General features: G+C 39.0%; 62 protein-coding genes, 1 tRNA gene, 1 pseudogene and 1 other annotated feature (1 of these 65 cut by a window edge). Of the genes and pseudogenes, 13 read left to right on the forward strand and 51 right to left on the reverse strand.

From position 1 onward, the window contains the following. Positions 1–74: 74 nt before the first annotated feature. Genes smpB through HMPREF9257_RS06145 form a run of 3 tightly spaced genes read right to left on the reverse strand, consistent with a single transcriptional unit; the run spans position 75 to position 3,764 of the window. Positions 75–539 (reverse strand): SsrA-binding protein SmpB, encoded by a 465-nt coding sequence (smpB, locus tag HMPREF9257_RS06135; protein WP_006418614.1) that lies wholly within the window; start codon positions 537–539, stop codon positions 75–77. 23 nt (positions 540–562) lie between these two features. Next, positions 563–3,001, reverse strand: coding sequence for a ribonuclease R (gene rnr / locus HMPREF9257_RS06140; RefSeq protein ID WP_006418651.1), 2,439 nt, complete (start codon positions 2,999–3,001; stop codon positions 563–565). 10 nt (positions 3,002–3,011) lie between these two features. Then, entirely contained in the window at positions 3,012–3,764 is a 753-nt protein-coding gene (locus HMPREF9257_RS06145) for an alpha/beta hydrolase (protein ID WP_006418700.1), read from the reverse strand. 146 nt (positions 3,765–3,910) lie between these two features. On the opposite strand from HMPREF9257_RS06145, the gene HMPREF9257_RS09165 reads away from it, so the two are divergent. Further along, a complete protein-coding gene (locus HMPREF9257_RS09165) occupies positions 3,911–4,336 on the forward strand; it encodes a hypothetical protein (RefSeq protein WP_142977864.1) in 426 nt (141 codons plus the stop codon). A gap of 1 nt (position 4,337) precedes the next feature. Here HMPREF9257_RS09165 and secG read toward each other — a convergent pair whose 3' ends face one another. The 9 genes from secG to HMPREF9257_RS06190 all read right to left on the reverse strand — a co-directional run bounded on the left by secG (position 4,338) and on the right by HMPREF9257_RS06190 (position 11,552). Next, on the reverse strand, positions 4,338–4,568 hold the full coding sequence (gene secG / locus HMPREF9257_RS06150; protein WP_006418634.1) for a preprotein translocase subunit SecG: 231 nt from the start codon (positions 4,566–4,568) through the stop codon (positions 4,338–4,340). Positions 4,569–4,672: 104 nt separating this feature from the next. Beyond that, complete coding sequence (locus HMPREF9257_RS06155; RefSeq protein ID WP_006418612.1) at positions 4,673–5,350, reverse strand: YoaK family protein; 678 nt, start codon at positions 5,348–5,350, stop codon at positions 4,673–4,675. Between the two features lie 271 nt (positions 5,351–5,621). Next, the gene (locus tag HMPREF9257_RS06160) at positions 5,622–5,810 is read right to left on the reverse strand and encodes a hypothetical protein (protein WP_006418702.1); all 189 of its coding nucleotides are present in this window, start codon (positions 5,808–5,810) and stop codon (positions 5,622–5,624) included. Positions 5,811–5,942: 132 nt separating this feature from the next. Beyond that, on the reverse strand, positions 5,943–7,241 hold the full coding sequence (serS, locus tag HMPREF9257_RS06165; protein WP_006418628.1) for a serine--tRNA ligase: 1,299 nt from the start codon (positions 7,239–7,241) through the stop codon (positions 5,943–5,945). Between the two features lie 40 nt (positions 7,242–7,281). Continuing rightward, positions 7,282–7,509 (reverse strand) — a binding site (T-box leader). 53 nt (positions 7,510–7,562) lie between these two features. After that, entirely contained in the window at positions 7,563–8,114 is a 552-nt protein-coding gene (epsC, locus tag HMPREF9257_RS06170; protein WP_006418691.1) for a serine O-acetyltransferase EpsC, read from the reverse strand. Continuing rightward, on the reverse strand, positions 8,104–9,009 hold the full coding sequence (cysK, locus tag HMPREF9257_RS06175; RefSeq protein WP_006418698.1) for a cysteine synthase A: 906 nt from the start codon (positions 9,007–9,009) through the stop codon (positions 8,104–8,106). Before cysK ends, epsC begins: the two co-directional genes overlap by 11 nt. Before the next feature lie 74 nt (positions 9,010–9,083). Next, positions 9,084–9,611, reverse strand: a complete 528-nt coding sequence (locus tag HMPREF9257_RS06180) for a tRNA (cytidine(34)-2'-O)-methyltransferase (RefSeq protein ID WP_006418668.1) — start codon at positions 9,609–9,611, stop codon at positions 9,084–9,086. A 14-nt stretch (positions 9,612–9,625) separates the two neighbouring features. After that, positions 9,626–10,804, reverse strand: coding sequence for a tRNA epoxyqueuosine(34) reductase QueG (queG, locus tag HMPREF9257_RS06185; RefSeq protein WP_006418629.1), 1,179 nt, complete (start codon positions 10,802–10,804; stop codon positions 9,626–9,628). A 130-nt stretch (positions 10,805–10,934) separates the two neighbouring features. Further along, positions 10,935–11,552, reverse strand: coding sequence for a 50S ribosomal protein L25 (locus HMPREF9257_RS06190; protein WP_006418672.1), 618 nt, complete (start codon positions 11,550–11,552; stop codon positions 10,935–10,937). 142 nt (positions 11,553–11,694) lie between these two features. Here HMPREF9257_RS06190 and HMPREF9257_RS06195 point away from each other — a divergent pair, with 142 nt between their 5' ends. Continuing rightward, complete coding sequence (locus HMPREF9257_RS06195) at positions 11,695–12,105, forward strand: NusG domain II-containing protein (RefSeq protein ID WP_006418706.1); 411 nt, start codon at positions 11,695–11,697, stop codon at positions 12,103–12,105. Between the two features lie 94 nt (positions 12,106–12,199). Here the strand turns inward: HMPREF9257_RS06195 and HMPREF9257_RS06200 are convergent, their stop codons facing one another. The 8 genes from HMPREF9257_RS06200 to HMPREF9257_RS06235 form a co-directional block, all read right to left on the reverse strand. Continuing rightward, positions 12,200–13,168, reverse strand: a complete 969-nt coding sequence (locus HMPREF9257_RS06200) for a UbiA family prenyltransferase (RefSeq protein WP_245526829.1) — start codon at positions 13,166–13,168, stop codon at positions 12,200–12,202. Then, on the reverse strand, positions 13,152–14,255 hold the full coding sequence (locus tag HMPREF9257_RS06205; RefSeq protein ID WP_006418689.1) for an FAD:protein FMN transferase: 1,104 nt from the start codon (positions 14,253–14,255) through the stop codon (positions 13,152–13,154). The genes HMPREF9257_RS06200 and HMPREF9257_RS06205 overlap by 17 nt, the downstream gene beginning before the upstream one ends. A 224-nt stretch (positions 14,256–14,479) precedes the next feature. Next, positions 14,480–15,256, reverse strand: a complete 777-nt coding sequence (locus HMPREF9257_RS06210) for an FMN-binding protein (RefSeq protein WP_006418711.1) — start codon at positions 15,254–15,256, stop codon at positions 14,480–14,482. Between the two features lie 80 nt (positions 15,257–15,336). Beyond that, on the reverse strand, positions 15,337–16,302 hold the full coding sequence (locus HMPREF9257_RS06215; RefSeq protein ID WP_006418611.1) for a polyprenyl synthetase family protein: 966 nt from the start codon (positions 16,300–16,302) through the stop codon (positions 15,337–15,339). 81 nt (positions 16,303–16,383) lie between these two features. Continuing rightward, positions 16,384–18,261 carry an FAD-dependent oxidoreductase gene (locus HMPREF9257_RS06220; RefSeq protein ID WP_006418710.1) on the reverse strand — a complete coding sequence of 626 codons (1,878 nt, stop codon included), beginning with the start codon at positions 18,259–18,261 and terminating at the stop codon, positions 16,384–16,386. Between the two features lie 193 nt (positions 18,262–18,454). Continuing rightward, positions 18,455–19,021 (reverse strand): Gx transporter family protein, encoded by a 567-nt coding sequence (locus tag HMPREF9257_RS06225; protein WP_006418699.1) that lies wholly within the window; start codon positions 19,019–19,021, stop codon positions 18,455–18,457. 79 nt (positions 19,022–19,100) lie between these two features. Continuing rightward, positions 19,101–19,172 (reverse strand) — tRNA-Arg (locus HMPREF9257_RS06230). 106 nt (positions 19,173–19,278) lie between these two features. Further along, the gene (locus tag HMPREF9257_RS06235) at positions 19,279–20,049 is read right to left on the reverse strand and encodes a hypothetical protein (protein WP_006418652.1); all 771 of its coding nucleotides are present in this window, start codon (positions 20,047–20,049) and stop codon (positions 19,279–19,281) included. Positions 20,050–20,321: 272 nt separating this feature from the next. On the opposite strand from HMPREF9257_RS06235, the gene HMPREF9257_RS06240 reads away from it, so the two are divergent. From HMPREF9257_RS06240 to HMPREF9257_RS06250, 3 genes are all read left to right on the forward strand, one after another. Next, a complete protein-coding gene (locus HMPREF9257_RS06240) occupies positions 20,322–20,753 on the forward strand; it encodes an HIT family protein (protein ID WP_006418690.1) in 432 nt (143 codons plus the stop codon). Positions 20,754–20,780: 27 nt separating this feature from the next. Further along, the gene (locus HMPREF9257_RS06245; RefSeq protein ID WP_006418618.1) at positions 20,781–21,161 is read left to right on the forward strand and encodes a YtxH domain-containing protein; all 381 of its coding nucleotides are present in this window, start codon (positions 20,781–20,783) and stop codon (positions 21,159–21,161) included. Between the two features lie 100 nt (positions 21,162–21,261). After that, positions 21,262–22,212, forward strand: a complete 951-nt coding sequence (locus HMPREF9257_RS06250) for a peptidylprolyl isomerase (RefSeq protein ID WP_006418625.1) — start codon at positions 21,262–21,264, stop codon at positions 22,210–22,212. A 90-nt stretch (positions 22,213–22,302) separates the two neighbouring features. Here HMPREF9257_RS06250 and HMPREF9257_RS06255 read toward each other — a convergent pair whose 3' ends face one another. The 19 genes and pseudogenes from HMPREF9257_RS06255 to HMPREF9257_RS09580 all read right to left on the reverse strand — a co-directional run. Further along, a complete protein-coding gene (locus HMPREF9257_RS06255) occupies positions 22,303–22,905 on the reverse strand; it encodes an SRPBCC domain-containing protein (protein ID WP_006418704.1) in 603 nt (200 codons plus the stop codon). 15 nt (positions 22,906–22,920) lie between these two features. Continuing rightward, the gene (locus tag HMPREF9257_RS06260; RefSeq protein ID WP_006418658.1) at positions 22,921–23,868 is read right to left on the reverse strand and encodes a 3'-5' exoribonuclease YhaM family protein; all 948 of its coding nucleotides are present in this window, start codon (positions 23,866–23,868) and stop codon (positions 22,921–22,923) included. A gap of 39 nt (positions 23,869–23,907) precedes the next feature. Then, a complete protein-coding gene (locus HMPREF9257_RS06265) occupies positions 23,908–26,736 on the reverse strand; it encodes an ATP-binding protein (protein ID WP_006418673.1) in 2,829 nt (942 codons plus the stop codon). Then, positions 26,726–27,997 (reverse strand): metallophosphoesterase family protein, encoded by a 1,272-nt coding sequence (locus tag HMPREF9257_RS06270; RefSeq protein WP_006418703.1) that lies wholly within the window; start codon positions 27,995–27,997, stop codon positions 26,726–26,728. The genes HMPREF9257_RS06265 and HMPREF9257_RS06270 overlap by 11 nt, the downstream gene beginning before the upstream one ends. Positions 27,998–28,135: 138 nt before the next feature. After that, positions 28,136–28,483: a YlbF/YmcA family competence regulator gene (locus HMPREF9257_RS06275; protein ID WP_006418644.1), complete on the reverse strand. Its 348-nt coding sequence runs from the start codon at positions 28,481–28,483 to the stop codon at positions 28,136–28,138. Positions 28,484–28,554: 71 nt separating this feature from the next. Then, positions 28,555–30,684 carry a transglycosylase domain-containing protein gene (locus HMPREF9257_RS06280; protein ID WP_006418650.1) on the reverse strand — a complete coding sequence of 710 codons (2,130 nt, stop codon included), beginning with the start codon at positions 30,682–30,684 and terminating at the stop codon, positions 28,555–28,557. 367 nt (positions 30,685–31,051) lie between these two features. Then, complete coding sequence (locus HMPREF9257_RS06285; protein ID WP_006418666.1) at positions 31,052–32,551, reverse strand: flavocytochrome c; 1,500 nt, start codon at positions 32,549–32,551, stop codon at positions 31,052–31,054. Positions 32,552–33,184: 633 nt separating this feature from the next. Continuing rightward, positions 33,185–33,874 (reverse strand): hypothetical protein, encoded by a 690-nt coding sequence (locus HMPREF9257_RS09280; RefSeq protein ID WP_006418633.1) that lies wholly within the window; start codon positions 33,872–33,874, stop codon positions 33,185–33,187. 45 nt (positions 33,875–33,919) lie between these two features. Continuing rightward, on the reverse strand, positions 33,920–34,222 hold the full coding sequence (locus tag HMPREF9257_RS09285) for a hypothetical protein (RefSeq protein ID WP_006418687.1): 303 nt from the start codon (positions 34,220–34,222) through the stop codon (positions 33,920–33,922). 50 nt (positions 34,223–34,272) lie between these two features. Next, the gene (locus tag HMPREF9257_RS06295; protein WP_218015549.1) at positions 34,273–34,563 is read right to left on the reverse strand and encodes a helix-turn-helix domain-containing protein; all 291 of its coding nucleotides are present in this window, start codon (positions 34,561–34,563) and stop codon (positions 34,273–34,275) included. Between the two features lie 282 nt (positions 34,564–34,845). Next, positions 34,846–35,034: a hypothetical protein gene (locus HMPREF9257_RS06300; protein WP_006418683.1), complete on the reverse strand. Its 189-nt coding sequence runs from the start codon at positions 35,032–35,034 to the stop codon at positions 34,846–34,848. Positions 35,035–35,178: 144 nt separating this feature from the next. Continuing rightward, on the reverse strand, positions 35,179–35,325 hold the full coding sequence (locus tag HMPREF9257_RS09290) for a hypothetical protein (RefSeq protein ID WP_006418659.1): 147 nt from the start codon (positions 35,323–35,325) through the stop codon (positions 35,179–35,181). A gap of 299 nt (positions 35,326–35,624) precedes the next feature. Then, the gene (locus HMPREF9257_RS06305) at positions 35,625–35,918 is read right to left on the reverse strand and encodes a YjcQ family protein (protein WP_006418610.1); all 294 of its coding nucleotides are present in this window, start codon (positions 35,916–35,918) and stop codon (positions 35,625–35,627) included. After that, complete coding sequence (locus HMPREF9257_RS06310) at positions 35,911–36,129, reverse strand: LSm family protein (RefSeq protein ID WP_006418654.1); 219 nt, start codon at positions 36,127–36,129, stop codon at positions 35,911–35,913. Before HMPREF9257_RS06310 ends, HMPREF9257_RS06305 begins: the two co-directional genes overlap by 8 nt. Positions 36,130–36,220: 91 nt before the next feature. Continuing rightward, positions 36,221–36,436 carry a hypothetical protein gene (locus HMPREF9257_RS06315; RefSeq protein ID WP_006418636.1) on the reverse strand — a complete coding sequence of 72 codons (216 nt, stop codon included), beginning with the start codon at positions 36,434–36,436 and terminating at the stop codon, positions 36,221–36,223. A gap of 5 nt (positions 36,437–36,441) precedes the next feature. Continuing rightward, a complete protein-coding gene (locus HMPREF9257_RS09295) occupies positions 36,442–36,615 on the reverse strand; it encodes a hypothetical protein (RefSeq protein WP_006418616.1) in 174 nt (57 codons plus the stop codon). 12 nt (positions 36,616–36,627) lie between these two features. Then, positions 36,628–36,843 (reverse strand): hypothetical protein, encoded by a 216-nt coding sequence (locus HMPREF9257_RS06320; protein ID WP_006418647.1) that lies wholly within the window; start codon positions 36,841–36,843, stop codon positions 36,628–36,630. A gap of 4 nt (positions 36,844–36,847) precedes the next feature. Then, positions 36,848–37,390: a polymorphic toxin type 50 domain-containing protein gene (locus tag HMPREF9257_RS06325; protein ID WP_342610065.1), complete on the reverse strand. Its 543-nt coding sequence runs from the start codon at positions 37,388–37,390 to the stop codon at positions 36,848–36,850. Then, a pseudogene (locus tag HMPREF9257_RS09580) lies at positions 37,379–37,498 on the reverse strand (hypothetical protein); the annotation flags it as partial. The gene HMPREF9257_RS06325 and the pseudogene HMPREF9257_RS09580, both read right to left, overlap by 12 nt. A gap of 64 nt (positions 37,499–37,562) precedes the next feature. Here HMPREF9257_RS09580 and HMPREF9257_RS06330 point away from each other — a divergent pair. Further along, positions 37,563–38,339: a site-specific integrase gene (locus tag HMPREF9257_RS06330; RefSeq protein WP_006418642.1), complete on the forward strand. Its 777-nt coding sequence runs from the start codon at positions 37,563–37,565 to the stop codon at positions 38,337–38,339. Between the two features lie 71 nt (positions 38,340–38,410). Here the strand turns inward: HMPREF9257_RS06330 and gloA are convergent, their stop codons facing one another. The 3 genes from gloA to HMPREF9257_RS06345 all read right to left on the reverse strand — a co-directional run bounded on the left by gloA (position 38,411) and on the right by HMPREF9257_RS06345 (position 39,568). Then, positions 38,411–38,791 carry a lactoylglutathione lyase gene (gloA, locus tag HMPREF9257_RS06335; RefSeq protein ID WP_006418639.1) on the reverse strand — a complete coding sequence of 127 codons (381 nt, stop codon included), beginning with the start codon at positions 38,789–38,791 and terminating at the stop codon, positions 38,411–38,413. A gap of 83 nt (positions 38,792–38,874) precedes the next feature. Beyond that, positions 38,875–39,300, reverse strand: coding sequence for a cytidine deaminase (locus tag HMPREF9257_RS06340; RefSeq protein WP_050782834.1), 426 nt, complete (start codon positions 39,298–39,300; stop codon positions 38,875–38,877). After that, entirely contained in the window at positions 39,278–39,568 is a 291-nt protein-coding gene (locus HMPREF9257_RS06345) for a hypothetical protein (RefSeq protein WP_006418705.1), read from the reverse strand. Before HMPREF9257_RS06345 ends, HMPREF9257_RS06340 begins: the two co-directional genes overlap by 23 nt. 161 nt (positions 39,569–39,729) lie before the next feature. Between HMPREF9257_RS06345 and HMPREF9257_RS06350 the strand changes: the two genes are divergently transcribed. The 3 genes from HMPREF9257_RS06350 (at position 39,730) to HMPREF9257_RS06360 (ending at position 41,494) form a co-directional block, all read left to right on the forward strand. Continuing rightward, complete coding sequence (locus HMPREF9257_RS06350; protein ID WP_006418682.1) at positions 39,730–40,041, forward strand: hypothetical protein; 312 nt, start codon at positions 39,730–39,732, stop codon at positions 40,039–40,041. Positions 40,042–40,330: 289 nt separating this feature from the next. After that, positions 40,331–41,173, forward strand: coding sequence for a DUF368 domain-containing protein (locus HMPREF9257_RS06355; protein WP_006418712.1), 843 nt, complete (start codon positions 40,331–40,333; stop codon positions 41,171–41,173). Between the two features lie 111 nt (positions 41,174–41,284). Beyond that, positions 41,285–41,494, forward strand: a complete 210-nt coding sequence (locus HMPREF9257_RS06360; protein ID WP_006418626.1) for a DUF6199 family natural product biosynthesis protein — start codon at positions 41,285–41,287, stop codon at positions 41,492–41,494. A 66-nt stretch (positions 41,495–41,560) separates the two neighbouring features. Here HMPREF9257_RS06360 and HMPREF9257_RS06365 read toward each other — a convergent pair whose 3' ends face one another. The 3 genes from HMPREF9257_RS06365 to glmS all read right to left on the reverse strand — a co-directional run bounded on the left by HMPREF9257_RS06365 (position 41,561) and on the right by glmS (position 46,191). Next, positions 41,561–42,484 (reverse strand): aldo/keto reductase, encoded by a 924-nt coding sequence (locus tag HMPREF9257_RS06365; protein ID WP_006418678.1) that lies wholly within the window; start codon positions 42,482–42,484, stop codon positions 41,561–41,563. A gap of 101 nt (positions 42,485–42,585) precedes the next feature. After that, entirely contained in the window at positions 42,586–43,923 is a 1,338-nt protein-coding gene (locus HMPREF9257_RS06370; RefSeq protein WP_006418641.1) for a C1 family peptidase, read from the reverse strand. A gap of 471 nt (positions 43,924–44,394) precedes the next feature. Next, positions 44,395–46,191 carry a glutamine--fructose-6-phosphate transaminase (isomerizing) gene (glmS, locus tag HMPREF9257_RS06375; RefSeq protein WP_006418660.1) on the reverse strand — a complete coding sequence of 599 codons (1,797 nt, stop codon included), beginning with the start codon at positions 46,189–46,191 and terminating at the stop codon, positions 44,395–44,397. Positions 46,192–46,564: 373 nt separating this feature from the next. On the opposite strand from glmS, the gene HMPREF9257_RS06380 reads away from it, so the two are divergent. Then, positions 46,565–47,353: a DUF92 domain-containing protein gene (locus HMPREF9257_RS06380; protein ID WP_006418667.1), complete on the forward strand. Its 789-nt coding sequence runs from the start codon at positions 46,565–46,567 to the stop codon at positions 47,351–47,353. 132 nt (positions 47,354–47,485) lie between these two features. Beyond that, complete coding sequence (locus HMPREF9257_RS06385; protein ID WP_006418619.1) at positions 47,486–48,973, forward strand: DUF1846 domain-containing protein; 1,488 nt, start codon at positions 47,486–47,488, stop codon at positions 48,971–48,973. Positions 48,974–49,046: 73 nt separating this feature from the next. Here the strand turns inward: HMPREF9257_RS06385 and HMPREF9257_RS06390 are convergent, their stop codons facing one another. Further along, entirely contained in the window at positions 49,047–49,841 is a 795-nt protein-coding gene (locus HMPREF9257_RS06390; protein ID WP_006418656.1) for a hypothetical protein, read from the reverse strand. A gap of 242 nt (positions 49,842–50,083) precedes the next feature. Here HMPREF9257_RS06390 and HMPREF9257_RS06395 point away from each other — a divergent pair, with 242 nt between their 5' ends. Both HMPREF9257_RS06395 and HMPREF9257_RS06400 read left to right on the forward strand, forming a co-directional pair. Beyond that, entirely contained in the window at positions 50,084–51,271 is a 1,188-nt protein-coding gene (locus tag HMPREF9257_RS06395) for a glycine C-acetyltransferase (protein ID WP_006418622.1), read from the forward strand. Positions 51,272–51,281: 10 nt separating this feature from the next. Beyond that, positions 51,282–52,256 (forward strand): L-threonine 3-dehydrogenase, encoded by a 975-nt coding sequence (locus tag HMPREF9257_RS06400; RefSeq protein WP_006418701.1) that lies wholly within the window; start codon positions 51,282–51,284, stop codon positions 52,254–52,256. 73 nt (positions 52,257–52,329) lie between these two features. Here the strand turns inward: HMPREF9257_RS06400 and HMPREF9257_RS06405 are convergent, their stop codons facing one another. The 5 genes from HMPREF9257_RS06405 to dnaJ form a co-directional block, all read right to left on the reverse strand. Next, complete coding sequence (locus tag HMPREF9257_RS06405) at positions 52,330–52,602, reverse strand: chorismate mutase (RefSeq protein WP_006418675.1); 273 nt, start codon at positions 52,600–52,602, stop codon at positions 52,330–52,332. 68 nt (positions 52,603–52,670) lie between these two features. Continuing rightward, complete coding sequence (locus tag HMPREF9257_RS06410) at positions 52,671–53,015, reverse strand: hypothetical protein (RefSeq protein WP_006418671.1); 345 nt, start codon at positions 53,013–53,015, stop codon at positions 52,671–52,673. Further along, positions 53,012–54,301 carry a peptidase U32 family protein gene (locus tag HMPREF9257_RS09110; protein ID WP_006418685.1) on the reverse strand — a complete coding sequence of 430 codons (1,290 nt, stop codon included), beginning with the start codon at positions 54,299–54,301 and terminating at the stop codon, positions 53,012–53,014. The genes HMPREF9257_RS06410 and HMPREF9257_RS09110 overlap by 4 nt, the downstream gene beginning before the upstream one ends. 9 nt (positions 54,302–54,310) lie before the next feature. Beyond that, entirely contained in the window at positions 54,311–55,231 is a 921-nt protein-coding gene (locus HMPREF9257_RS09115) for a peptidase U32 family protein (RefSeq protein ID WP_006418649.1), read from the reverse strand. A 245-nt stretch (positions 55,232–55,476) separates the two neighbouring features. Next, positions 55,477–56,446: the 3' portion of a molecular chaperone DnaJ gene (dnaJ, locus tag HMPREF9257_RS06425; protein ID WP_006418697.1), read on the reverse strand. It continues 179 nt past the right edge of the window; 970 of the gene's 1,149 nt are visible here — the last part of the coding sequence; the start codon falls outside the window, past its right edge — the gene reads right to left on this strand; it ends in the stop codon at positions 55,477–55,479.

Raw genomic sequence — 56,446 nt, forward strand, 5'->3', positions numbered from 1 at the left:
ACTAAATTTAAAACTAAAATAAAAAGTAGTTAGTAACTTAAGTTGTACTAACTCTTTTTTATTTAATAATCAGATTAATAACGGTCTTTCATAGCACGATCAATATCGCGTTTAGCTTGATCTTGTTTTAAAGATTGACGTTTATCATATTTGTTCTTTCCTCGGGCTAGGCCAATCAATAATTTGGCTCTACCTCTAACCAAATAGACTTTTAAAGGGACCGCAGTCAGACCTTTTTGTCGTAGTTCTTGATCCCACTTAAGAATTTCCCGCTTATGCAAAAGCAATTTACGATCACGCACCGGATCATGGTTAAATATATTTCCTTGTTCATAAGGACTGATATGGGCTGCTTTTAACCAAGCTTGTCCCCCATAAAAAGAAATGTAACCATCTTGTAAGTTCATCTTACCTTGACGTACCGATTTAATTTCGGTCCCCGTTAAAGCAATCCCTGCTTCTAAGGTCTCTAAAATTTCATAATCATGGCGGGCCTTACGATTGGAGGCCAAGGGTTTGTCTTTTTTCACTTGGGACATCAAATTCCTACTTTCTGTTTAAATTATTTCCCCCGTTTTGTCATTTTAAAAGACTTGGAGAATTTTGCAGTCTTATTTTTACGGACTTTTTGCTTAGTCTTCGGCTTGCCCTTAGCTTGACCTGACTTGGCAAATTTAGGTTTGCCCTGGTTAGCCTTAGCCTTATTCTTGGCCCGACCTTTAGACGTCGCCGCAGACTTACCAGGCTTGTGGTGATTGCCTGACGTATTTTGTTTAGGACGACGGCCCAAACGTTTCTGACCTTGGGCTAAATCTAAAGCTGCTTGGTCCGCTTTTTGGCTTTCATAATCGACTAATTTAAAATCAATTTGTCGTTGGCTAATATCAACTTTTTCCACTTCAATCACGACTTTCTGACCGATTTTAAAAACATTACTGGTCCGCTCGCCGACTAACATATAGTGGGAAGGAATAAATTGATAATAATCATCAGACAATTTATCAAGACTGATTAAACCTTCAACCGTATTGGCCAATTCTACGAACATCCCAAAAGAAGTGACCGAAGCAATATGGCCTGGGAACTGTTGACCAATTTTATCGGCCATAAATTCAGCCTTCTTCAGGGCATCCGTTTCACGTTCTGCATCCACCGCGCGTCGTTCCATTTTTGATGCTTGGTCAGCAGCACCAGCCAAGTAACTAGTTTCTTGGTAAATTTCCTTCTTACTTGGACGTGTAAGGTAAAAATGGATGAGACGATGAACCATTAGGTCCGGATAACGACGAATCGGGGAAGTAAAATGAGTATATTCTTTGGTTGCTAGTCCATAATGCCCCAGAGGTTCAATCGAATATTTGGCTTGTTGCATCGACCGTAACATAATCATCGCCAAAACTGATTCAAAATCTTGTCCTTGGACTTTTTTCAGACTTTCTTGTAACTGTTTAGGTTTGATAGTGGCTGCATGCCCACCTAATGGGACACCAAGTGAAGAAGCAAATTCGGCAAAGCGCAACATTTTTTCTTCGTCTGGTTGCTCATGAATCCGGTAAACCATCGGTAATTGCTTGGCCATAAAATACCCAGCGACAGTTTCATTGGCAGCCAGCATAAAGGATTCAATCATCCGTTCCCCGGTTTGCCGCTGACGGACCACGATATCTTGGGGTTGGCCCTCTTCATCGACAATAATTTCCGCTTCCTTAGTATCGAAATTAAGGGCTCCTCGTTTAAGCCGCATTTTCTCTAAAATTTTATGTAAGGCTGCCATATCTTCTAACATAGGTACAATTTCTTGATAATCTTGACGGAGTTTAGCGTCACCCGCTAAAATCTCATTCACATCACGATAAGTCATCCGGTAGGAAGAATTAATGACAGATAAATAAATATCAAAGGCGGTAACCTTACCCTGGGTGTTTATGGTCATCTGACAAGTAATTGTCAGGCGATCTTCCTTAGGGTTTAGGGAACACAAGCCATTAGATAATTTCTGTGGCAACATTGGTACAACTCGGTCGGTCAAATAGACAGAGGTACCACGTTGGTATGCCTCTTGATCAATCGGGCTTCCCTTTTGAACATAGTGGGAAACATCTGCAATATGGACGCCTAATTCATAACTACCATCAGAATTTTTTTCTAAAGAAATCGCATCATCTAAGTCTTTGGCAGAGGCTCCATCGATGGTGATGATGAGTTGATCGCGTAAATCATGCCGGCCTTGTACTTGGGCGGGATCAATCACATCAGGGAATTCCTTAATTTGTTCCAAAACATCTTCAGGAAACTCATTAGGAATGCCAAATTGGTAGAGAATTTCTAAAATATCGACACCTGGTTGATCTTTATGACCAATTTCTTTGGTGATGAGACCGACCAAGGTCCCTGGATTATCAGGACTTGGATATTGGGTAATTTCAGCCAAGCAGATAGAGCCAGTCACAGGATGGAGGCCTTTAGAGTCAACCATCATCCTTAAGCTTTGGCCCGAATCTAAGCGGGGAATCAAATAGCCAATATAGCCTGTATCTTGTCGTTGGTCTTGATTAAAGGCAACAAACTCACCAACTACTTGGTCCATCGCCCGTTCAACTACTCGGACCACTTCTGCTTCAGACCCTTTACCTGTTTGCGGGTCAACTTCTCTCAGCACTCTAATTTCTACAGTGTCCCCGTCCATGGCTTGGCCAACTTTTCCCGGTGGCAGAAAGTAATCAGGTTTTTCTGGATCAACCGAAATAAATCCAAATCCTTTGGCATTCGCACGAAAAGTTCCCACTAATTTATTATTATTTTGGGCAACCCGAAAATTGCCTTGACCCACCATTTCAATTTCACCAATATGCTCTAAAAAGGCAAGAGCCTTGACTAATTTCTTATAATTTTTAGAACCTTGATAGTTAAATTGACTTGCTAAATCATTGGCTTTAAAGGACTTATCCCTATGTTCTTGGAAGAAAAGGAGTAGATTATTTTCTAATTTACTTAAACTCATGGCTGACCTCCTACTGGTTAGCTTGCTCCAAAAATTCAAACAAGTCTTGTTCAAACGCTTGGCGGTTACGATTAACGGTAATCACGTGACTATTATCTGGATAGAAATGATAATCTAAATAATTAGGATTAATAAAGGTTAGAAAATCTGCTTCTGGCCGTGAATCAACTAGTTCATCTTGACCCGATTGAGCGACAAAGAATGGGACATTAATTTTCGTAAGTTTAGGACCCATGGCTTGCCGGAAATCATTTAAGGCCTGCATTTGTTGATTATGTTGGTCAATAATTTGCTTTTTATCATTTACAAATTGCTCTAATCGGTTATTGGACATATATAAGGCCCGCGCATAGGCTAAAAATGGCGTCTGCAAATCCACAAGTGAATCAGGCAAAATTGGTGAATTAAACATCCCACCCGCCTTGAGCTGACCTTGGTCTTGACTTAAAAGCCAAGTGGCTATAATTCCACCTAATGATAAGCCAAAAACCATAATGGAATCATAGGCTTGGTCTACCATAAAGGCTAAGGCTTGCTTGGCATCCTCTTGCCAACTTGAAATAGGGGCATTTAAAATATCAAAAATATCATCTGTCCCATGTCCCTGAAAAACTGGACATAAAACATCATAGCCATTTCGATTCAATTTCCGCGCTAACAAATTAACATCATTAGGGGTTCCTGTATAAGCATGGAATAAAATAATCCCAATATTCTTAGACTGGCTCCCTTGTACTGGGTAATAATTCTCTGTTGTATTCAACCTATCCACTCCCTGTTTACTCTAACTCTTATCCTATCCTAAAATAGGATAAAATAAAAGCTATCAGCCTTATTACTGAGGCAGTTTGAACCCAGTGAGATAACTGCCTCAGTATCCATACGACTGTAGGGAGTATGGAGTCCTTCATGTTGCTGCGTTCTTACGAAATTTTAATTGAAACCACGCGCCGCTTCGCTTGCGCCTGGTATTGCGCCCGTACGTCACTGCGTTCCTACAGAATTCGAATTGAAACCACGCGCCGCTTCGCTTGCGCCTGGTATTGCGCCCGTACGTCACTGCGTTCCTACGGAATTCAAATTGAAACCACGCACCGCTTCGCTTGTGCCTGGTATTGCGCCCGTATGTCACTGCATTCCTACGGAATTCAAATTGAAACCACGCGCCGCTTCGCTTGCGCCTGGTATTGCGCCCGTACGTCACTGCGTTCCTACGGAATTCAAATTGAAACCACGCACCGCTTCGCTTGTGCCTGGTATTGCGCCCGTATGTCACTGCGTTCCTACGGGCGCAATAAAAAACCTCTGATAACCAAACGATTACCAGAGGTATAAATTATTTAGCTGATAAATAAGCAAGGGCGATTGTTAATACAAAGAATAAAACAGATAAAACACTTGTTGTTTTAATTAAAAAGGCTTCAAAACCTCTCGCTTTTGTTTTAGCTTGGCCATCATCAGACCCTGATAACATACTAGCAGCATTTCCTTTAGTTGGTTGCATAATTACTGCAATAATGATTAAAACTGCAACAATTAAAAGTGCAATTGTTAAGATTTGTTCCAAGAGCTTTCCTCCTCTATAAACTGTACAAAGTGTATTTTACCACAAAAATATCAAACTTGCCTAGGGTATTTAGCCAGTCAACCTCAATAAATAACTAAAATAAGTTATTTATTTCCAGCTTGATCTAATCCTCCAAGCCGAATCCCCATCAGCATCACCAAGAATAAGCCAAATACTAAAATCCAAATTGAATAAAGACCTAATTGTAAATTTAAAAAGGCAGTTATCAAAACTCCCAAAACAAAGGAAGCTAAGACCATACTTAAATACTTAAGTCGGTTCTTTGCTAAGGCATCCTTGAGAAAAACCGCATCATAAAATGATTCAGTCAAATTCCGCAAGTTCCCAGTCATCATAGTCGAAGCATAGGAATGCTTGCCTAAAGAGCGAAACTCTTGAAATTGAGCAGCAGCCGCTAAAGCAAAAAATGAGGTGATGACCAAAGGAGGCACATAATCTTGCAGCATGGCAGCTAATAACATCATGACCGTTTCAAATAGGAGAACAATCAACCCTGCCTCCCCCTTTTCTTTTAACCGGGTTTGGTGTTGAATAAACCGAGTTACCAAGGTACCTAAGACAAACATAAAAATAGATAAAAGATAAGGAGGGGTCGCTGACCAAGCCCCTTGACCAATCCGAATCGACAAAATAATAATGTTACCTGTTTGCATTCCAGCAAATACCTTGCCAAAGTTAATATAGGAATAAGCATCTAGAGATCCGGCTAAGGAAGACAGAATAATGGCTGGTAGGATATGATTGAAATTAGTTGCACGCATACGAAGACTCCTTTAAGACTAATCAGCCCCTATTTTAACACAAAAAGCCAGATACCATAATAAAAACCTAACTATGACCGAATTAGCTCGGTCTAGTTAGGCAAAGTAAGCGAATTTAGAAAATATATTAGCAATTAATTGTTAATTTATAGTAAGAGTCTTTTCCTCTTAGTCAAGATACATTCTGGATCACCAAACCTTTCTATCAGTTTTCTTAGGTTTCAAGTCAGGTTCACCTCCTTAAAGAAAAAAAGTACCAAGCAATCTATGATTACTTGATACTATTATTAATAAAAATAGGGTGTAGAAAGTTTGGTGTGACATGCACAGACAAAGATGAACTCAAAAAATCTATAGCTTTAAGCACAATTAAAGCAAAAGATACAGATAGGTCTTGTAAATACTTAATTATATCAAGTGAAGTTTTCTTCCAAATAACCAAAGCATTCAAATTTTGCATCGGTGCTGCCTCCTATCATCCTTCTACACATCCATTATACCATTGACTATATTTTTCTCAATCAAATCGAGTTAAACGTATCCATTAACCTAAAAAAGGAGCTAGGTAAAAACCTAGCTTCCTTTTCTTTTATTATAAATTCACACCATGGGCATTTTCTTTAGTAATTTTAGTCACGCCTCCCATATAAGGAACCAGTTTTTCTGGAATCTTAACAGAACCATCCACTTGTTGGTAATTTTCTAAAATAGCGACTAAAGTACGACCAACTGCTAAACCAGAACCGTTTAAGGTATGAACATAGTCTACCTTACCTTCTTCATTTCGGAAACGAATCATGGCCCGGTGAGCTTGGAAAGCCTCTGTGTTTGAACATGAAGAAATTTCACGGTAGGTATCTTGGCCAGGAATCCAAGCTTCAATATCATAAGTCTTAGCCGCAGAGAAGCCCATGTCGCCGGTACATAAAACAATGGTACGATAAGGAATTTCTAAAGCTTGTAGAATAGATTCAGCGTCCCGGGTCATACCTTCTAATTCTTCATAAGAATGGTCTGGATGAGCAAATTTAACTAATTCTACCTTGTTAAATTGGTGCATCCGGATTAAGCCCCGGGTATCACGACCCGCAGACCCTGCTTCAGAACGGAAAGCTGGAGATAATCCTACAAATTTAGTTGGCAATTGATCTAAATCTAGAATTTCATCCGCATAGAAGTTAGTCAAAGGAACTTCTGCCGTTGGGATTAAAGTTAACCCACGCTCATCAGTTAATTGGAAGACGTCTTCCTTAAACTTAGGAAATTGGCCCGTACCAAACATAGCTTTATCGTTAACAATATATGGCACAATCATTTCTTTATAGCCATTATTGGTATGGGTATCCAACATAAAGTTATAAATGGCCCGTTCTAGGCGAGCGCCTAAGCCTTTATAATATACAAAACGAGCCCCAGCCACCTTAGCACCACGATCAAAGTCTAAAATATCTAAGTTTTCAGCAATATCCCAGTGGTTTTTGGCTTCAAAGTCAAATTCAGGAATTTGACCCCAACGACGAATTTCCACATTGTCCTCTTCATCTGCCCCAACAGGTACATCTTCATGGGGTAAGTTGGGTAAGCCAAATTCAATGGCTTCAAGGTCGGCTTGGACTTGAGCCAGTTCTCCATCTTGAGCTTTAATGCGGCCACCTAGTTCTTGCATTTCCTTAATTTTGGCATCAGCATCTTCTTTATTCTTTTTTAATTGAGCAATTTCTTGTGATACTTGGTTCCGTAACTTTTTATCTTCTTCAGCCTTCACGATGAGTTGACGGCGTTTTTGATCCAATGCTTGGTATTGTTCTAGGATTTCACGCTTAACCCCACGATTGGCTAAGCGGTCAGCCACAGCCTCAAAATCATTTCTTAATACTTTACGGTCTAACATTATTTTTCCTCCTTTATATGCAAAAAGAGCCTTTCATCCAACTTGGGACGAAAGGCTCATTCGCGGTACCACCCTAATTCAAATAAGCCTTGTTTACCAGCTTATTTGCACTCTGAGTCGATAACGGTGACACCGGCACTATTTAAATTCAAAAATTATTCATAGGCTGATTAAAGTGTGGATTCATAGACCCGCATCCATGGCTTGCACCAACCGCCATGTCTCTTTTGAATTGAATCTATTACTATTCACTTCTCATTTACTTATTAAAATTATTATAAGTCATCTTCTCCAAAAGTCAACTAGACAAGTAAGAGAAAATTAAATGATATAGTCTTGTGACCGGTCTATAATCCGAGCAGGAACGCCAACTGCAGTAGCATAAGGTGGGACATCTTGCAAAACGACAGCGCCCGCCCCAATCCGACTATGGTGACCCACGGTCACATTACCTAAGATAATAGCGTTGGCACCAATTTCTACATCATGTTCAATGGTGGGATGACGTTTGACCCCTTTTTCGTTACCACGGCCACCGAGCGTCGTCCCGTGGTACATCTTGACTCGGTCCCCCACAATGGCTGTTTCACCAATGACAACCCCAGTCCCGTGGTCAATGAACACATGGTCACCGATTTGCGCCCCCGGATGAATTTCGATACCGGTTTGACGTTTGCTATCTTCCGAGAGCCGCCGGGCTACAGTAAAATCACCAACCAGGTAGGCTTGGTGGGCTAAATCATGGACGCGGAGGGCTTGTAAACCAGGATATAAGTTGAGGGCCTCATCGACACTATGACAGGCAGGATCATGATCATAGATATACTGGGCTAAGTCTAGCCAGTAGTCCTCGTTTTTAATCTTATTCGGCATCAAAGAAACCGGCAGACAAGTAACGTTCACCCGTATCTGGTAAAACCGTTACTACCTGCTTACCTTGGCCTAATTCTTTGGCTAGTAATTTAGCCGCTGCATAGTTTGCCCCAGAGGATACACCTGCCAAAATCCCCTGTCCTTTAGTTAATTCAACCATATTAGCAATTGCATCTTCATTGCTTATGGTCATTACTTTATCAATATCAGTTTGGTCAAGAATATCGGGTACAAAATTTGCCCCTAAGCCTTGAATTTTATGTGGTCCAGCTTGACCTTGGCTAATCAAAGGAGACGCTGCTGGTTCCATGGCCCAAACTTGGGTGTCTGGATTATGTTTTTTCAAGACATGAGAAACTCCGGTTACCGTACCGCCTGTTCCAAAACCAGCCACAAAACCATCAACTTGGTCTAGTTCTTTTAAGATTTCTTGACCGGTAGTTTCCACATGCGATTGGACATTAGCTTCGCGGGTAAATTGTGACAAAATCGGAGCATCCAATTCAGCAGATAATTCCTTGGCCTTATCTACGGCACCTTGCATGCCATCAGGTCCTGGTGTCAGAACCAATTCAGCCCCATAAGCTTTCATAATATTGCGGCGTTCAATGGTCATGGTTTCTGGCATGACAATCATGACATGAATACCTAAGGCTGCCCCAATCATTGATAAGGCAATCCCGGTGTTTCCAGAAGTGGCTTCAATAATGGTGCCCCCTTCTTCTAAAGTGCCATCCTTTAACATGGCTTCCACAATGTATTTTACTGGCCGATCTTTAACCGAACCAGATGGGTTACGGCTTTCAATTTTAGCAAAAATCTTAGCTGAGCCTGGTTCAGATTTTAGTTCTACCAAAGGTGTGTTACCAATTGTTTCATAAATATTTTTAAACATGTAAAGTCTCCTCACTTCAAATAAGATTTGTGACTCAATTTTAGCATATATGAGTAACCATTCAAGTGTTCTGCTTACCAATTTAAGAGGCGACTTTTTTCCGTATCCCGATAATGATGAATTTGATCCATATTGGCCCAATTCTGTTGCCGTAAGGCTTCGAACAAGACAATATTGACCGTATTAGATAAATTAAGTGACCGCACATGCTCATCATTCATGGGGATACGCAAACAATCTTGTTTATGTTCTAGCATAAATTCAAGAGGCAAACCAGTCGTTTCTTTACCAAAAAGGAAAAATTGTTCGTCAGCTTCATTTCGGGCTAAATCAGCCTCAGTATAAATGCGCGGTGCAAATTTTGAAATGAGATACATCGGTCGTTGGCCCACATAATCCAAAAAGGCTTCAAAAGACTCATGTTCAATTATTTCGACATTATGCCAATAATCTAAGCCGGCTCGTTTTAACATTTTATCATCGGTAGAAAAGCCCAAAGGATGAATGAGGTGTAAAGGCGCATTGCTAGCCGCACAGGTCCGAGAAATATTCCCGGTATTGGCTGGCATTAAAGGTTGATAAAGGGCAATATGGTTTTTCATACAAAAACTTCTTTCTATGATTGGGTCTTTATTGACCGTGGAGGACGTTTATCTTTGAGTTTTTCGATAGCCTGGGTCATTTCGGTCACAGTTTCGGGATCAGTTTCTTTGGCTAATTGGGCCGCGATTGCCTTGACCATAGCCGGATTCTGGAATCGCTGGATTACAGACAAGGCCCAGGCAGAAGTTCCCCGAATGACTGGCCGCGGATCTTCTTCCATTAATTGTAATAATAAGGGTATTGCGGTCTGGTCGCGCATATTAGCTAAGGCTATAATCGCATTTCTTTGAAGCGGTTTTTTGCCCCGCCAAGAACCAGCCAAGGGACCATATTTTTCTTTAAAGTCTTTATTAGAAATAGTTAAGAGTGGTTTTAAGGCTGGCTGAACCACTTCAGGGTCTGGTTCCATCTCTGGATGTAGATGGACTGATTTGTCTTGATTAAAGGGACAGACATACTGACAAATATCACAGCCATAAATCACATGCGTCATAGGCCGTCTGAATTCTTGAGCCATATAACCTTTCGTTTGGGTTTGAAAGGATAAACACAATTGAGCATTCATCCGACCATCGCCTAAGAGGGCATTGGTCGGACAAGCATCAATACACCTGGTACAATCACCACAGGCACTGACACCTGGCTGGTCTGCTTCAAATTCAATATCGGTAATAATCTCACCTAAATAAACCCAAGACCCAAACTCTTCTGTGATCAAGAGACCATTCTTACCAATAAAGCCTAAACCAGCCCTTTGAGCTGTTGCTACGTCAATTAGTTCACCTGTGTCCACCATCGGTTTAAAAGTCGCTGTAGTGGCTTCAGTCTTTATATAAGCTATGAGACGATCCATCTTTTCTCGTAAGATATCATGATAATCCAAACCCCAAGACGCCCGCGCAAAAAGGCCGCGCCGATTGTCTCTTTCTGATTTTAAAGGATTTTGAATTTCTGAAGGATAAGCCAAAGCAATCGAAATAATAGATTTTGGTTGGTGGAAAATCTTGTCAGGGTAAAGTCGTTCTTCAATCACCGGATGTTCAAAACCTGAAGTATGACCTTTAGCTTTTTGTTCTTTGAGGGAGTCCTCTAAATAATCAAATGGTTCAGCTGTGGTAAAGCCAATTTTATCAATTCCAATTTCATGGGCTGCCGCAATAATTTTGGTCTTTAATGCTGCATTCATCGCCATCTGACCTCCACCTTTCACTTATAGTTACTGGTCCTATTGTACCATAATCCTGACCTGTCCCCTAGCCTTCCTTATATATAAAAAGCCTAAGGCCAGCAGGTAGCCTTAGACTTTTGAAAATAATTATGAATTATTCAGCGTCTTCTTCTTCTTCAGCACTTTCACCAATTACTTCTGGCTCAGCTGCTTCTTCATCTTCTTCAACTTCAGCTTCAGATGGAGCAGAAACTGAAACGATGGTTTGATCTGCTTCTAATAAGACAGTCACATCAGAAGGTACTTCTAAATCAGATACAGCTTTAGTATCACCAATTTCCATACCAGTTACATCTAATTCAAATGATTGTGGAATGTTAGAAGCAGGTGCTTCAGCAAGAATTGAGTTGATAACTGTTTCCACAATCCCGACTTTAACTGATTCTTCACCAACTAAAACAAGTGGAATTTCAACTTCAAGTTTTTGGTTAGCTGAAATAGCTTCAAGGTCTACAGAGTAGAATTCACTCTTCAAAGCAGCTTTTTGGAAATCTTTAACCCAAACTGTTTGAGTTTTTCCATCAGTTTCTAATTCAAACACCGCATTTGAACCTTCTTTACGAAGAATAGCTTCAAATTCACGGGCATTAATTAATAATGATTGTGTTTCAAAGTCTTTACCATACATGGTTACAGGGATTAAACCTTGACGACGTGCACGTTTAGATGCAGCAGTACCAGTTTCAGTTCTTAATTCAGCAGATAATTTCATTTATATAAACTCCTTTATTTCTAGTTTCTTTTTAGCTTCTTTTCACACATTTTCTATCTTACCAAAGTTTAAAATAAAATGCTAGATTATTATAGCATTTTTTTATACAATAGGTAAAGAATTATCTGGAAGGACATACTCTATGAAAAAATTACTTAAAACCTTCAAACCTTTTGACTATATTTTTATTATTTTAGCCTTAACCCTATCTTTTATCCCCAATATCTGGACGATTATGGCCTATAATCAGCCAGAAGAAGTTGATAAATATGCAGTTATTCGTATTGATGGCCAAGTAGTCGATGAATTTCCATTAACGGAAGATGGTGAAGACTTTACCAAAACATACTATCCTCACGATGGTCAATACAATATTGTCGAAGTTGATGGACTAAACGCCCGCATCAAAGAAGACAATAGCCCCGACCAAATTGGTGTCATGACAGGTTGGATTACCCGACCCGGTCAGACGGCAATCTGCCTCCCCCATGGTTTAGTCATTGAAATTGTTGGCCAAACAGCCGAGGAAGACGAATTAGTTTTACCCTTATAAATAATCAAAACATAAGCACCCTCCTCGGGCCTGGCTACAGGTACGAGGAGGGTGCTTTTGAATCGCAATGATTTAAACACGCCAAAGTTCTTCCCTATTTAAAGATAATCATTAAGACCAAACTAATTAGATAAATGACTGAGAATAACATAAAGGCTTTGAGCGCTTGGTGAAAGGCAGATTTGCGTGTCTCGGCTAGCCTAATTTTTTGGACAAAGATTTGGACAATTTGATAATGGGGATAGATTCCAATTAAAGCCACTAATGCCCAAATTGGAAATTGACCGGAAATAATATAGGTGAGCCAAAAGACCCAAGGTAAGGCTGACAGGAGCATATATAATTTAACACCTAAATCGCGTCCAATATATGATACCAAGGTATAGCGTTGATTTTCAAGATCGCGTTCTAAGTCTCTTAAATTATTAGCTAGCATAATATTAGCAATTAAACAGACTAAAGGAATACTCATTAAGAAAATTCGGATGAGCTCAAACCAATTAGCTATCAATATCACTTTATGTCCGGTCCAATTGGTATACAGGATATCCTTATACATGGTCATAAAGACAGCCAAAAAGAAAATACCAAAGCCCATGGTTAAACCAGATAAAAATTCGCCATAAGGAGTCCTAGAGATAGGAACTGGCCCAAAGGTATAGAGGATACCAATGACATAACAAACTGCCCCAATCGCTAATAAAATGGGATCTGTTAAGAAAACCAAGCCAAGATTAAAAAGCAATGACAAAGCCAAGAGAACAAAGACAATTTTGACCATGATTTTAAAGTCTAAGCCATTACGCCCAATCACATTTTCTTCATTTTTATAATCAAGGGAAATGGCTTTATGAAAGTCCATGGTGTTATTGATCGAAGTCACACACATATCAAAAACCAGAGCACCTAGGAAGAAAACGAGGCTGTTCAGCCAGTTAAACTGACCATAAAAGTAATAGGTCCAAAGAAAACCAATCAGCATTGGAAATAAGGAAGCCAACTTGGTCCGAATTTCAACAAATTCTAGAAAAATAGGTAGGGTAATTTTATTTGACAATGTGATACTCCTCATTCGTTAATTCAAAAGAATCTTTTAATCCTTCAGATAAGTGAAGTCCATGGTCCTTATCAATAAAGACCGCTTCTACCCCATCCAAATGGTTAACAAAGTCTAAGCCCTTATCAATCCCCATTAAGAATAAGGAGGTTGAATAACCGTCCCCATCTACTGACTCCGGAGCAAACACTGTGACCCCAGAAATATTATTCTCTAGAGGATAGCCAGTTTTAGGGTCCAGGATATGGTGGTATTTCTTACCATCAACTTCTAAATAGCGTTCATAAATACCCGAAGTAATTATAGCGTAATCCTTCATCCGCCGAGCTCCAACAACGGTTCCCCGAACCTTATCCGGATCTTGAACACCGACATTCCAACCTTGATCATTAGATGGTGAGGTTCCCATAACAATCACATTGCCACCCAAGTTAATCAGGGCAGTGGTAATTCCATATTTTTGGAAAATTTTCTTAACCCCTGAGCCAATATAGCCCTTAGAAATGCCCCCCATTTCCAAAACCATCCCCTCTTCTTCCAACTTAATAGTTTGAGCTTCTTTATTGAGGGTGATTTTATGGTAGTCAATCTTAGGGAGGGCTGCTTCAATTTCTTCAGGGCTTGGTAAACGCTCTTCATCCACATCCCCAATCCGCCATAAATTGGTGACCGCACCGATGGTCACATCAAAGGCCCCATCCGATAATTTAGCGATTTCTAAGGCTTTTTCCATTAATTCAAAGGTTTCGGGTTGAACTTTGACCGCTTCTTTACCAGCTGCCTGGTTGATTTTATAAATATCTGATTCCTCTAAATTGGTTGAAAGTAATTTTTCCATCCGTCGCATATAATCAAAGGCCTCATCCATAGCAGCTTCTTGCCCCTTATGGTAAATGGATAATTGGACCGCTGTATGTAGTAGCGTTTCAGTCCGGGTTTCTGGATCTTTGACAATTTCAAGTGCTTCTTGATTTTCAGTTTTAGGACTGGCGCCTGTGGTGACTTCGGCGTTAGATTCTTCAGCCTTAACGGGCTGCATCGCTAAGGGAGTCAGCAGGGTTAAAACTGAAAGGAGAGCTATTTGTTTACGCATTATGTTCTCATTCCTTATCCAATCAAACTTATAAAAAAGCTATAATAATTTTCTTCCAACACTTTAACACAGTTTTCATAAAATAGTAAGTAAGTTCACAATTTATTTAAAAGCTAATTAGAATTACCAAATAACTACTGTATTACTATATCCTGTTATAAAAAAGTAAGGGGTTGGGCTTTTTTGCCCAATCCCTTACTTTTGTTTAAGTTCTTAATTAATTATTATTCTTCACTAGATGATTCGTCAGTTGATTCTTCTGAATCACTTGCTGATTCTTCTGAACTTGCAGCTTCATCTTCTAATTCATCAATATTAATTTCTTCAGTGTTACCTTCTTGGGCTGCTTTAATTAAGGCAGCAGCAGCTTTCTTGAAGACATCAGATGAACTTGATGCACCAGAAACAACTTCAACGTCATCTGCTGATTGTTTTTCTACTAATTGATCATCTAATTCTTTTTTAGCATCTGCAAATGAAATACCATTTTTTTCCATATTCATATTATATTCTTCATTTTCTGATTTTAATTCATCATCAGCATTTACATAATCAAAATCAGATTTTTCAATTTTACCATCTTTAACTTCAATGGTAAATTTCAAGGTCCAACCATGTTCATCTTCATTTGAAACAGCAGTATAAGTACCATCTTTTAATTCGGCCATTTCATCTGCTACAGCACCCGCTGCGCCTGATTCTTCTGATTCGCTGGCTTCTTCTGATTCTTCTGAACCGGCTTCTTCTGATTCACTAGCTGCATCTGATTCTTCTGAGCCTGATTCTTCTGATTCACTGGCTACATCTGATTCTTCTGAGCTAACTACTTCAGAATCGCTAGCTGCGTCTGATTCTTCTTTAGAGACAACAGATTCGACAACAGATTCTGCAGATGATGCAGCATCTTTAGCTTTATCAGCAGCGTTATCAGCTTGGGAACAAGCCGCTAATAAGAAAACTGATGCAAAGACTAACGAACCTTTTAGTAATGATTTTTTCATAAAATCTTCCTCTCCTTTAAGAAAACAAATTTTTGATACGCTTTTATTTTAATATAATTTAGAATTTTAGTCTAGTTATATCAATAATCACGCGTCATTAAAGTCTGAATTAAACTTAAAATTTCAGAGCTATAATCATTTTGATCGAGCTTTTGGATACGTTTAATTGCTTTATTTAAGTATTTTTTTACCAAGTTTTCCACATAGACATCCGCATCACTTTCTTCAATCAAATCTTGAATCTGTTGTAAATCTTCCTCATTTTCAATGGAAAGTATCAAATTCTTAAGTATGGGTTTTTGATAAATTGCCCGGATTAACGGTGCTGTATAAATCCCGTTCATTACATCTTGTAATTGTGGTTTTCCAGTTTGTTCTTGCTTTTGAAAGAAATCTAATTGATCATCAATTAATTGAAAAGCCATCCCTATTTCTTCACCTGCATAATAGGCTTGTTTTAATTGTCGTCGACTGATAGATTCGGTTTGATACCCCCCTACTGTTGCTAGGCCAAATAAAAGTGCGGTTTTCCCTTTAATCTGGCGAAGATAACGGTAGATTGTCATCGTCGGATCAGCTACATTTTTTAACTGATTCAGTTCTCCATTCAGAATCAATTCAATGGTTTTTTGTTCAATTCCAGAGAAATCGTTTAAGCCTGACTGATATAAAAACCGCATTGCATAAGCCAATAAATAATCTCCTGCATAAATGGCAATGCGATTGGACTCAGCCAAGTGAAAGGCTTGAATCCCCCGTCGTTGATCTGCCTCATCTATCACATCATCATGAATCAAAGTCGCCAAATGAAATAATTCAATACCAGCGGCAATATTTAACTTTTCTTGACTAATCGTCTTTTGATTTAAGCGGGCAAACATTAAAACCAAACCGGCGCGCGCAAATTTACCCGATGCATTGATATAATCCATTATTTTAGCCTTAATTTCTGGATTTGACACAGATATTTCAGCTATCATCATTTTTTTAACTCGCTCTAAATCTGATTCTATTTTGGGATAGGCCTGCCATATTGGATGTACCATAATTAAACTCCAATCTTTTTATAATAGAAAACTCGCTATTCCTATTAAGAATAGCGAGTTTGGTTAAAAATTTCAACTTAACTAGGCTTTGTGTTCCTTATAAATATGTTTTGGTTGTCCCCAAATCCACTTATCAAAAATCCTACCTAACCAAGGCATTACATAATAGTCTAGACCAAAGGTACGGCCTGCACCTGCCATTAAGGCAATAGCAACTGGAATAAACCACATATTAGCCCAGTAGAACATACCAGATAGACAGAACATTGAAACTAAGACAACTGTACCTGCAGAAACTAACCAAGTAAAGAGACCCACAATTAGAGCCAAACCAATGGCTAATTCAACCACTGACATGAATTTTTGCATGAAGAAGGCAACTTCACGGTTTGGCATAAAGAATTTCATAATTGACGCAAACCAATTTGGCATTTCTTTAAAGACTAACATTGGTTCTTCACCATGAGTATAGTTAAAGGCAAAGACTTGTTTAATGGCTTCAGTTGTTGCTTCAGCACTTTCTGCTGTTGAAGCTGAAGAGACAACTTCTTCTTTCAACCATTCAAATGGGAAAACAAGTGTGTCGCCGAACCAAGAAGAACCACCAAACATACCAAAACATTTCTTCAAACCTTCTATTAACCACATTCCTCCGTAGTATAAACGAAGAGGTAATAACCAAAGCATGTTACCATGGGCAGCCAAGTGACCACCAAACATGTTTTTGCCGCCTTCAATTTTAAAGAATTCATGACGTACATAGGTCCATGCATAGTATAAAGATCCAATGCTTAAGAAATATTTAACGTTTGCAGCATGTTTTACTAAGGTTGAGAAGAAACCTTGCAAATGGTATTTATCATATAATAATGAAACTGAATGACGGCCACCAATTGAAACCATGTTTCCATCATATTTACCCTTATAAGATTTTAATTCACTACCGTTCATTAAAGCAATCACATTTTCAGCAGCTAAATCAGCTGTTTGTTCGGCTGCTTGAACGATTTGTGGAATTGGACGCCCATCTTGATTAGGATCTTCATAATAAGCAATATCCCCAGCCACAAAAACATTGTTATGGCCATTTGCTTGAAGATGTTCATCCGCTAAAATACGACCAGCACGGCCATATTCAAAGCCCCAAGTAGAAGCATCGGTATTTGCCTTAACCCCAGCTGTCCAAATAGTACAATATGAAGGAATTTGTTTACCAGAAGCTAATTCAATATGATCTTTTTCAACTGCTACGATTCCATCACCCAAGGAGATTTCAATGCCTTGTTTTTCCATAATTTTAACTGCACGTTCACGTTCAACTTCAGTTACGGTATTTAAGATAGAAGGGGCTGCTTCAACTAAGTGATAAGATACTTCATCGTAGTTTAATTTATGTTCTTTACATAATTCTGGCAACCATTCAGTTAATTCACCAATCATTTCGACACCAGTGAAGCCAGCTCCACAAACTACGAAAGATAATAAAGCAAGATGTTTTGCTTCATCATGTTCCCGAGCTGCAGCATAAACACAGTCAATCACGTGTTCGCGAATCCGTTCAGCAGCTTCAATCGACCAAATAGTAAAGCCGTTTTCTTTAACACCTTTTACTCCAAAGTCGTTTGCTTCACCACCGGCAGTAACGATTAAATAATCAAATGGATAAGTATCATGTTCACCCATCACTTGTTGGGTTTCATGATTTATATCCATAACTTTATCGGTTACTAGGTGAACATTTTTTAAACGATGGAAAATACGTTGTAAATCATATTTCACCGCATCAGGTTCAACCCGTCCACCAGCTACTTCATGTAATTCAGTCATGTAAGTTAAGAAAGAATTTTTATCAATTAAAGTTATATTAACCGACTCATCTTTCTTAAAATGTTTGCCTAGATTTCTGGCTGCGCCAACACCGGCAAAACCAGCTCCCACAATGACAATATTCTTAGTCACTTTATTAACATCTCCCTTTGGATTTTTATGCACGATAAAGTATAGCTGTTTTTAAAAGCTATTTCAAGCAATTTTTAGACTTTTTTCACAAAGATTATTTTGTTTATTAAATAGACCTTTTAACCTCTTCCCATCAAGCATATAGGCTAACTGCTTCCAAAATAAAAAACTGGCCAAAAATTTGCCAGTTTTTTTATTTAAATTCTAACCAATTCTGTTTTGCTTGTGAAAGAACTAATTCTTGGTGATACAAACGTAAACTTGCCACCCGGGTTAATAGATAATTTCCAAGTGTCCCTACCGCAAGCCCTGCTAAAATTCCTGAAAAAGACAAGACAGGTAAATAATTTAAGACAGACCAAGATTTGGCAAAGAAGGCTGCGACAAAAAGTTGGCCAACATTATGCATAACTCCTCCAAGAATGGAGATACCGATAATTGACACCCGTTTGGGTCCCAATAATTGAGCTAAGCACATGAAAATATAAGATAAAAAACCCGCTACCGCACTGTAAAAGAAGGTAGACATATTACCGCCTAATAAAGCAGTTAAGAAAATCCGAATGACCAATACTTGGAAACTCTGAGCATATGGCAGGGTAAAAATTGCAATCACAGTAATAATATTAGCTAAACCTATCTTAGCTCCTGGTGCAAATACAAAAGGAGATGGAATGAATTGTTCTAATAAACCAATTATAATAGCCTGGGCTGCAAGGACAGCCACATAAACTAAGATCTGGTAACGACTTCGCAGCATAGGTCACCCCTTTCATTCGAATAAAAAAGAAGAGGACTTTATCATCGAAAGCCCTCTTCTTTAACTTTGATGTTACTAATACCGCCAGGGGGAGTCGAACCCTCATTACAAGAACCGGAATCTTGCGTGATATCCATTACACTATGGCGGCCTAACTACTATAGTATAAGAAATTTTATAAAAAAAATCAAGCTTAATTTTAGATAAATATTTACAAGCCTACTAGCCCTTTAACTAACTCCCTTAGCTCAAAATTATTAATAAGTAATTTCCCCATCAATACTATTTAGTTGGAGCACCGTCACAGCCTGACCACTTTGGTCTACTATTTGTACTGCAATCAAGCCTGCTTTAGGGGCATAGTATTTGACTAAACTTGCTTGGTTAGGATTGGATGTATCTGCTTCCCTCACCTTTACAACATTTTGATAAGCCACCTGGCCTAAATAAAACTCATCAATGATATCCTCAATGGTGGCATTAATTTCTTGATTATAACCTGATTTAAATTCTACTCCTATTTGAATATTCCGGGGTAAAATTAAAGAACGACGATTAGGATCAACTTGGTCAGAATAGCGTAAATCTTCAACATTCAAATAATTATCAAATGTTGCTAATTGATAAAGTCCTTGGTCAGTCACTTGATATATTAAAGCTTGGGCATTGTCACCTACGAATTTCACAGCTTGAAATAAACCATTTTGATCTTTGGCGAATTCTAAAATCATATTATAAGAAGCTATTTCTTGCTCGTCGCCTTGGTAAACATATTCAACATATTGGCAAAAAGGTAAGAAGGACTCAAATGAAAGCATAGGTTGACTTTGCTCCGCAGGTGTTTCTGATGGACTAGTTTCACTAGTCTCAACATTTTCGTCTTGACTTTCAACCTGACTCTCAATTTGACTTTCAGAGGAACTAGTCTGATCTTGTGCAAAAGCCGTATGGATCGGTGTTAAACAAAGACCTAAGCCAAGGCCAAGTATAAGAAGTTGTTCACTCTTACTTCCTCGATTATAAAACATAGCACTGGCTCCTCTCCCTTTTATCTTACTACTTAAGTAGCTCTATTATATCACAAGCCACATTCCAATCTATGAGATAATTTGGACTTATTCTTGAAATACAAAAGGAAAATTTCATATCTATGATAATAGTGTGAATTTTTTGTGAAGATAACTAGGAAATGAAATAATTCGTTTTATCTAGTAATTGTGGTATTCTTAAAGGGGAAAAGTAAACTCATTACAAAGAGCAAAATCATTGTTACTTAATGATTCAAAAAGGAGCGATAATCATGACTGATTGTATTTTTTGTAAGATTATTGAAGGCCAGATTCCTTCAGCTAAAGTCTATGAAGATGACAAGGTATATGCCTTTCTAGATATTACCCAAGCCACACCTGGTCATACCTTGGTTATCCCTAAGGAGCATGTGTCCGATATCTTTCAATATGATGCTCAACTAGCAGGTGAGGTTTTTAGTCGGATTCCAAAAATTGCTAAGGCCATCATGGGCGCTTACCCCCAAGCAAAGGGAATGAACCTAATTAATAATAACGGTCAAGTTGCCTATCAATCTGTATTCCATTCACACTTTCATTTAATTCCTCGATATTCTTCAGATGATCCTGGTTTTGCAATTAAGTTTGAAGATCATTCTGCTGACTTTCCAAGTGAAAAATTACAAGAAATTGCTACAAATATAGCTAAGCATATTGACGAATAAGAGATAATATACAAAGGAGGAAAAACAATGTCATCATTTAAACAAGGACTATTCTGGGGTGCCATATTTGGTGGAATTGCAGGACTCATGAATGCCAAACAAGAAGGCCATAAGACACGCCAAGAATTAGCTGGTTATATTAACCAAGCTAGCCAGGATATTGACGATATTCGCTTTAAATTTGAAAACCTTAACCTCGCTATTCAAAGACTCACTCATGAAGGCCAAAAGGTTGTTGAAGAAACCAGCCAAGAATTACAAACTACTTTAAAACATTTCCAAGAAGAAAACCAACCCCGTCTTCGCAGAGTCCAAGATAAGGTTGAAACCCTAACCCAAAATATTGAAGAGCAAAGTCAAGCCATTCAAGCTAGCTTGCCTCAATCGAAATCTGAAGACGAAGAATGAACTTGAGTTTTTTGTGTAAAAATTGTTAATTAAACACTTTTTAGTCTCAAATATGATATAGTGGGAGCTGTATTAAAAAAAGAATAGGAGTAATTACTACATGAAGAAAGCTTTACTAAAAACTATCGGTCTATCATTCACTTCCCTTGCCCTAGCCTCAAGCTTAGCAGGTGCTTTGCCAGTTATGGCCCAAGATGATGTGATTGCTACAATTGGTGACACAAAAATTACCAAAGAAGACTTTTATAATGAAATGAAAAGCCTAGCCGGTAAAACTACTTTGCGGTCAATGATTTTGGAAAATGTTCTAAAACAAAATGTTAAAGATGCAGATGCACTTAAAAAATCAGCCGACGAAGAAGCACAAGAACAATTAGACAAAGTTGGTGAAGATCAATTCAATGCTTATCTAAACCAAATGCAATTAGGATCTATCGATGAATTCAAATATCAACTTTATATTCGAAATATGTTCCAAGAAGTAGTTGAAGGTAAAATGGATCTTTCTGATGAAGCCATTAAGAAATTCTATGATGAATCCTATGAAACTCCTATGGAAGCTCAACAAATCTTAGTAAAAACTGAAGATGAAGCTAAAGATGTCATTAACCGTTTAAATAATGGTGAAGAATTTGATGCTCTAGCTAAAGAACTTTCAATTGATGAAGCAACTGCAGCCAACGGTGGGCTATTAAGTCCCTTCACTTCTGGCCAAATGGTCCAAGAATTTGAAGATGCTGTTAAAGCGTCTGAAAATGGTTCAGTTACCCAAGAACCTGTGAAATCACAATATGGTTTCCATGTAATTAAGACCATTAATAATGGGACAAAACAAGCCTTTGAAGACGTTAAAGATGATGTGGTCAACCAATATAAACAAAGTAAATTTTCTGATTCCAACTTCTCTTATGGTGTGATTGGCCAATTAATTAAGGATGCTAAGGTAGATATCAAAGATAAAGACCTTAAAGATGCCGTGACTGATTTAACTCAACTAACAGAACAAACGGCTGAGTCAACTGAAGCAGCTAGCTCTGCAGAGGGTGAATAATTTAACTTTTTATAAAAGAAGCGATTATAAAGAAAAGCACAGAACAAATTCGTTCTGTGCTTTTTTACTATTATTCTTACAAAAATTGTTTTAATGGTGATGATGGGAGTCTGCTTGAACTGACTGAGCTAGCATTTCCTTAATTTGAGGCAAGACCGCATCGATTGCAGCCTGGCGATCAATTGTTTCAGTTCCTTCCAAAAGACTACCTAATTGTTGGAGGGCAACATGCCAAGTAGCAATGTCTACCGCTACTTGATCGTTTAAATCATATACCCATTGGGTAAAACGAACTTGAGTCATCCCGTCCCCAATATTTTCTAATTCAATCGCTACATTAGAGCCAAAGACGCCCCACATAAATGATAAATAGGTAGGTGCTTCTACATCTGTAATCAAATTACGTTCAAGAATCTGATTCCCTTTACCCTTAACCAATAAATAAGCACCCGCTTTAATTTCATTTTCAAAGGTCAGTTCAGGAAACCAAAACTTAAGTTTTTCATTCTGGGTTAAAGCAGCCCAAACTTCTGACAAAGCAGCTTGGGTTTCTCCAACTAAAGAGAATTCTTGCCCATGTTGATGGTCTAAATGGTCGAGGACCGACTCATGATGGTGGTGATCATGATCATGGTCGTGGGTATGATTATGGCAGTGAGCATGGTTATGGTGATCTGCTTGATTTTTCGTCATAAAACTTTTCCCCTCCTAATCAAAGTTTGGTCGGTAAACTTCACGACGGTCCAAGGCAAAAATTTGCTGACTAAAAGCACCGCGTTCGGTTTGTTCAAGAGCGGATGAAATCATATTAATCTTAGCATCCATATCATCAATATAATGAATAATTTCGGCCTCTAACAAACGGGGAACCACAGGACTGCCATATTCCTGTTTACCATGATGGGCTAAGACCATATGTTTTAACAAGATAATAGCTTCCGATTGGTCTGGATCAATATTTAAATCGCGTGCAGCCCGATCAATTAGTTCATCAATTAAAACAATATGTCCCATCAACTGGCCTTTCAAAGTGTATTCAGTTGAAATAGGTCCTGATAATTCAATGGTTTTACCAATATCATGTAGAACAATTCCTCCAATTAAAAGAGAAGCATTTAATTGAGGATAAAGTTCTAAGAGTGACTGGGCAATTTTAAGCATAGTCATTGTATGAAAGGATAAACCACCCGCAACCGCATGATGGAGTCGTTTAGCCGCTGGATAGGAATAAAAAGCATCCTGATGATCTTTAAGGATGCGCCGCACAACACGGGCAATCTCTCCGTCTTTAATTAGAAGTAAACTATTTTCAATATCCGTTTGAATAGCTTCTTTACGGATACCAATACTTTCTACATACAAGGTTGGATCATTGGGCTCACCCAATTCCGCCAAACGGATGGCTTCAATTTTTACTTGAGGGGTTCCATTATAGGTATCGCGCCGACCCTTAAGATAGACCACCTTTCCTGCTTGGAAGGCTTGGATTTCACGGTCAGTCGCAGACCAGTACATCCCATCCATCGAGCCGGATTTGTCTTGAAAACGGAAAGCAATAAATGGATTCCCGTTCCGAGCCACCCTTTTATCAGCAGCCTTGATTAAGACAAATAGGCCAAAATTCTCACCATCATGTAAATCATAAAGTTGTGTCATTCATTTTCATCCTATCTATTAAACTTGGGGAGAGTGAATCTAGGCATCTGAATCCGAGCTTAGCTCGCCTATATTTTCCAAATCAATAACCTGTTGGTCTGAGAAGGAATCCCGTGTCTGTTGGTCAAAAGTAAAATATAAAATTTGATGACTTTTAGCCACTTCTTCCAAAACTTGATTCATACTCGTCTTACGTAACTCATCGAAATTCACGAAGGCATCATCAATAATAATCGGCATCTTAACCATATGTTGGGCTGACATAATAAAGGCCAACCGTAAAGCAACATACAATTGTTCAAGAGTTCCTTGGGATAATTCATGTGGTGCAAATAATAAGTCTGAATTATGTTTTACCCTAAGGCTATTCTTATTGGCTTTAATCTGACGATATCGATTAAAAGTTAGGGTCGCAAAAATCTCAGAAGCTTGCTCAATCATTTGCGGTAGTGGATCATCCAAACCTTGGTTTAAAGTTTGCTGAATTATCGCCTTGGCTAATTGCTTTTGTCCCCAATCTTTAAAAACTTCTTCAATCTGGGCTTGTTTACTTGCTAGTGTTTGTTTTAATTCTTGATAAGACCCATCCTCTTTCATCCGCGAAATTTCTACAGCCAAGTTAGCTCTACGCTGTTGATGGGGTTCAATTCGTTCCTTGAGTTCTTTGAGTTGGCGTTTAATTGTATCATAATCACTCATTAGGGCTTGTTTATTCTCAATTTGACTTAAAGCATTTTCGTGTCCGGCAATATAAGTCTGATTCAAATCTCTTTGCTGCCGTAATTCTTTAATTTCTTGATTTTCCTTAAGACAAGCTTGGAAGGCTTGATCATTTTCAACCCCAGCATGGGCAAAAATCATCTGGCGCTCAGCCTCAAGCTTATCATTTTCTTGCTTGAGCCTTTCCTGGTTGACCTTGATATCAGCCAATAAGTCCTCTAATTTCTGAGCCCTTCTTTCAACTTCAGTTAGATCTGCTTCTGTTTCTTCCACAAAACGAATCATTTGACGTGTACTTGGATCGTTTTCCGGCATTGAAAAGCGTTCTATCATTGGCTGTAAAACAGTTTTCCAGGTTTGAATCGCAACTTCAGTTTGGCCCAATTCAGCCTGATAATGTTGGGTTTTATTTTTCATTTCAAAATAATCTTTGACTGGATTAGCCTTAAGTACAATTTCTGGATCTGCTGTAGGATAGAAACCAAGTTCGACCAACCAATGAGCTTGTTGGTTTTTTATAGCTTGATAATCTTCTTTAAGTGCTTCTAATCTTTCTTCTCGGTCATTAATTTCCATGCCTAGGGCTCTAGCCTGGTCTTGGGCAAACCCTTCTTTTTCTTTCAATTGGTCAATTTTTTCAAAAATTGGATTACTACGAAATTCTTTAAAAGCCTGACGATGACTCGAAAAAACCATAATTAAGGCTCCTGCACCTAGGACAGCGATAATCACACCCAAATAGAAATAAAGTGATTGAAAACCAATTTGATTAGTTAAGCAATAAATAATAATTGCCACCCCAATAAAACAGAATAGTCCACCAAAAAAATAATCTTTTAAACTCGTTGCTTGAATCAAACGCTCTTCAGCGTTCATCCGCTGATTTTCTAGACTAACTACTTGTTGTCGGGCAATCATCGAGTAATTCTGTTGCTCTTTACGTTGGTCAAGGTAAATCCGTCTTTGCGCCTCAATTTCTTCAGTATCAGCCTGAACTTGATCGAGGTTGGTTTGAAAAACTAAGCCTTCTTGGAGCTTAGCTTGATAAGACTGGGAATCTTGAATTTTATCCGGATAAAACTGGTTCCGCTTGGCTAATTGTTCCATCGAATCCTGATTCTCAAAGATTAATCGTTGTAACTGCTCATTTTTTGCTTGAACTTCTTTAACAGCTTGGGTATGACTCCGCCACTTAGCCCGGTCTTCTTTATGGCGCCGGGCCCAGTCTAAACGAGTTTCTTGTTTGAGTTGGGCTTGAACATGGGACTCACGTTCCTGCAATTGAATTAATTGTAAATGGTTTTGATCAATTTGTTTTTGATTCTGGATGACCGTTTCAGGCGCTTGATCCGGAATCTCTGTATAGGTCAAAGCATTTAATTGGCGTTGGGCTGCTTGATCTTTTAAATAAATATCATAACGATTGAGCAAGCGATCTTTGGCTTGCAAATCTTCCTCAGACTTTCCAATTGCTTGATTTAATTCTTTAATTAATTTAATTTCTGACTCTTCTTTATTCAAAAGATCCTGATACGTTGCGAGTCTTTCGCCTTTATTTTCTAAATCCTGTGCCATTGTCTCATAATCTGCCAACAATTCATTTAGGGGGGGATTAGATGCTCTCGGTTTAAATAAGGCTTTAGCTTCCTTATCTAAATTCCGGGACAAGGCAAGGAACTTGTCTGAACCCAAGGTACCAACACTTAAGAAATAATCATTTAATTGATCTGCCCCTATCCCATTTAATTCTTGTAAATTTTGTAGATTGAAGGCATAAAAAGTATCATACAAATTTTCATCGATACCTGATAATAACTTGTCCATAACCTGATCAGCTTGCTCATTTCCTGTTAAGTCAGTTATGATCAAACCTTGGTTGGTTCGTTCAATCCATAAATCGCCCATATCCGTCTGGGTAAGAAGGATACGACCGCCATACTGGTCCCCTTTACGGGGCTCATACCGGTTTACTTGATTTTTACGGCGTCTTTTATCTGGGAAACCAAATAAAATCGACCGAATAAATGATTGGAGAGTGGATTTACCTGACTCATTTTTTCCATAGAATAATTGCAAATGATCATTAATATCAAAAGTCTGGTTAACCCATTTGCCATAGCCATATATTTCAAGACGCTTAATCTTCATACTTGTCCACCTCCCCACTTAAACCAAAGTTGCCAATAATATAGTTTCGTGCATGGACGATCATATCTGCTTTTAAGTCTGAATCCTGTGCAAGTTCATTTAAATAAGCCTTCACGGTAGGATGGTTGAAGAAATCGGCTAACAAATCCTGATAAGTATCAGGTGTCTGTACCCAAGCCATGGCTTGACTAAATGATTCTTTAAGCCGTTCATCATAATCAAAAATCGCTTCATCCCGTTTAGCTAAATAATTAATCTTAACAATAGCAGCAAAAGGTGCATTTAAATCATTGATGGTCGGTAAAAGATCTTCTAGTTGATGAGCTTCCAATTGCTTAACGAGGCCATCCTCCAAATTCTCTATATGATTTAAATCTACTGTTAATAGGTAAGATTGATTACTGGCTTGAGCTTGATCTTTAAAATTATGAATTGCTTGTTGAAGAGCATCAGTGACATGATTTAATTGCCAATCTGGTTGACATTCGATGGTAATTGCATCCCAAATAATATCAGCTAAGGAAATAAAGTCGCTTTGACTCGGTTGCCCCTGCTTTAATTCAATTAGATAAGCCCCTTTATCCCCAGCTTCATTCCGGTGGCGACCTTGGATGGTGCCAGCATATTGAATAATTGGTTCAGAATGTAATAATTGCTGTAGATGAATATGGCCTAAGGCCCAATAATCATACTGTTTTGCCAGTAAATCAGCCACTTTAAAAGGGGCATAGTGATCTTGACGCGGATTGCCAGCTGCAACCGCACCATGTAAAAGACCAATCGTAAAATCGGACTGGTCACTTTTTGTCGGGAATTCCTTTACTTTGTCTTGGTCAATCCAACGATTCCGATAAGAAAAACCTACAATATCGACGATTTCTCCTACTTTAGTCTTCAGCTGAATCCTTTCAACCTGATCACTGGTAAAAGCCTGAACTTTGTCAGGTAAGCTTAATGGGTACTTATCTGTTTTTAAATAGTCATGGTTACCATGACAAAAAACGAGAGGAATACCCGCCTTGGTTAAACGTTCAACTTGTTTAAGAAAGAAATGTTGAGCATAAATGGAGGGTTGATCGGCATTGTAGATATCACCCGCGATAAGGACAAAATCCAAATCTTCTTGAATAGCTCGGCCAATGGCCCGCTCAAAAGCACGGTAAGGAGCTTGGATGAGCTGACCTTGTAGCTCTTGTAATTGTTTAGAGATACCTACAAAAGGACTGTCCAAATGTAGGTCTGCTAAATGCATAAATCTCATGTTTTTCTCCTCCAATGCTTGATTGATGCTACAAAAAGAGACCAACTTTTCCGTATTAGACAAATACACAGAAGAGCTGGTCAAAAAGAAGCGGCAATCGTCAGCTATATTTAAGCCCGAAAGCAGCCACAGTCAGTTCTACTTATAGATATCACTCAATGGTTTCATAATAATATCGTTGATATCATTAATTGTTTGACTAACAGCTTGTTCACTTTGCATTAGTTTCATAATCAAGTCATTGGCAGAAACCTTTTGAGATAACTCTTGTAAGCCTGTCATATCTGCTTCACTCGGTTCTTGACCTTGCATTTGTTTTTCTTGCATTTGCTTAGTCATATCTCTAAATTCATTAAACAATTTGCTTGCTTCTTCATCTGCCTGAATAGCTTCTAAATCAGCCTTGAGTTCAAGGTAAGCAGGTAAAGCACGTAAGTCTCTCTCTAATTGATTCGCTGTATCATAAATATTATTTATTTCTGTCATTTTATTCCACCTCACTAACTATCATCTTAGCAGATTTCTAGCTTAAATTCTATGCTAGATCCTTGTTTTTCCTAAAATGGTAGTTGAATATTTTCAAAAAAACTTTGGACTTGGGACCAAGCAGATTGCCCCCATTCTTTGGCTTGATCGACATACTGGCTGCCTTCATTTCGCCACCAAGATTGGGCCTGGTCTAACCACTGACTAGTTGAATCTTGTAAAGAAATATCCGAAACATCATTGGTATCTACGGTCATTTGGGAAGCCGGGGAGACTGTAAAGGCGGTCTGCGGAGAAGCAGCCATTAAGTTAGTCGTCGCTTGGTTAAAGAAAGACCCCATACCCGAAGGCATTAAATCATCGAGGGACTGCCCCTCTTCCTCTTGGTCTAAACCAACCCAAGAAGCAATGACAAAATCAGGGGTATAACCAATCATCCATTTATCCCGGGTTTGCATATTGTCTTGTGATACTTCGGTAGACCCTGTCTTACCAGCTATTTGGCCATTGGAAGGACCGGCACCATAGGCAGTCCCATTAGCACCATAGGTTTCTAACATCATGGAGGTCATATCAGCCGCTACATTGGCAGTCATGGCCATATGTTTGCTTGGTTTCTCATTGGAATAAACAACTTTCCCATTCGCATCTTCAATCCGACGGATAAAGAACGAATCAGTCCGTACTCCCTTATTGGCAAAAGCCGCATAGGCTGAGGCCATTTCCTCCACGGTCACCCCTTTACTTAAGGCACCAAGGGCCATGGTCAAATTCTGGTCAGATTGAGGAATAGTCAAGCCAAATTGTTTTAATTTTTTGACAGATTGACCAATCCCTAAATGATCCAAAAGGTAAACAGCCGAAGTATTCTTACTTTGAGCTAATGCATAATACAAAGGTACTTGACCAGACGGGTCAGTTTGACGGTCATAGTTCTCAGGTGCATAGTTATCAGGACCATAAGCTTGCACCACGTCTGGTACTTGGGAATGAACATTATAGCCATTTTCTAAGGCTAAACTATAAATGGCTAGAGGTTTAATTGTTGAACCAGGTGCTCGTCTCATATCCGTAGCGCGGTTAAAACCGCGGTAGGTATATTGACCACGGCCACCATAGATAGCTGCCACGCCGCCAGTTTTCGGGGTGATCACCACGGAGGCACTCTGAACTAAGGCCTGGTCGCCTTGGTCTTGTGGAAACATCCAATCATTATCATATGCTTGATCCAAGGCTGATTGGTAAGCAACATTCATATTCGTATAAATCCGATAGCCTTTAGAAAATAAATCTGTCTCAGGAATATCTGCTTTAGCAATAGCTTCATCAATAACCGCATCAAAATAATAAGGATAGGCGTACTCATCGACCGCATAGTAATTATCCAGTAAGTTAATCGCTTGCCCTTGATAATAGCCTACTTCTTCTTGCGTCAGAAGATCTTGATCATCAAGAAGACCAAGGACGACGTTTCGCCGGTCCATCGCTGCTTCATAATCATCAATTGGATTGAATATGGATGGACCCTTAAGGATCCCGGTTAAAACAGCCGCTTCATCCCAATCCAGACTTGAGGCAGAGTGGCCGAAATATTTTTGGCTAGCATCTTCAACGCCCCACACTCCATTACCAAAATAAGCATGGTTGAGGTACATTTCCAGGATTTGATCCTTATCATAGACTTTCTCTATTTCCATAGCCAGAAACAATTCTTTTAATTTCCGCTGGAGGGTTTGGTCTTGGCTTAAGAAAGCATTCTTAGCCAATTGTTGGGTCAGGGTTGACCCTCCCCCTCCCGAAGTATTCCGGTTAATCAAGAGGCGGACAAAGGCCCGGCCAATCCCTAGAGTATCAAAACCATTATGCTCGTAAAAACGCCGGTCTTCCGTGGCAATTAAGGTCTCACGCATAGGTTGAGCAATTTGATCCAAGGTAATATAAGATCCTTTTTGACTATTTAATTTACCAGCTTCTGTATCGTCATCCGCATAAATAACAGTTTGAGCCTTTAACGCCTCTTGTAAGGTTGAAACATCCGTTGTCTTTGCCAAAAGCACCATATATGAGGAAAGAATAAGTGCTAGTAACATCCCCGCAAAAATAAGCACCTTCCAGCCCCGATAATAATGCCAAAGGGTCTTAAAAGACTGCCAAAAATTTGAATTAGTGAAAGCTTGCCGCCATTTGTGATTTGATTGCATGAGACTTGTGTCACCTTTCTCTAAGTTAATCTGAGTCTAAGTCAAACTTAGAAGCAATACATGGGCCTTAGGCCCGATTTAACTAGATTTAGCTAGATTGTTTATATTGTACCAGAAAAATATGATTTATTTATGACCAGAAATATCAAATTAATTAAGACTTGTGCATTGAGATGCGCAAATGCACACGATAGCTTTTTGTGCATTGTGACTTGTCATTGCACAGGATACCTTAATTTTGTGCATTGTAATTCGTCAATGCACACCGAACTAAAGTTTTAAGTCATAAAGAAAGTAAAAAAGAACTGTATCAAATATTACTTTTGATACAGTCCTACTATTAATAAATTAATTATTAGATTTTAATCTATTCAGCTACAGCAGCGCTTGCAACTGTTCCAGCTTGACGACCAAAGATAATGATATCCGCTACAGCGTTACCACCGATCCGGTTTTGACCATGGATACCACCAGTAAGTTCACCCGCTGCATATAAGTTAGCAATTGGTTGGCCTTCTTCGTTCAATACTTCAGTATTCGTATTAATCTTCAAACCACCCATAGTATGATGAATACCAGGTGCGATTTTGATAGCGAAAAATGGACCTGTTGCTAAACCTTCTTCCATACCAGTTTCACGACCAAACTCTTCATCCTTACCAGCTTCAACAGACTTGTTCCAAGCATCTAAGGTTGCAGTTAAGTTTTCAGCAGGCATATCCAATTCTTTAGCTAAATCTTCTAAGCTATCTGCTTCAACAACTAAACCTTTTTCTTCATAGGTCTTAATTTGTTTGGCACGTTCTTTAAGAGCTGAATCCCCTACAATATATGCATATTTTTCTGGTAAATCAATAATGGCTGCAGATACTTTATCCCGGGTTTCCATTTCATTGAAGAAACGGTTACCTTCTTGACTCACTAAGATAGCACCTTCACCACGAACCGCTTCAGAAATTAAGAATGAAGTGGTTTGTTCAACGGTTGGATGAATTTGGATTTGGTCCATATCAACAGTAGCAGCACCAATGGCTTGCGCCATCTTGATACCGTCACCTTGGGAACCTTCTTGGTTCGTTGTAACAAACCCTTCTAATTCAGGTTTGTTTTCTACTACCATATCCATATTCGCTCCGAAACCACCCGTTGTTAAAATAACTTTCTTAGCAGAAACTTCTTTTTCTTGACCTTCAATGTTCACTTTAACACCAGTTACGGCATTATTATCATCAACTAATAATTCTTTAACATCAGCGTTCACAAATGTAGGGATTTTGCGTTCAGTCACATTAGCGTATAAACCTTCAACTAGGTATTGACCGACAGCAGAACCATCTTCAGGACGGTGAGTCCGTTGAACTGACATACCACCAGTGGTCGTAATGTTATTTAAGGTGATTCCCATAGAATCTAACCAATCAATGGCATCAGCTGAATGATCAACCAAGAAATGAAGTAATTCTTGATCATTGGTTTCTTTACCACCCTTTAAAGTTTCTTCAAAGAATTTGTCATTTGAGTCTTCAATCCCTTGTTCTTTTTGGAACTTAGTTTCAGACGCATTCATACCAGCAGATGATTTGCTAGAGTTACCACCAACGATTGGCATTTTTTCTAAGATAGCAACATTGGCACCACCATCATGAGCAGCAATTGCAGCAGCCATACCGGCACCACCAGCACCTACAATAACAATATCATATGATTCGGCTAATTCAGCTGGATCGGTATATTCTTTTTGAGAGGCTCCTGAGACCGCATCTTCACTTTCAGATGTTGATTCTTCCGCAAAGACACTTAGACTAGGCACTAAAACAGCTAGTACCAACATCATTGAAATAAATAAATAAGAAATTTTCTTTTTCATTCTTATCCTCCTTCAATTTATGATTTATTTCTTTTACAGTTTACCAATAAAATACAAATTTCACAAGCTAAAATCGGTCCCACTTTTCTTAATTTTTTCACATTTTCTTCTAACTTTTAATCAAAGAATTCTTAAAAATAAAAAGGCCTGGATTTGCATCCAGACCTAATGGCAACCTAGTAAAATAGGGTTTAAATTTGTTCACAGCAAACTTAAACGACATCGTCATCCTGACTTTGGTTCGAAACCTTAGATGTTTGCCGCGCAAATGACCTTCCGGTCACTCGACTCATCGCATGTAGGTATCATAACAAGGAAAAGACAAAAAGACAAGTTAAATCTTTACTTAATAAAAAAGAAAGTCCATCCTGAATGTTGACCTGAACCCGTAAACACGGAATAATTTAATAATATCTTAAGATGATGTGAGAGACATCGTCGGATAAATGTTGAATTTTTAGAGCATATTGCACTGCACAATATGGCTTATAAGCATGGAAATACATGCTATAACCTTCAGCCCAGAACTTGATATTCCCTTGTCTCTGTGCCACATTTCCAAATAAGTTTGCCTTTGAGTTTCATTTAAAATGTGCATTGTAATTTCCTATATAATCAACATTATACATTAACTTATTTTGATTGATTGTAATGATCTTCTATCAAATCGTTTATAGTATATATACTGTTGTTGTTGTTTTCAATAAGAGTTTGTTGCCAATCGAGAAAATCCAGCTTATCCATAGCAAAACACAACAATGCACCACTGTCGTAAACAATGTGAGATCCGATAATTGATTGGTCGACTTTTCCTTGTTTCATTGTAGGAACAATTTCTGAAAATTTCACTTTATTTGTATTAGTAAAATACAAAATTCCCAAATCGTAGTCCACAGATTTAGCAGATTTTATACCTACATACTGAGCAGTACCTTCGATAGTTTCTTCGGCCAATTCAGCTTTTAATTTCTCTTTGTCGGTGTTTTCCTTACGCTTTTTCATTATCGACACATATTCTTTCAAATGCGAATCCAATAAATCTTTATCGCTTGTTTCCTTCTCAACTTCGTCTTTGATTTTGTCTAGTATTTTATATTCTTCATCTAATAGAGCGATTTCTGAATCGGAATACGACATTCCTCTAAAAGTTAAGTCAGTCCAATTTTGTTGCATATAATAATGAAATGCTTCGTGTGACAAAAAAGGAACAAATCTTTTGGAATTGAATTTAGGGGCAAGAGAATCCTCATCTGTTTTTACATAAACAATGTTTTTTTCCCCTAAAATATTGTACACTTTATCTTTTGTATTAAAATTACCCATTATATATTGAATTCTTTTTGGATAGTTTTTTGATACACGATACACTTATATTTTGTAAGAATCAGGTAATTTGATTCTTGTTGCAAACAAACTTCTGATTTCTTTTTGTGGATTGATTATGAACAAGTCGCCCATAAAATTTTTATCAAGCACAACAATAGTTTTTTTGTTTAAATCATAATTATTCCAAAGATTAGGATTATTCGCGTAAAATTTATCGTATTCTGATAAAATTTGTTTATTATTTTCACTCAAACTAGAATAATCAGTCTTGAAAAGTTTGTTAAAACCTATCGGAAAAATAATCAGCAAGACAATTATTAATAAAATTATTTTTAATTTTTTCATAAATTCCTCGTTTCTCAATAATATTCATAATATACAATAATGTTTTATCATTATACCATAGATTCATTTACAAGGTTGAAGTGCTCTACAGTCTCTCTAAGCGTAGTTTTATTGATTTGCCTATATTGTATTACAGATAGCTTGAATTCACTAGTGTTATTATTATTTTTTAACTTTTTAGATAAGTTATCAAAGCCTTTAGATTTGTATTTATTTATCCAGTTTCTCAATGTTGCGTCTGGAATACCATATTTTTCAGCTACTTTTTCTCGGCCACCACTTTCTCCTGATAAATATTCTAGTACTAATTTTATTTTAAATTCTTTTGTGTATTTTGGCATACAAAAACCCCTCTATTCGTATTCCGGATTTTGGGGTTCAGGTCATGTTGGACTTTCTTTTTTTATCATTACTATTAATTTATTTATAACCTATTTATTCGCCATTACTTCTAAACGGTACCTATTTACTACGGTTTCAGTTAATATCGCACAGTGCCTAAACGTTGATTTAAAGCCATTTTATAAAACTACTAATCCATACTAATTTCAATAAGTTCACAAATTTTGCCCCCTTTTTTTCCTTCTAAAGAAGGAACGAGTAAGGCAAATTTTTTAATAGTTCTAAGCAAAAATATCTTTTGCATAGTCATATAAAACCTTAGCAGTTTCTAATGTTAGGTTAGTCAGTTTTCGTTCTCCCCGTCTGATAGAATTTATAGCGTTCCCACTAATGCCTGTATCTTTTGTAATTTGGTAAGCACTGATATCACTATCAATCAATCTTTGAATCATCTCAATGATTTCATCCATTACTTATCATCATCCTTTCTACTTAAATAAAGAACAAAGAAAAAGCAAAGCATTACAAATAAAAATTCTTTTGTCATTTTCATAAATGATAGATATAATATGGTTAGGTAGGGAGCCTAGGCTCCCTACCTAACCTAAAAGCGATTACCGATGACTTGATTTGCGTCTCCGTCTTGGTGTCGCTTTTTCTTTTTGTTTTAGAACTTCAATCAACTTCGCTATCGCTCCGATTAAAGCTCCAATTCCTCCTGCTAAAACGCCTATTGCGTTTAGCAAGTCCTTATCTATCATTTTCTCATCTCCTTACATTGTATTGTCCTCCAATGTAAGGTAATTTCCGTTCTTTTAGGCCTGCGGATAAAGACCAAAATAAAAAGGCTACTTGCTAAGCAAATAACCTTGTATTTTATATTCAGATAGTAGTCTATTCCTACCCGTCAAGATAATTGGATCACCGAGCCTTTCTATCAGTTTTCGTTGGTTTCAAGTCAGACTCACCCCCTTTAATTTTGGGTATAAAAATACCACTCACCCATTTGGGAAGTGGCTACATTCCTGGAATCCATTCTTTTATAGATACCAATGTTTTATCAACTTTTTTTCATTTGATTATTTTCTTTTAAAAATTCCACTCCAGCAATTGTTATTCTTATATCTTCAAAATTATCTAATTGTATAGAGCCATCCATATAGGAACGAACATGACCTCCCTTTAGGTACCCTTCTTCAAATAATTCTTTATAGATATCCATTAAATAAGTTTGATTAACTTGTAATTTATATGCATTAATGTTCTCTTCTTTAATCTCTTTTCCGTTTTTCTTTTGGTTATAGAAATAACTAAGCACTTTAAATATTACAACAAAATAATCGTTGTTAGCCATTGTCAATCAACTCAATTCTTTTTATTTTTGAAACATAGACAGGTCGTCCAATATAAGGGTCTCCATCAACATCCAAAACAAATGCATCTTCAACATCATTATCTTCAACAGGGTCTAGCGATAGTAGCTCACCAGTCGTGACTGAATCATCCAATAGTGTTATTTTCACTTTTTTATACTGAAAGCTACCATAATCATAAATGCTAATCATTTTTTCGCTCCTTTTCTGGGACTGCATGGAACCCATTTTTTCCTTGATGCAATTTTGATCTCCAAGAATCGTTTGCCATGGGGCAGGCCTCCTATAAGAATTCCACTCGCTCAACTCTATCTTCAGTAATCAATCGACCTACTGTCGTATCGCCATCCACATCCAAGATAAATCCGTCACCTTCATCATTGTCTTCAATTGGGTCAAATCCCAGGAAAACCCCAGTTTCTATACTTCCATCACGCATATAGAGTTTTATAATTTTTTCTCTATTATCCCATGTATCAAAGTTTGCAGCTTTTACCATTACATTCACCTCTTTTTAGCATTTGGCACACCATGTATCCCACCTTTGCTTTGATGCATTTTTATTTGATTAGAATTAATATTTTGCCCACTTTGATTGATTGATTCTCCTGCTTTCATTTTCTGATAAAAATAATTTAGTAGCTTAAATACAACCACAAAATAATCATCTTTCTCCATGGGTCACGCCTCCTATAAGAATTCCACTCGCTCAACTCTATCTTCAGTAATCAATCGACCTACTGTCGTATCGCCATCAACATCCAAGATAAATCCGTCACCTTCATCATTGTCTTCAATTGGGTCAAATCCTAGGAAAATACCTTTATCAACAGTTCCGTCTTTTAAATACAGTTTAATTTTTCTATGTCTGTTATCTAAAGAATCATAATGAATAGCCTTTACCATTTTTCTACCTCATTTTCCTATTAGGAACTCCATGAATTCCATCTTTACCTTGATGAATCTTAATTTGATCAGAGCTAACTGGAGTGATTTTATTTATCATGTCAATTCCATAAATTTTTTTAGTATCGATAAATTGGTAATGCTGATATATCTTCTTCATATCCATATTTTTCAGCATATAATTATAGAGTTTTCTTTCAGTTATATCTTTAAAATAACTTTGTCCATTATTCCTGTTGTTATACTCTTCAGTACCATAAATATGTTCTTTTTGCTTAAACTCTTTTAATTTTAACCGATTACCAAGCTCTTCATTATTCAACATAACCTCTTTAATTCTATTTAGATCATGTGAAGTTAAATCCTTAAACTGCTTTTCAGTGATTTTATCAGTCAACTTATCGTTAAAGCTATTATACCGCTTTTTGAAATCCGCTTCCATCCACTTTCTGGTACTTGCAATCGATTCATTATCTTTGAATAACTTCTCCCGTTCCTTCAAACGAACCAAGAAATCGTTTTTATTAAGATGGTCTTTCATGGCCATTTCTAAAGTTTTACCTTTTAGCTTATATTTATCGATTAACTCTCGGTCACCTAACTCTTTAGCCACATGCAACCGCTCTTTATTCTGACTAATTTGACGTTCTAAGGCCCGTTGCTTCTTCTATAACAGACACGTTAAAAACACACCAGAGACCGAGTATTTGCTAACTAAAATGACACTAGTTGACTTCCAACGTTTAGTTGACGGAGTTCAAATTGATAAAGGTCTCACTAAACTAACAAAAATAAATTTTAAAGCTTTCCTTAATAGTGTTCTTGATTATGTTGATTACACCTATCATAACCAAAATAATATCCGTCTTGATAAAATTAAGCTAAAGCAAGGTAAACCATCTGATAGAATTAAATACCTTGAACCGGAAGAAATACAGCCATTCTTAAACTCAATCTATGCTAATCTGAATGAAACCTATGCCATGGCTTTGGAAGTGCAGTTGTTGACCGGAATGCGTATCGGCGAGGTAATAGCTCTCACGGAATTAGATTGGTTGATAAATGATACTGGTCCAAACCAAATTCGCACCAATAAATCGATTGAACGAAGGACAAATCGTGTATCGGTGGTAAAGAATAAATTCTTTAATCGGACAATTGAAAGTTCCGACCGCATCGATGACATATTCCGCCAACGGATTCAAACAAATCATTTATTGTTTGGTGACGATGCTAGTTTCATCTTTACTAGTAAATTAAACGGACCAATCACCTATACATACTTAGCTAGTACACTCCCTGACATTAATCCGCATTATTCAACCCACATGTTGCGCCACACCCATATATCACTCCTGGCACAGAATGGAGTCAGTTTAAAGTACACCATGAATCGTGTGGGTCATTCAGACCCTAAAACAACTCTAAAAATATACACCCACGTTTCAGATACGTTAAAACAAAAAGAAGCAGAAAAGTTAAACAACTTGTTTTAAGTTGCCTCTTTTCTGCCCCTTATTTAATTAAATGATTTGCTAACCCCTTGAAGTCATTGACTTAATAAGGTTTATTTATTCGCCATTACTTCTAAACGGTACCCATCTGGATCAGTGATAAAGAAGTAAGAATTACTTGAACCGGATAATGATTTTAATTCAGTGGTCTTGTATTCAGATGCTTTGGCTTTTTCATAGACCGCTTCTAAATCATCCACACCTAAAGCCAAGTGAGAGAAACCATTTCCAATTTCGTATGGATCCGCATCATAATTATAAGTCAATTCAATTTCAAAAGGACTACCTGGTACCACTAAATAAACTAAAGTGAACTTATCTTCTGGATAATCTTTTTCCCGTGAAATTTCGAAATCAAATAAATCCATATAAAACTTCTTACTTGCTTCTAAGTCATGGACGCGAATACATGCATGTAATAATGTTTGTGCCATAAATAATTCCTCCCAATTTTATCTTACCCTTATTATAACAAAGACCTGAGTACCTGGCACTTGATATGCTTATTATGAAAAAATTACATATCTAATTTTTCAAAAGCATAAGGAACTAATCCACTTACTGAGGTTTCATGGATACTTTGGTCATGTCGGGTTAAATAGACGGGTGTATCAGGTTCACAGAATTCTACCATGACTTGACGGCAAATGGCACAAGGTGGTAAATAATCCTCTGTTTCCCCCGCAACTGCAATAGCTTTGATATCGCCCTTTTTATAACCCTGGGAAATAGCCGTAAAGATGGCAGATCGTTCTGCACAATTAGTCGCTCCGAAAGAAACATTTTCTACATTAACCCCAGTAATGACTTTACCATCCTTCATTAAAAGACTGGCTCCTACTGGAAAATGCGAATAAGGGACATAGGCATTCTTTAAGACGTCACGTGCATCATTCATGAGTGCCTCTACAGAATGTTCATTAATCTCGTGATGTTGACACATGAGTGTCACCTCCAAAATAAGCATTTAATTCATCAATAGTAAACAAGAAATCAGTTTCAGATACTTGGAGTGCTGGCACCCCGACTTGGCCTAAGTTCTTACGAGCTTGGAAGGCAGCCTCATGGTCGCGATGGTTTAAGAAAGATTTTAAATTTGGAATTGATTCATTAATATTGAAGGCTTGATAATCTACTTGTAGCTCTTTTAATTTTTCTACAAATGCCGGTGTATCTGGACACACATCTGAATAATAAAGTTGAAAGGCCATACAATCGCTCCTTTATCTATTTTGTGAGTAAGTTTAATATACCATAATATTGATACTAAGTGGATAATTTTTGAAGTCATCACTTATTCATACCCTTTTAAGTATATTTTAGTTTCGCTAGCTATACTACTTTCATCAACTAAGAAATTGGTGAATTACTTATGAAAAAAATACAACTTAAACAAGTGTCAAAATATATCGTCTATACTAGCTTAGCCCTTAACCTAAGTCTAATCCCCGTCCTCATTGAATTCTCGCCTGTCTCTGTGACTGTCCAAGAAAGTCAGAAACAAAGCACCAGTGAGTCAGATATTCAAACAGCCTTAAGCAAAGTCGATATGTCCCAATGGCTCTACAATAGTGATGACGATGTCTATTATCAAATTGGATTAAACTATGTGGAAAACCCCAGTGCGGATAACCAACAAACTTTCAGTCCTCCCATTTTGATGCAACCATGGCCGGGCTCTTAAAAGGAACCGACACAGTTTGGGGCTAGGTCACCCCCAAGCCGAACGGACTGGGACCGCTAGTGATATTTTTATTCAATGGATCAAAGACTCCCCCAAAAATGAATAAAAAGTTATAAAATCCAACCTAAGGCCCACTACACTTTAATTAAATAGGCGTATACTCTTTCTAACTTACGTTTGTCAACAAGCGAATTCTTTGCTTATCATATTGATTTTACTTAAGCTAGAAATAACTTTGATTATATTAATTTTTAGAAAAATCTCATTACCGTATTTTTAGGAGGTCTCTATGGCTGAAATTAATCTTAACCAATCCCAAGAATCCTGGTGGTTCCGGGTCGTCAAGGGCATGTTTGTCGGTTCTGGCTTTATCATCCCTGGTGTATCAGGTGGAGCCCTTGCTGCTATCTTCGGAATTTACGAACGATTAATCCATTTTTTAGCGGATATCCGCAAAAATTTCAAAAAAAATATTCGCTTCTTTCTTCCAGTTGCTATAGGCGCCCTCCTCAGTATTGTGATCTTGTCTTGGGGTGTGTCCTTCCTCCTAGGAAACTATGAAACAATTATCCTCTGGTTCTTTATTGGGGCCATTCTGGGCACAGCCCCCGCTCTCTGGGAGGAAGCTGGAAAAGAAGGCCGGAATAAATCCGATGTCCTCTTAATGGTTGCAGCCTTTATTGGCGGACTTGCTATCATTGGTCTATCCACCCAACAAATTCAAGGAGCTGTCCCAGCCAATTTTCTCACTTGGACCCTTTGTGGTTTTCTTATTTCCCTAGGCACCCTTATTCCCGGACTCAGCCCGTCCAACTTTATCGTGATAATGGGGCTCTACCAAGCCATGGCTGATGGCTTTAAAACGCTTAATCTCAGTGTAGTCCTCCCAATTCTCTTAGGTATGATTCTGACCCTAGCCCTCTTATCCAAAGTCATCAAGGCCATTTTCGTGAAACACTATACCAAATTCTTCCACTTTGTGGTTGGAATTGTTGCTGCCTCTACCCTCTTAATTGTTCCTACCAACTATTCTGGTTTCGGTTGGCTTCAATATGGTCTTTGCCTTTTAATGCTCATTCTAGGAATTGGAATAGGTGCTTGGATGGCTAAATTAGAAGCAAAATATAAATAATTTTTTGTTGATTCTCATCTTAAAATAATGGATCTCACTTTAAAAATTTCTTGACATTTTATACAATTAGCATAAGATATAAAACAGATTTCAATAAAGGAGGTCCTTTAAATGCTCCATTGGTTAGGTACCATCATCGCCATTATAATGTTAGTTTATGGTGGCTATTTAATAATATTCCCCAAACATGGCTGGAACCATTTTGAAGGAAAAAGTTTCAAAGGACGGGAAGCCAAACGTCCAGAGCTTGCTTCAACTATCTTTACCGGTATTGGCTTTATCATAGTGGCTTTAGTTATTCTTTTCAAAATTCATTTCTAATTTTAACTATTTAAAAAGCATGGGCTTGGCAAAATCCAAGTCCATGCTTTTTTATTTTTTCTAAGCCTATGGCAAGGGTCTACCCCCAGCTCGATAGATTTCATACCAGTCTTGCCGGCTTAAGTCTACATTTAGTCCCTCAGCATTATGTCTAATTCGTTCGGGTGTCATGGTTCCTACAATCGGTTGCATCTTGGCAGGATGACGAAGAATCCAAGCCATAACCATCCCTTCAAATGAAACTTGGTATTGGTCTGCTTTTTCCTGGATTTCCTTGGTCAATTCTTGGTAATCAGGATGTTTCATAAAGAGTCCTTGTTCTAAATCAACCTGGAAAGGAGACCAGGGTTGAATAGTAATTTGATGAAGCCGACAATATTCTAAAATATCTGCGGTCCGGTTGCTTCCAAAGTCATTTGGCATATTAAAATTGAAGCCCGCATCGAGCATCAAGGTATGGGCTGGTCCAAATTGTAATTGATTAAAAACTAGGGGAATCTCAGTCGCTGCTTGTAATAATTTCATTTGGCCCACACTTTGGTTGGACACCCCAAAATAACGAACTTTACCCGAATCCTTTAAAGTTTGGAAGGCTTCAGCAACTTCCTCCGGTTCCATCAAGCTATCGGGGCGGTGCAATAATAAGGCGTCTAAATAGTCTGTCTCAAGACGTCTAAGGATACCATCGACCGATTTAAGAATATGGTCTTTAGAAAAATCAAACATGCCTTCTTTAGGCCGGATGCCAACTTTAGATTGGAGATAAATTTGGTCTCGGTCACAATCAATTTGTTTAAAGGCTTGAGCAAAACGTTCTTCTGATTGGCCCCTGCCGTATATATCAGCATGGTCAAAGTAATTAATACCTACCGCTAATGCGGCTTCAATCACTGCCTGAGCTTCCGCTACCGATTTACCTGCCATCCGCATACAACCTAAGGCTAAGCGTGACGTTTGAATATCTGTTCCTGGATAATGATAGTTTTCCATAATACCCTTCTTTCTATACTAAAAAATAGTGTACACCCTTTATTTTAAGAGTCTACACTATTTTTTACAAGAATTTATAGAGCGTTTGCGCTAAGTCAAGTTTACTTGACCATAGCTAAGGCACCCATTGGATCCCAAGGTTCTAATTCAATCACATCTCCATTGAGAGCTTTTAGATAGTCTGGACTGACAAATTCACTTGGTACCGCGATTTGATAAGTGAATTCATCCATCCAAGCATCGGACATAGAGAAGATACCTTTGTCTCCGACTTTTTCACCCCAAGAATTTTCAACTTTCCAGTTAATCGCATTGCCATCGGCATCAAGATCGACTCCGACTAATACCATGGCGTGAGTTAATAGCGATTGACCATAGTCTAAGCGACCAGCCTTGTCTAAGTGATCATAGCCACCAATCACTTGGTCATAATTATAGATATCTAAGTCCATAATTCCTTTTTGACGTTCCGATAATTTACCCACATCACAACCAAACCAAACTGGATGTCCAGCTTGAATTGCTTTAATGGCAGCACCTTTTAATTCTTCCATTGGCACATTGATATAACGAATTTCCTTGGCTTCTTTAATTGTTCCTAGGAATTTCACAGTATAAGCCTTACCAAAAGGCTTATCTGAAGTTGGAGCATTAATTAGAGAAATGCGGTCATCTAAGTCCCAAGCCACATACTCTTTAAAGAAATCTTGAGGGGTAATGTTTTCAATCCGGTGGAAGTTTTTGTCCTTGTCACGGAACTCATATGTAAATGTTTCTGGTACTTGGCCTAGAGCCTTAACTAAGACATTATAGACATAAGCTAACATATCTTCTTTAAGAGCTTCAAGGTCTGCTTTACTTTGACCTGCTTGGTGGGCGTCACGAAGGGTCTTAGCGAATTCGCGGAGTTTACCCGTTAAAAGAGAAACTAAAACGTTGGTATTTGAAGAATGGAAGGTTTCTGGCATCACTGCTTTTGGTACCGCACCATATTTCTTTAAGATACCCGCAAACATATCCCATTGGCCACCATCTTGTAATGGCGCCATTAATAAATGTTGGACTAAACGACCTGATAGAGATTCATCTACAGTTTCAATAATTGAATCTAAGAAATAATTGGCTTTTTCAAGCTTATCCCAGAACAAGGTATAGTTTTGTGAAAATTCAAAAGTTTCTAGATTTAATTTAGCCATGGTATCTACCCGGGCAGTATTTAAAGCCGCAAACATCCAGCAACGACCAGACGATTTTTGGTTGGTAATTTTGCCTCGTTCGGTTTCGTCAGAAAATACAAATGAATGTTTCTTAATCGTTTCGTTATTTAAAGCCGCATCATTAATTCCCACCTTTGCCACAGCCCCAGCTAGGGCAGTATTGACAGGGTCAGCTTGGTATTGTTTAGCTAACTTTTCAAGGAGTACTTTATCGATTGTCATAGAATCTTCCTCTCATAGTTTTTTTATATACCCCCTATCATACTCCTTTAAAGAAAAAGTACAAGGGTTTTTAAGAAAAAAATTAGGCTAGCCTTAATTTGATAAAAAGAAATAAGAGACTAATACTAAATACAAACACAGTACTATTAAAATAGCAAGCAAAATTGTTGCGATGAGCCGCCGGCCCCTGGTCTTAAACTGATCATAAAAAAGATCTAATACGGAAAGAACCGCAGTTTCAAATAGGATTAAAATGGGTAAACTGACTAACCATATCGCTAAATTCGGATAAAGAAAGTAAAATACTAAGCCAAGGCTGACCCAAACTAATATGGATAAGAATAAATTGGTAAATATCGTGCGCATATATTTCCTTTCAGGATTCTATTTTTCTTAACGCTATATTAAAACAAAAAAACCATCAAATCTATGACGAAATGATGGTTTTATAAGCAATTGAATAATTTAGGCCTATTCGACGGTCACACTCTTGGCCAAGTTCCGTGGCTTATCCACATCCAAGCCGCGACCCAAAGCGGTATAGTAGGCAATTAATTGAGTGACTACAACAGTTGCTAATGGAGATAATTCAGCTTGAATAGACGGTACCACAAATTGATCTCCTTCTTTAGCTAAGTCTTGGGTGGCAATGACCATAGCATTAGCGCCCCGCGCCTTAACCTCTTCTACATTTCCCCGGGTATGGCTTGCCGTTGTAGGATCAGACACAACGGCAATGACCGGCGTTCCTGATTCCACCAAGGCAATGGTACCATGTTTCAATTCACCGGAAGCAAAGGCTTCGGTTTGCACATAAGAAATTTCTTTCAATTTGAGGGCGGCTTCCATGCTGACATAGTAGTCTAGATGACGGCCAATATAGAAGGCATTGCGGGTTGCCATTAAGTTGGCATCAACCCAAGCTTTAATGGTGTCCTTTTCTGACAAAATACTTTCCATAGCGGTCGCAATGATCGATAACTCATGGCCCATATCAAAACCATAGTCATGATTAGATAGGACATCCGCTAAAATTGCCATAACCGTAATTTGAGCAGTATAGGCTTTGGTTGAAGCCACGGCAATTTCAGGTCCAGCATGCAATAATAAGGTGTAGCCTGCTTCCCGAGATAAGGTTGACCCCTTCACATTAGTAATTGTTAAGGATGGATAACCTTTTTCATTCACTTTGACTAAGGCTTGACGACTGTCTGCTGTTTCGCCCGATTGGGTCAAGAAGATAAAGAAGGGTTTGTCACCTAATAAAGGTTGATGATAAGCAAATTCTGAAGCCGTATGAACCATGGTAGGTATACCAACCATGCTTTCAAATAAGGTCTTACCAACCCAGCCGGCATGGGCAGAGGTTCCACAAGCTACAATATGAAGGTTGCTAGCTTGCTGCATAGCTGTGATTAAGTCTGCCGGCACTTCAAATTGACCTTGATCATTTTTATAGGTTTGAATCAAGCGGCGTATCACTGCCGGTTGTTCATCGATCTCTTTAATCATATAGTAAGGATAAGCACCCTTATCCAAATCATTGGCATCAATTTCAGCTTTAAACGGTGCCCGGTCCACTTGCTTACCATCTTGGTCTTCAATAATCACCTTGTCTTGGGTTACAATCACCACTTCTTTATCTTTAATTTCAAGATAATCATGAGTTAATTGGATGGTAGCCATAGCATCTGAAGCAACCACATTAAAATCTTGCCCCAAACCAACTAACATTGGGCTCTTATTCTTAGCCGTATATAAGGTTTCAGGATCTGCTTCATCAATTAAAACAAACGCATAAGAACCTTCAATCCGTTTTAAAGCTTTATGGAAGGCTTCTATGGTTGATAAACCTTCTTGAGCATATTTAGCAATTAAAGCCACCACAACTTCGGTGTCGGTTTGAGTTTTGAATTGAACCCCAGCTAGATCTTCTTCTTTAATTTCTTTAAAGTTTTCAATCACACCATTATGAACCAAAGCATAGCGGTTATCTTGGGAAAGATGGGGATGAGCATTCGTTACATTCGCTTCCCCATGAGTTGCCCAACGCGTATGGCCGATGCCTACTTTAGCAGGTTTATCAAAATCAACGGCTTCGCGTAATTCCTTAATCCGACCAGCTTGTTTGACTAAATAACCATCATTTGGATCATTTAATACAAAAATTCCAGCTGAATCATAGCCACGGTATTCTAACTTTTGTAAGCCTTCGACTAGGGTTTCTTGGACACTACCTTGACCAATAAATCCGACAATTCCACACATAATTTAGTTCCTCTTTTCACGATAATAGTTTATCGCTTCTAGGTGCTTAAACGAGTCTCTGTTATAAGCTCACACTTACTTTTTTCACTCATCCTAAGGATCGCACAACCCTGAGCCATCCGCCGAATCTTTCGATAAGCTCAATCCTCGTCACCTTTTTATTATCAAAGGCCTGGCGCTATCCCAATTTTTATACTCCTTTATAAAATTTTCTAAAAGCTTATATATTTTATTATAATTTAATAGGCTTGTCAAAAAGACAGGTAATGGCAAAAAGGATATACAAGTAACTTTTCTCATTAAAGAGAGACTTGTTTATTTGACATAATTAAGGCAAGATAAGGACAGTAAAATTCAGAAAGAAGGTAGCTTAATGTTAGCAATCTTAATTAATTTAGTTTTAAGTATCGGAGCCTATCTTAATCGGAAATTAACCGGTTTGGGTGCCATAACGGCTTCGATTGTGGGCTATCTTTATGTTCTTTTTGGGGGTTGGCCCGCTTGGTTTCTTCTTATTTTCTTTTTTGGAGCTTCCATCATAATTAGCTTAATAAAGAAAACCCTAGCCTTAAATCACGATGATAATAGCCTGACCCAAACTGAAGTCAGTAAGGGCCGGTCTGCCAAACAAGTCTTAGCTAATTCTATCCTAGGTTTAGGCTGTTTAGCTGGTTATTATTATCAAGGCAACCCACTCTGGTGGGTCTTAATGGCCGCTTCGATTGCTAATTCTTCAGCAGATACTTGGGCCTCAGAAATTGGAATTATAAGTTCTAAGTCGCCATTATACCTAGTCGGTGGCCAAGAAGTGGCTCCCGGTTTATCAGGAGGTGTTTCGATCCTTGGTAACCTGGCAAGTTTAGGTGGAGCCTTTTATATTGCTAGCTTAGCTGGTCTTTTAACCAATTTCGGCATTTCTTTTTCAGCCTTTCTTTTAATTTTTCTATCAGGCTGCCTTTGTTCTATCATTGACTCTCTAATGGGACAATTCTTACAAGCAATTTACCAGGATGACCAGACTCAAGTCCTCTATGAAAGTCCCGGGCCTGACCGCCACTTAATCCGAGGCTATCCTTGGATGACTAATAACTTGGTCAATCTATTATCAAATTTATTAGTACTAGGGCTGGACTTCTTACTCATGTTTACTTTTTTTAACTAGAAAAGTAACATTTCCCAACTAAAGAAATTTCTCTTTAATTCTTTAGGATATAACTTGATTTTTAAAAATTACTTGCCGTATAATTATGGCTTGAATGATGTTTATTGGCAGACATTTTAGGAGGTAAATTCGATGAAAAAAGGTTTCGACAGTGAAAAATATCTAGAGTTACAAAGTCGTTATATTCTTGAACGCGTCAACCAATTTGATAAATTATACCTTGAATTCGGAGGCAAACTCATTGGTGACTTCCACGCCATGCGGGTGCTACCTGGTTTTGACCCCGATGGCAAAGTTAAATTACTTTATAAACTAAAAGAACAAGCCGAAATCATTATCTGTGTCTATGCAGGTGACATCGAACAAAACAAGGTTCGGGGAGATTTCGGCATTACTTATGACCGGGATGTCCTTCGTTTAATCGATGATCTCCGTCATTGGGACCTACAAATTAATTCTGTCTTAATTACCCGGTTTACAGGTCAACCCTCAGCGGTCCAGTTTAAAAATAAACTTGAACGCCGTGGACTTAAGGTCTATACCCATGGCCATACCGAAGGCTATCCAATGGACGTAGATACGATTGTCTCAGAACAAGGGTACGGGCAAAACACCTACATCGAAACAACTAAACCACTGGTGGTGGTCACAGCACCAGGGGCTAATTCTGGTAAACTAGCAACCTGCCTCAGCCAACTTTATCATGAAACTAAATTAGGCCGTCGTGCCGGCTACGCCAAATTTGAAACCTTCCCCGTTTGGAATTTACCTTTGAAGCATCCCGTCAATGTGGCCTATGAATCAGCAACCGCTGACTTAGAAGATGTTAATATGATTGACCCCTTCCATTTGGAAACCTATGGTAAATACACCGTCAACTATAACCGTGACATCGAGGCTTTCCCACTCCTTAAACGAATTTTGACAAAGATTAATCAAGACCAAGCCACTTCTTACCAATCCCCAACTGATATGGGTGTCAACCAAGTTGGCTTTGCCATCACTGATGATGCAGTGGTCCAAGAAGCAGCTAAGCAAGAAATTATTCGCCGTTATTATACCCTTCAAGCTGACTACAAACGAGGCATTGGTAGCTTAGAAGCGACACAACGGGGCAAATATATCATGGATGAAATGGGATTGTCAGGTAAAAACCGACCGTGTGTAGCTGCAGCCCTGGCCAAATCTGAGCAAGAAAATTTACCTGTTGTTGCGATTGAATTAGCCGATGGTAGACTTATCACTGGTAAGCAAAGCAAGGTGATGACAGCTGCGGCTGCCTGTCTTTTGAATGCTACCAAACTATTAGCCAATATTTCAGATAAAATGCATCTATTACCCCCTATCATCTTAGAAACCATTGACAAACTCAATCAAGATGTCTTAAACCACCGCCATCAATCCTTAGATTGTAAGGAAATTCTAATTGCCCTAAGTATCTCAGCCGTCACAAATCCTTCAGCTGATGCTGCCTGTCAACAACTTAACCACCTCCGTAATCTACAAGCCCATTCAACCGTGATTTTATCGCATTCAGACGAAGAAACCTTCCGCTCTCTCGGTATTATGGTTACCTCTGAAGCCGAATTCCAATCCCAAAACCTTTATTATGGATCCTAATTCAAAATTAACATCAAAAAACCATCAACGATTTGAATTACATCGTTGATGGTTTTCTTTACTTGATTATATTTTACTTGAATCGCGTTACTAAACCTTTAAAGCCATGTCTTACCCGCAAGGCTGGTAGGGAAATATTTAATTTAAAAATCTGGTTGGTAGCCCAGATAAAGAAGAAAAAGACTAAAATTGGAATCACACAGGTTGAGACAATCAAGACCGCCACTGAATCAACCATGTTACCAAGTGCATCCTCAAATTGTTTTAATAAATCGGTCGATGCACTTGTAATTTTTTCAAAAATATTTTTATCTTCATTAGCTTGAGCCTGGTTAGTGGCAGACTGTGCTGAGTCGATACTTTGTTGAATCGTGGTATCATAAGAAGCCTCAATTTGATCAGTCAAATAAATTGATCCTGGAATAATTGCAAAGACTAAGCCGGCCATGATTAAGACTTTAAGGGCCACTTGTTTAACCGATTCACGGTTGATAAATTGACTCACACCTAAAAGCGTCAAAGCAATTGGCATCAGCCACCTAAAAGCTAAATTACCCGTAATCGACAAGAGATACTTTTGCACCCAAATCCCACCAAAAACAATCAATAAGTAGTCGGCAATATCCGCAATATTCTCAGCTAAAGGACCGCCCACATCTCCAGGTAACAAAGTGATTGCTGTTGACGTTGTACCTGACAAAGCGGTTAGGGTCAAGACAGTATCCTTTTTCTCATCCAAAGCCGTTACAGCCGTTTGGTTAATTTCATTTACCTTTTCTGACTGGGACACCACTGCAAAAGAAAACCATGCCAGTCCTAAACAAATAGCTAAAATAATAAACTTTTTATATTTTTCAATTATTTCCATTCTTTTCCTCCCTTAATACATACAATAATGGACATTAATATCTTAACAAAATAAGGACTACTTGAACTCCGCCTCAAGTCTGACCCAGTCAATTACCTATAATCAAGCTTACTTTATCAAGTAAATAAATACTTCTCATGAAAATTTTATGAAAATTCGGCGATTTCTAATTGGTCATCGGTTGTAAGGGTATCCAAAGAAACGTATAATAAGAGTGACTTGTAAATAAAGGAGGCTCATTCATGAGTAAATTATTGAAAGATTATCTCGCAAAATCCCTGCAAGATAAAAAAGACCGTGGTCTTTATAACGAAATCCAAATCCTAGACGGAGCCAATGGTCCCATGATTCAAATTGAAGGTCAGGAATTAGTGAACCTGTCTTCTAACAACTATTTAGGCCTAGCAACCGATGACCGGCTTATCAAAGCCAGTCAAACTGCTGCGGACCAATACGGCGTGGGCGCGGGTGCAGTCCGGACCATCAACGGGACTCAACGGATCCACCAAGAACTTGAAGAAGCGATTGCCAAGTTCAAAGGTACTGAAGCAGCGATTGCCTTCCAATCTGGTTTCAACTGTAATATGGGTGCCATCTCAGCCGTGATGGACAAAAACGATGCCATCCTTTCAGACGAATTAAACCATGCTTCTATTATTGATGGTTGCCGCTTATCTGGCGCTAAGATTATCCGGATAAAACACTCTGATATGGCTGACCTCAGAGCCAAGGCTAAAGAAGCTAGTGAATCTGGCCTTTATAATAAAATCATGTACATCACCGATGGTGTCTTTTCCATGGATGGCGACGTAGCCAAACTCCCTGAAATCGTGGAAATTGCCAAAGAATTCGACTTAATTACCTATGTGGATGATGCTCATGGGTCTGGCGTTATGGGTCAAGGGGCTGGAACGGTTAAACACTTCGGTTTGGCTAAAGAAATTGACTTCCAAATCGGAACCTTATCAAAAGCCATTGGCGTGGTCGGTGGTTATGTGGCTGGTTCCAAAGACTTGATTGACTGGCTCAAAGTTGCGGCCCGTCCTTTCTTATTTTCTACTTCTTTAACCCCTTCCGATGCGGCTGCCGCTAAAGAAGCCATTACTATTATGACCCAATCGACTGAATTAAATGAGAAATTATGGCAAAACGCAGCCTACCTCAAAGAAAAATTAGCCGCTCTTGGTTTTAATACTGGCCATTCTGAAACCCCAATTACCCCTGTGATTGTGGGTGATGAAAATCTTACCCAAAAATTCACCAAACGACTCTACGAAGAAGGCGTCTACGCTAAATCCATCGTCTTCCCAACTGTTCCCCTAGGCACCGGTCGGCTACGGAATATGCCGACCGCAGCTCATACCCAAGCTATGCTTGATCAAGCTGTGGATGCCTATGAAAAAGTCGGCCGTGAACTAGGCATTATCTAGGAGGTGCCCAATGGAACGTATCTTAGTTACCGGAGCCTTAGGTCAAATTGGTTCCGAATTAGTGAATAAACTCTGCCAAGACTATGGGCCCGAAAATATCGTTCCCACTGACTTACGTTACCTTGAAAATAATCCTATTTGCCAACATCCTAATTTTAGGACCTTGGATGTAATGGATGGTGACAAATTCTTAAGCTTGGCCCAAGAATTCCAAGTGGATACCGTCATGCATTTAGCTGCCCTATTATCGGCAGTGGCTGAGGAAAAACCACAAATAGCTTGGTCCCTCAATATGGGCGGCCTGGTCAATGCCTTAGAAGTAGCCCGTCAATTGAACCTCCAGTTCTTTACCCCGTCTTCGATTGGTTCTTTTGGACCATCGACACCTAAAGATGACACGCCTCAAGATACTTTACAACGGCCTACTACCATGTATGGCGTGACCAAGGTATCGGGCGAACTCTTGTGTGATTACTACCACCATCGTTTTGGTGTGGATACCCGAGGCGTCCGCTTCCCAGGTTTAATTTCTTATGTAACCCCACCAGGGGGCGGCACCACTGACTATGCTGTGGATATTTACTACAAGGCAGTCATCGATGGTTCCTATACTTCCTTCATTGCCCCAGGCACCAAGATGGATATGATGTATATGCCGGATGCCCTCCAAGCCATTGTCGACTTGATGGAAGCACCGGAACACCAATTAAGCCACCGCAACGCCTTTAATATCTCAGCCATGAGCTTTGAACCGGAAGAAATTGCCGCATCCATCCGCAAGTACTTGCCTAACTTTGTCATGGATTACGATGTGGACCCAGTTCGTCAAGCCATTGCAGATTCTTGGCCGAATAGGCTGGATTATTCGGCAGCTGAAACCGAATGGGGCTTTGAGGCCCACTATGACTTGGATAAGATGACCCAAGACATGCTGGCCAAATTAAGCCAACGTTTTAACCTATCTGATAAATTTCAATTGAATTAATTTATAAAAATAAGAAAAGCCAGTCAAACTAGGAATTACATTCCCAGCTTGACTGACTTTTTACTTTATTATTCTATTTCTGATGATCTAACCACTGACTCTGATAAGCCCGTGACTGCGCCATCATAGTCTGATAAAGTTCTGTCAGATAAGGAGCTAATTCGGGATTATTTAATTTGCCCCTAACCTTTTCAATCACCAAATGTTCTCGACTGGCATCGAGCACTGGTAAGTCATGGTCTAATTTATACTGGGCGACTTGCAAGACCGTTTCCATTCTCGCCTCAAAGAGCGCTACAATTTCTTGGTCAATCTGGTCAATTCTTTGTCTTTCTGCTTCTAACATAAGTACCTCCTAAAATAATAATTGAGCTAAAGGATAAAAGATGAATGTACTTGCTAAGATGGCTAAGATCAAGTAAACCGTTTCAGTAAAGTCATTTGACTCAGGGCGTAGGTTACAATAAAGGTGAAGAAAAGAAAAGCAAAGGTGGTACTGCCCAAAGACAGACTGGCTGCCTTAGCAACCCCCACCTGGGGAATAAGACCCAAGGCCAAGATGGCTAGTAAGGAAGACCAGTCCGTCGCCACAAAAATCCACAAAAGGACCGAAGCCACAAAGGTCGCTAGCACCATAACAGTGGCCCCATTGACCTGACTTAAGTGAAGAAAGCTAGCCAGGTAAAGCAGGCTCAAGCCATAAATTAAAAGCGCTAAAATAAGGGCTATTTTGACTGAGAGCTTATCTTGCTGGCTCATAGACGACTGGCCACCCTTTGCCGGGGCCGGGTTTTGACTTTGATTTCTGGTTTTTCCTTCCGAATCATATCGTTGACTTGGACGGGATGATTGACCTTAAAGCGGACAGTCATCATGGCGTGACGCGCCACCTCAATTTCATTGCCATCTTCATCCCACATTTGACTCAGAACTTGTTCAAAGTGACGCATGCCAGGGCCATAGAATTCAATGATATCTCCCACCTTGAAATTATTCCGTTGTTGGATGGTGGCCATTTGGGTTTCAGGGTCATAGCCTAGGACTTGGCCGACAAAGGCATAGCCAGGAATCCGGCGCCGTTGACCGAAGAGTTGTTCATTTTCACTGGGAATACCGTAATAGAAGCCAGAAGCCAATTCTCGTTGGGCCGCCTTCCAGAGTTCATCGACCCATTCTTGTTTCACTACATAGTGCTCTGGGTCAGCACAATAAGCATCAACCGCGGCCCGGTAAACATTACACACAGTAGAAACGTAATGGATAGACTTCATCCGACCTTCAATCTTAAGGCTATCGACACCTGCTTCGATAAGGTCAGGGATATGATGGATCATAGACATATCCACTGAAGACATTGAGAAGGGTTCCCAATCAGGGTCTTTTTCGCCATGGGTAATAAAATTCCGGTTACCATCAAAATCCATATCAAAGAGGCCATATTTCCAACGACAAGATTGGCAACAACCGCCCCGGTTAGCATCCCGCCGTTCCATATGGTTGGAGAGAACACAACGACCAGAATAAGAAATACACATAGCCCCGTGAATAAAGGCTTCAATTTCTACATCGACATGCTGTTGCATTTCCATAATTTCAGCCATGGATACTTCCCGGGCTAAGACAACTCGTTCCAAGCCTTCTTCTGCCCAGAAGTTGAGCGTTTCATAATTAGCGGCCGAAGCTTGGGTTGATAAGTGAATCGGTAAGTTAGGTGCTGCTTCAGCACAGATAGCGATTAAGGCTGGGTCGGAGACAATGACCGCATCCACACCCAATTCATATAGTTTTTGGAAGAAACGATCGGCCCCTTCTTCATCTCCTTCATGGGTTACCATATTAGCGGTGATATAAACCTTGGCGCCTCGTTCATGGGCAAACTGCACCCCTTCATCAATTTCATCATATCCGAAGTTGCCCGCCCGTGACCGGAGACCATAGGCTTCACCACCAATAAAGACAGCATCGGCTCCATAAATGACGGCAGTTTTTAATTTTTCTAGGGTACCTGCAGGTGCAAGAACCTCAGGTTTTTTTAATTGTTTCATTGTTACCTCCTATTTGACATAATCCGGATCGTATAAGTAGAAGCCAGTGTCTAAGTCGCGTTTTGGTGGATGTAAGGCTCGGACAGCATTTTCTAAAACTTGACCCTCTTCAGGAGTCCAAGCCCCCGCATCAACCTTGTCCCGGGCTTGGGCAAAAAGTTCAGCCACTGCCACAAAGTTATCGCCCGGGGCAAAAAGCCCTTCCAGCTTCCAGACGCCAATCGGCATATCTTTTAATTCTTGCAAGTGTTGGGCTAAGAGCACATCATTATTGGCAAAAATATGGGTACCATTGTAATCCTCATAGATAGAAAAATGAGAGTCTGGTTTCTTGGGTTCAGAGATAAAAAGGCCCCGGTCTTTGGTCACTTCTTGGCTTTCTTTAATATAGTTAAAGTAATTCTGCAAGAGGGGTCGGCGAGACTGATGGATACAAGTTGCACCATAAACTAGAAATTCTAAGGGGATTTTGACCTTGGGTGCCAATTTCTCCAAGGAAGCCCGCGGCACTTCCCGCGCTACCACTGCTTCAATCGCACCGCGTTCAGCCCAGAAATTGATCTGGCGACTGGAAGTCACTAACACTTGTGCATCATAACGGTAAGGCAGTTGATACTTGGGGTCCTTCATAATTTGGATTACCCCTGGGTCGCCTACCGAAATAGAATCGACTCCGATTTCTTTGAGGAATAATAAATAGTCTGGTACAGCTTCAAGCCCTTCATTATGGAAAATAGCATTGACGGCAATCGATACTTTTTTTCCGGCGGCATGGGCCATATTCGTTAAAGTCGCTTGGTCTTCCCGGCTGAAAGAATAAGGCAGCCGTAAACCAAATTGATCTTGACCAAAATAAAGGATATCCACCCCAGCCTCTAGTAATTTTTTTCCTTGGTCGAGCGACTCGACCGTCGCAATTAGTTGTGTCATAGGTCACCTCATGTTGATAGTTTCACATAAATATCCAAAAAAATAGCCTAACTGACTCAAAGTCAATTAGGCAGGTGCTCGTCTTGACTATTGAGACAATAATCATAACCCACCTTGCACCTGGGTTTGTTTGAAATTTTACACATTCATTCTATCACAGACAATCTATTTGTCAAAGGCAAGTTAAAAATAAAAAGCTTGGGTCCTTTACCTTTAGCTAGGACCCAAACTTTTTAACAGTCTAATTATTTGTCATCAAATATATCTTTCATCCGATCGAAAAAGCCCTTATCTTGGACCTTAACCGACTGGTTTGCTTCTTTAGCTAATTCCTTAAATAAGTGTTTTTCTCGGTCAGATAATTTCTTCGGTGTCATGACCTTAACGGTCACATGTTGGTCCCCAACATGATTTCCACGGACCGAAGGTGCCCCCTTACCTCTTAGACGGAAGCTGGTTCCCGTTTGGGTACCCGCAGGGACTTTCAATTTAACCTTGCCTGATACCGTAGGGACTTCAATTTCATCCCCCAAGGCTGCTTGGGCAAAGGAGATTGGTAAGTCTAAATAGACTTCTGTGCCTTGACGTTTAAAGACTTTACTTTCAGCGACCCGGAAGATAACATATAAGTCACCATAAGGGCCACCATTTTTACCCGCTTCCCCTTGACCGGTTAGGCGAATTTGTTGGTCAGTTTCCACACCGGCAGGTACGGTAATTTTAACTGTATGTTGTTGGCTTTCAATACCAGATCCATGACAGGTTGGACATTTTTCTTTAATTTCTTTACCCGTACCACCACAGACATCGCAGACCCGTTGAGTCATGACCCGGCCAAATGGAGTATTTTGTTCCACTTGGATGGTACCGCGGCCGCGACACTTAGAACACGTTTGAGCATGAGTTCCTGGTTTAGCCCCGTCACCATGACATGTATGACATTCTTCATTCCGATTATAGGTAATGGTTGTTTCTTTACCGGCAATCGCTTCTTCAAAGGTTAAGTCCACCCGGTATTGCAAGTCTTCACCTCGGCGAGGTGCATTTGGATTCCGGCTTGCACCGCCCCCACCAAAGAATGATTCAAAGATATCATCAAAACCAGTAAAGGATCCACCAGAGAAACCACCGCCGCCGAAGCCACCAAAGCCACCGGCACCAAAGTTAGGATCGGTTGAAGCATGTCCATATTGGTCATAAGCCGCCCGTTTTTGA

Origin of the sequence: Eremococcus coleocola ACS-139-V-Col8 (genome assembly GCF_000183205.1) — a bacterium.
In the GTDB taxonomy this organism is placed as follows: domain Bacteria; phylum Bacillota; class Bacilli; order Lactobacillales; family Aerococcaceae; genus Eremococcus; species Eremococcus coleocola.

Coding starts and splice junctions, on each gene's coding strand:
- smpB (WP_006418614.1), bottom strand. CDS start 539: ATGTCCCAAGTGAAAAAAGACAAACCCTTGGCCTCCAATCGTAAGGCC.
- rnr (WP_006418651.1), bottom strand. CDS start 3,001: ATGAGTTTAAGTAAATTAGAAAATAATCTACTCCTTTTCTTCCAAGAA.
- HMPREF9257_RS09165 (WP_142977864.1), top strand. CDS start 3,911: ATGTTGCTGCGTTCTTACGAAATTTTAATTGAAACCACGCGCCGCTTC.
- HMPREF9257_RS06155 (WP_006418612.1), bottom strand. CDS start 5,350: ATGCGTGCAACTAATTTCAATCATATCCTACCAGCCATTATTCTGTCT.
- HMPREF9257_RS06160 (WP_006418702.1), bottom strand. CDS start 5,810: ATGCAAAATTTGAATGCTTTGGTTATTTGGAAGAAAACTTCACTTGAT.
- serS (WP_006418628.1), bottom strand. CDS start 7,241: ATGTTAGACCGTAAAGTATTAAGAAATGATTTTGAGGCTGTGGCTGAC.
- epsC (WP_006418691.1), bottom strand. CDS start 8,114: ATGCCGAATAAGATTAAAAACGAGGACTACTGGCTAGACTTAGCCCAG.
- cysK (WP_006418698.1), bottom strand. CDS start 9,009: ATGTTTAAAAATATTTATGAAACAATTGGTAACACACCTTTGGTAGAA.
- HMPREF9257_RS06180 (WP_006418668.1), bottom strand. CDS start 9,611: ATGAAAAACCATATTGCCCTTTATCAACCTTTAATGCCAGCCAATACC.
- queG (WP_006418629.1), bottom strand. CDS start 10,804: ATGGCGATGAATGCAGCATTAAAGACCAAAATTATTGCGGCAGCCCAT.
- HMPREF9257_RS06190 (WP_006418672.1), bottom strand. CDS start 11,552: ATGAAATTATCTGCTGAATTAAGAACTGAAACTGGTACTGCTGCATCT.
- HMPREF9257_RS06195 (WP_006418706.1), top strand. CDS start 11,695: ATGAAAAAATTACTTAAAACCTTCAAACCTTTTGACTATATTTTTATT.
- HMPREF9257_RS06205 (WP_006418689.1), bottom strand. CDS start 14,255: ATGCGTAAACAAATAGCTCTCCTTTCAGTTTTAACCCTGCTGACTCCC.
- HMPREF9257_RS06210 (WP_006418711.1), bottom strand. CDS start 15,256: ATGAAAAAATCATTACTAAAAGGTTCGTTAGTCTTTGCATCAGTTTTC.
- HMPREF9257_RS06215 (WP_006418611.1), bottom strand. CDS start 16,302: ATGGTACATCCAATATGGCAGGCCTATCCCAAAATAGAATCAGATTTA.
- HMPREF9257_RS06225 (WP_006418699.1), bottom strand. CDS start 19,021: ATGCTGCGAAGTCGTTACCAGATCTTAGTTTATGTGGCTGTCCTTGCA.
- HMPREF9257_RS06235 (WP_006418652.1), bottom strand. CDS start 20,049: ATGTTTTATAATCGAGGAAGTAAGAGTGAACAACTTCTTATACTTGGC.
- HMPREF9257_RS06240 (WP_006418690.1), top strand. CDS start 20,322: ATGACTGATTGTATTTTTTGTAAGATTATTGAAGGCCAGATTCCTTCA.
- HMPREF9257_RS06245 (WP_006418618.1), top strand. CDS start 20,781: ATGTCATCATTTAAACAAGGACTATTCTGGGGTGCCATATTTGGTGGA.
- HMPREF9257_RS06250 (WP_006418625.1), top strand. CDS start 21,262: ATGAAGAAAGCTTTACTAAAAACTATCGGTCTATCATTCACTTCCCTT.
- HMPREF9257_RS06255 (WP_006418704.1), bottom strand. CDS start 22,905: ATGACGAAAAATCAAGCAGATCACCATAACCATGCTCACTGCCATAAT.
- HMPREF9257_RS06260 (WP_006418658.1), bottom strand. CDS start 23,868: ATGACACAACTTTATGATTTACATGATGGTGAGAATTTTGGCCTATTT.
- HMPREF9257_RS06265 (WP_006418673.1), bottom strand. CDS start 26,736: ATGAAGATTAAGCGTCTTGAAATATATGGCTATGGCAAATGGGTTAAC.
- HMPREF9257_RS06270 (WP_006418703.1), bottom strand. CDS start 27,997: ATGAGATTTATGCATTTAGCAGACCTACATTTGGACAGTCCTTTTGTA.
- HMPREF9257_RS06275 (WP_006418644.1), bottom strand. CDS start 28,483: ATGACAGAAATAAATAATATTTATGATACAGCGAATCAATTAGAGAGA.
- HMPREF9257_RS06280 (WP_006418650.1), bottom strand. CDS start 30,684: ATGCAATCAAATCACAAATGGCGGCAAGCTTTCACTAATTCAAATTTT.
- HMPREF9257_RS06285 (WP_006418666.1), bottom strand. CDS start 32,551: ATGAAAAAGAAAATTTCTTATTTATTTATTTCAATGATGTTGGTACTA.
- HMPREF9257_RS09280 (WP_006418633.1), bottom strand. CDS start 33,874: ATGGGTAATTTTAATACAAAAGATAAAGTGTACAATATTTTAGGGGAA.
- HMPREF9257_RS09285 (WP_006418687.1), bottom strand. CDS start 34,222: ATGAAAAAATTAAAAATAATTTTATTAATAATTGTCTTGCTGATTATT.
- HMPREF9257_RS06295 (WP_218015549.1), bottom strand. CDS start 34,563: ATGCCAAAATACACAAAAGAATTTAAAATAAAATTAGTACTAGAATAT.
- HMPREF9257_RS06300 (WP_006418683.1), bottom strand. CDS start 35,034: ATGGATGAAATCATTGAGATGATTCAAAGATTGATTGATAGTGATATC.
- HMPREF9257_RS09290 (WP_006418659.1), bottom strand. CDS start 35,325: ATGATAGATAAGGACTTGCTAAACGCAATAGGCGTTTTAGCAGGAGGA.
- HMPREF9257_RS06305 (WP_006418610.1), bottom strand. CDS start 35,918: ATGGCTAACAACGATTATTTTGTTGTAATATTTAAAGTGCTTAGTTAT.
- HMPREF9257_RS06310 (WP_006418654.1), bottom strand. CDS start 36,129: ATGATTAGCATTTATGATTATGGTAGCTTTCAGTATAAAAAAGTGAAA.
- HMPREF9257_RS06315 (WP_006418636.1), bottom strand. CDS start 36,436: ATGGTAAAAGCTGCAAACTTTGATACATGGGATAATAGAGAAAAAATT.
- HMPREF9257_RS09295 (WP_006418616.1), bottom strand. CDS start 36,615: ATGGAGAAAGATGATTATTTTGTGGTTGTATTTAAGCTACTAAATTAT.
- HMPREF9257_RS06320 (WP_006418647.1), bottom strand. CDS start 36,843: ATGGTAAAGGCTATTCATTATGATTCTTTAGATAACAGACATAGAAAA.
- HMPREF9257_RS06325 (WP_342610065.1), bottom strand. CDS start 37,390: ATGGCCATGAAAGACCATCTTAATAAAAACGATTTCTTGGTTCGTTTG.
- HMPREF9257_RS06330 (WP_006418642.1), top strand. CDS start 37,563: ATGACACTAGTTGACTTCCAACGTTTAGTTGACGGAGTTCAAATTGAT.
- gloA (WP_006418639.1), bottom strand. CDS start 38,791: ATGGCACAAACATTATTACATGCATGTATTCGCGTCCATGACTTAGAA.
- HMPREF9257_RS06340 (WP_050782834.1), bottom strand. CDS start 39,300: ATGTGTCAACATCACGAGATTAATGAACATTCTGTAGAGGCACTCATG.
- HMPREF9257_RS06345 (WP_006418705.1), bottom strand. CDS start 39,568: ATGGCCTTTCAACTTTATTATTCAGATGTGTGTCCAGATACACCGGCA.
- HMPREF9257_RS06350 (WP_006418682.1), top strand. CDS start 39,730: ATGAAAAAAATACAACTTAAACAAGTGTCAAAATATATCGTCTATACT.
- HMPREF9257_RS06355 (WP_006418712.1), top strand. CDS start 40,331: ATGGCTGAAATTAATCTTAACCAATCCCAAGAATCCTGGTGGTTCCGG.
- HMPREF9257_RS06360 (WP_006418626.1), top strand. CDS start 41,285: ATGCTCCATTGGTTAGGTACCATCATCGCCATTATAATGTTAGTTTAT.
- HMPREF9257_RS06365 (WP_006418678.1), bottom strand. CDS start 42,484: ATGGAAAACTATCATTATCCAGGAACAGATATTCAAACGTCACGCTTA.
- HMPREF9257_RS06370 (WP_006418641.1), bottom strand. CDS start 43,923: ATGACAATCGATAAAGTACTCCTTGAAAAGTTAGCTAAACAATACCAA.
- glmS (WP_006418660.1), bottom strand. CDS start 46,191: ATGTGTGGAATTGTCGGATTTATTGGTCAAGGTAGTGTCCAAGAAACC.
- HMPREF9257_RS06380 (WP_006418667.1), top strand. CDS start 46,565: ATGTTAGCAATCTTAATTAATTTAGTTTTAAGTATCGGAGCCTATCTT.
- HMPREF9257_RS06385 (WP_006418619.1), top strand. CDS start 47,486: ATGAAAAAAGGTTTCGACAGTGAAAAATATCTAGAGTTACAAAGTCGT.
- HMPREF9257_RS06390 (WP_006418656.1), bottom strand. CDS start 49,841: ATGGAAATAATTGAAAAATATAAAAAGTTTATTATTTTAGCTATTTGT.
- HMPREF9257_RS06395 (WP_006418622.1), top strand. CDS start 50,084: ATGAGTAAATTATTGAAAGATTATCTCGCAAAATCCCTGCAAGATAAA.
- HMPREF9257_RS06400 (WP_006418701.1), top strand. CDS start 51,282: ATGGAACGTATCTTAGTTACCGGAGCCTTAGGTCAAATTGGTTCCGAA.
- HMPREF9257_RS06405 (WP_006418675.1), bottom strand. CDS start 52,602: ATGTTAGAAGCAGAAAGACAAAGAATTGACCAGATTGACCAAGAAATT.
- HMPREF9257_RS06410 (WP_006418671.1), bottom strand. CDS start 53,015: ATGAGCCAGCAAGATAAGCTCTCAGTCAAAATAGCCCTTATTTTAGCG.
- HMPREF9257_RS09110 (WP_006418685.1), bottom strand. CDS start 54,301: ATGAAACAATTAAAAAAACCTGAGGTTCTTGCACCTGCAGGTACCCTA.
- HMPREF9257_RS09115 (WP_006418649.1), bottom strand. CDS start 55,231: ATGACACAACTAATTGCGACGGTCGAGTCGCTCGACCAAGGAAAAAAA.